This window comes from Nostoc sp. S13 (assembly GCF_029379315.1).
In the GTDB taxonomy this organism is placed as follows: Bacteria; Cyanobacteriota; Cyanobacteriia; order Cyanobacteriales; family Nostocaceae; genus Nostoc.
Genome location: NZ_JAQYWQ010000048.1, coordinates 1 through 47,360, shown reverse-complemented (window position 1 = coordinate 47,360; position 47,360 = coordinate 1). Strand labels below are relative to the sequence as shown.

The window sequence follows — 47,360 nt, the reverse complement described above, 5'->3', positions numbered from 1 at the left end:
CAGCGTATACTGAGAGAGCTTTTTTACAACCTGCTCGACTTTTCAAACACCCTCTTAAAGTGAAACGGTATGACTAGATGACAGTTTTTCTAGGTTTAGCCTCTATATCAGATTGGCAACGTTCCCGTTCGCAGCAAAGGCATCTATCAAAGCTATGCCGGAATTAAAAATGCCGTTTCCTTTGGACAGATATACTTCAACATCACGATTGCCATCCACTGCTGTACCTTTTTCTTGGCGGATGAAGTCGCTTAAGCCGTCGCCATTAAAGTCTCCTACAATCAGATTGGCAACGTTCCCGTTGGCAGCAAAGGCATCTATTAAAGGGATGCCTGGATTAAAGATACCGTTTCCTTTGGACAGATATACTTCAACATCACGATTGCCATCCACTGCTGTACCTTTTTCTTGGCGGATGAAGTCGCTTAAGCCGTCGCCATTAAAGTCTCCTACAATCAGATTGGCAACGTTCCCGTTGGCAGCAAAGGCATCTATTAAAGGGATGCCTGGATTAAAGATACCGTTTCCTTTGGACAGATATACTTCAACATCACGATTGCCATCCACTGCTGTACCTTTTTCTTGGCGGATGAAGTCGCTTAAGCCGTCGCCATTAAAGTCAGTGTTATGTTGCATAGCTGTTTTCCTTGATTAAGACACTACCAAACTTGCACATAGTAATATTGCACGATAAAACTACGCACCTGTAGGAATCCGATTTAATTTTTGAAAAAGTCTAAGTATATTAGACTTATCCGGAAATGAGAACTTTATTTGGCTGAAACCTAGCTCTGGAGAGGGTTTTAGAGGTTCCTGTTTTATATAAGCTAAAAAGCCAGCTATGTAAGGGTTTCAGCTATTTTGAGGTTTATTTGTGGATAAGTCTATTTAGGGTGCGTTACGTTTTCCTAAGACACCCTATCTATATTTCAAAAATCAAATTAAGAGTCCTATATGTAGAATTACGGCTGAGTTTTAGGAATTATGCAATTGCTTACAAACTTTTTAGATTGAGTAGATCACAAATTTTCGGAAACTGACGAGAAAATAGGGGTTTGTGCGATCGCGAGTCAGGAGGTAAACAGCACAGCATTCATTTAAAAGCGATCGCTCCTTTTTAAAGATATATTCTTTGATTTTTGCGATTAAACAACAAAGGTAGAGGACGTGCGATTCGTTGTGTGATCAATTGCCCAATATTGAACGTGATTCAGAACTACACCAAGTACTCACTATATTGAAGCGCCTTGGAGAATTAATTGTACTTTTACCTCCTGAATGACAAAATTTTGGATTTTTGATTGCTCTTTTCAATCTAAAATTGTATAACTGCATACAATTAACTGCGGTTATCTATCTGAGCGCGTTGTAAACTTCCAGAAAAGTCAACATAGACACTTTTCCATTCTGTGAAAACATCCAAAGCGGTAGTTCCAGCTTCGCGGTGTCCGTTACCGGTTTGTTTAACACCACCAAAGGGCAAATGTACCTCTGCACCAATAGTGGGGCCGTTAATATAGGTAATACCTGCTTCGATGTCACGCATAGCAGTAAAAGCCCGATTGATATCGCGGGTGTAAACTGAAGAAGAAAGACCATAATTGCTATCGTTGAGAATTGCGATCGCTTCCTCAAAGGAACTAACCTCAATCAATACTACTACTGGTCCAAATATCTCTTCACGGGCAACTCGCATATCAGGAGTGACATCATCCAAAATAGTTGGTTGAAAGAAATAACCGTTTTTCAATGAACCTTCAGTGGCAATTTCACCACCAATTAAAACCTTTGCTCCTTCCTCACGAGCAATATCCAAATACTTGCTCACCTGTTGGAGTTGCTTTTCATTGACTATTGGGCCAATATCTGTATTCGGGTCAGTGCCAGCACCCAAGCGTAACTTACTGGTACGCTCATAAAGCATAGTGGTAAATTTTTCTTTGATATCACGATGCAAAATCAGCCGACTGGTAGCCGTACATCGTTGACCGGTTGTGCCAAAGGCTCCCCACACTGCACCATCGAGAGCAAGTTCTAAATCCGCATCTTCCATCACCACTTGGGCATTTTTACCACCCATTTCCAGACAGACACGCTTGTGAGTGCGTCCGCAAGTAGCGCCCACAAAGGCACCCGTTTCTGAAGAACCAGTAAACGACACCAAATCTACATTGGGATGCTCAACTAAAGCTTTCCCCGCCTCTTCTCCCACACCATGCACCAAGTTAATTACTCCTGGTGGTAAACCTGCTTGTTGGAAAATTTCAATCAATTTAGTTGCACAGCCGGAGGTATCTTCGGCAGGTTTAAGGATGACTGTATTGCCACATACCAAGGCTGGCATAGCTTTCCAGCAAGGAATTGCCACTGGGAAATTCCAGGGAGTAATTAAGGCACAGACTCCGATGGGCATTCGCACAGTCATGGCGAATTTATTGGACATTTCCGACGGTGTGGTTTGCCCGAATAGTCGCCGTCCTTCGCCAGCACTGTAAAAGGCGCAGTCAATACCTTCTTGTACATCTCCCCTGGCTTCTGTCAAAGGTTTACCCATTTCCCGACTGATTAACTGGGCAAGTTCTTCTTTATGCTGGAGTAATATTTCCCCGACGCGAAAGATGTATTCTGCCCTAGCTGGGGCTGGGACTTTGCGCCAACTGTGGTAGGCTTTACGGGCGGCGGCTACGGCTGTATCTACATCATTGGCTTGAGAACAGGCGAATGTGGCAACGACTTCGGTTTTGTCAGCAGGGTTGCGACTTTTCAGGATTGCTTGCCCTACAGCACTCAACCATTGACCATCGATGTAATTGCGGCAAAATAGCGGAGTGGTTACTGAGCTACGTCGAAGTATTGTCATCTTGAAAATCTCCGGCTGATGATCCACTGAAACTTGTGTACTAAGTTTGCTTGCTTTCTAGGTTATCTTCAAGTTGATCAAATTGGGCTGAGATAGAAATATCAATATAAAAATTAAGGCACGAACGCCAAGACACCCACAGGAGAACCAGAACCACCACGCAACCTTAGAACTGCGATCGCTAGCGTAGTACCTTTAGGTGGTAGTTGATCCAAATTGGTGAGATTTTCCAACACAATGCGCGGTTGTTCTAAAACTAGGCGGTTAATCGCAAAACTGTTATCCTGTCCAGGGTCTACGCCATGAGTATCAATTCCTACCCCTGCTATTTGCCGTTCATCCAGTAAGAATTGAGTTGCATCGCTGCCAAATCCAGGAAAGTGGGCAATTCCTTGAGCATCATGATTGAGGAATGCGCTTTTATCAAACCACTTTTTTTGCCAACCTGTATTCAGTATAACTACGCAGCCACCAGAAATTTCACCGTATTGTTCTTCCCAAGCCAGAACATCAGCAATAGTCAGGCCATAATCAGGATTAACCTCTGTGGCTGGGCAAATATCTATGACCACCGCAGGTACAACTAAAGACTGGGCGGGATATTGGTCAATTCCCACAGCATAACTATGAAAACTGTTAGGGGCATTAATATGGGTAGCGCTATGTTCACCCAAGGAGAAACGCCGTAGATAATAGCCATCATTATTTAGTTCAGCCACAGTTTCAAATTCTACTGTGGGGTCGCCAGACCATTGAGGAATATCTATGTCAATTACATGACTTAGGTGGATAACGCGTGTGTAGGTGATACTATTTTGATTTTGGGGTTGTATCATCCCAGCCTTCTATTTTATTTGTACTCAGGGATTTTTTTCAAAGGTGCGATGCTTGGATTGGGCTACGCCTACGTAAAGATAGTACTACCATTACAACGTTTTTCAATCGATTTAACTGCAACATTTCTACTCCGAATTTTCTCTACTAGGAGAAATAATCCCCCAATTTCGATAAATTCTAAGTTATTGGGGGTTCAAATGTTGCAGCAAAAAGTGAATTAATCTTAGTTAACAACCAATAGGTTAATTTTTAATTAAGCTTAGGTTAAAGTTGCGTGATATCTACGTTGAGGCTTGCTCCTGTAGTGGAATCACGATGACAAACTCCGCACCTTCTCCTGGTGCTGAAATACACTGAATTTGCCCACAGTGTTTTCTGACAATAATTTGGTAGCTAATTGATAGCCCCATCCCCGTGCCTTTACCCACAGGTTTTGTCGTGAAGAAGGGGTCAAATAGGCGTTTGCGTACTTCCTCAGTCATGCCTGCGCCATTGTCGGCAATGCTAATGATTACACAGTCTTCTTGGATGAAGGTGCGAATGCGAATCTGGGGAAAAGTCATTTGTGCTCGGTCATTTGTCCTTTGTTCAGTGTTGTTTACTAATGACAAATGACTAATCACAAATGACTCTTCTAAAACATCGATCGCATTTGTCAACAAATTCATAAACACCTGATTCATCTGTCCGGCGTGACAAACTATCGGTGGCAGGTTGCCGTAGTCTCGGATTACTTGGATTTCGCGACATCCTGGTTTGGCTTTCAGGCGATTTTGCAACAGCAGCAATGTGCTATCCATACCTTGATGAATATCCACTGCTTTCGTGTCATCTTCATCAAGGCGAGAAAAATTGCGTAAAGATAGGACAATCTGCCGAATACGTTCGGCTCCCATCTTTATAGAATCCAGGACTTTGGGCAAATCTTGCTTGAGAAAGTCTAAATCAATCGTGTCGATTTGTTGATCAATCTCTGGTGCTGGTGGGCAGTAGTTCTGTTGATAAAGTTCTACCAAGTGCAACAAATCATCAGTATATTCACGGGCATGGCTAATATTGCCATAGATAAAATTCACGGGATTATTGATTTCGTGGGCAACACCTGCAACCAATTGTCCTAAACTGGACATTTTTTCAGTTTGAATCAGTTGCACTTGGGTTTGTTGAAGTTTTAGCAATGCCGCTTCTAGTTGCTGGGCTTTGTCTTGGGCAGTTTGGGCAGCGATGCGACTTTGGGTGTAAAGTTTAGCTTGGTCAATAGCGATCGCTAGTTGAACTGTAACTGCTTGTAGTAATTGTACTTCGTTATCTAGCCAAGGCCGAAAGCCACTACAATAACCACAGGTAAATGTGCCAATTTCGCCAGATTGGGTGTGTACGGGCAGCGATATAAAAGCAGTAAAACCAAAATCCTGTAAAAACTCCCGTGTAGTACGTAGGTTTAACCCGCCGCAGGCATCCTCGATAGTCTCAGCATCATCAATGCGGACGATTTCTCCGTTCAAGGTTTTGGCTGCGATTAATTCGATTTCTGCATTAGTTGCTTTTTGGTCGTTGAGCAGACAGGGTAAAAAGGAACTTTTTGCTTCATATACTCTCTCCCAGTATGGTACATCAGCGTCTTGCCGATACAACAAGAAGGCGCAGCGATCGCTTTGGAATAAGTTGCGAATCTCCTGCACTGCGGTTTCCACAATGTGATTGAGATCCAAGGAAGCTCGAATCTGACTAGAAAGACGATTGATTAGTGCTTCTCGCTGGGCACTTTCTATGAGTGCAACTTCTGCTTGTTTGCGTTTGATACCAATGGCAATCTCCTGGGCAGCAAATTGCAGTGCTGTGAAAGTTGAGTCTGTGATAGCTTTACGGGTAAACATGGCTATTACCCCTACAGTTTCATTTTCAAGAATCAGGGGATAGCCAGCGAAGGCGACCATACCTTCTCGCTGTGCCCACTCTTTGTTACTCACGCGGGGATCTGTCTGCACAGAGTTAGTTAGGTGGGGTTTGCCCTCTTCGGCAATTAAACCAATTTTGAATTGACCGACTGGCACACGTTTATGAGGCCCATTGATATGGGTGTATATCCCAGAACTAACTTGCAACTCTAGTACATTGTCTTGTTTGTTCAGCGTCCAGATGCGACCAAAGGCTGCATCCAGATGTTCAACTAAAGCCTCAGTGCAACGGCGCATCATGTTCTGTAAGCTATCACTCTGGGTAAGGGCTGCGTTTACATCGGCACGAAAATTTGCTAAACGCGCTCGTTCTGCTAGAGCTTCTAATGCTTGTTTGCGGTCAGTGGTGTCATAGCAAATACCAACGAAGTTTAAAAGATTACCATTGGCGTCTCTAATCACAGATGAGTTGCTTGTATACCATCGCCAATTACCATTTTTGTGTTTTATCCGATATTCAATTGCCAGAAGTTTTTCGCTTGTTGTCAAAAGTCTTTGAAAATAATCGCTACAGATAGAGACATCATCAGGATGTACAAAGGGAATAAAGGATTTACCCTCAATCTCTGCAACCTCATGCCCAAAAACTTCAGTCCAGTTAGGAGAAACGTAGGAAAATATCCCTTCAAGTGTCAACGTAAAAAGAACATTATTAGCATTTTCAACAATGCTGCGAAACTTGGCATCGCTTTCTATTAATGCTGCTTGTACTGTGTCGCTAGTGTCGCGGACAATAACTATGATTTGCTGGTTTGGTAATGATAATAACCTAGCTTCAAAATTCTTGTTACCTTCTGGTAGTGGTAAGGTATATTCAAAACTAACTAAAGATTGAGTTTCAAGTACTTGAGTTATTGCTTTGTGGAAGCGATCGCCAACAGCAGTCGGTAGGCATTCTCGCAAACTCTTGCCCTGACAATCTCCTGGTAAAAGATACAGACTCTCTATCTTTTCTGGGTTGTAATCCAGGATAGTTCCATCAGCATCGAGACGAAAATACAAATTAGGAAGCACTTGCAAAATAGCTGCAAATTCTGATATTTTTTGGCGTAACTGTGCTTCTACTGCTTGGCGTTTTGCAGTTTCAGTTTGCAGTTGCTTCAGTGCTTTTTTCCTTTGTGTAATTTTACGTAGACGGTAAGAGGAATTTGTAGATAGCGAGTCGCTTTCTGTTTGGGGAGGTTGGCTTACCATTATGGACACTTCTGTTATATCTACACAATAACCGATGTAACCGACAAAGCTGCCATCGGCTGCAAATCGTGGCGTGGCTGTATCTAAAATCCAGCGATATTCCCCATTAGCCCGACGCAAGCGATATTGCCTCTGGAAGGAATCATGCACAGCAAATGCGCTCAGGTATATATCTTCACATCGCTGTCTATCTTTTGGATGGACGCTGCAAGTCCAGATATTGCCTATCTCCCGCGCCGGTACAGAGGCATCTGTTGTTAGATATCTTCCAGTAAATTCCAGCCAATTTGAATTGAAGTAAGAGTAAAGTGCATTGCATCCAGCTATCCAAATCATCAGAGGAGCAGTATCCGCCTGCTGGCAAAATACTTTTTCATCCTGTTGTATGTCTTCCTCTTCAACTATGATTTGGTTAATGTAGCTCTGCACCTTTTTAGAATACACTTTTGCCTGCCTGCTCTGCCTAAATTATTAAGGTAATAGGCTGAAAATATGATTTTTTAATACATGAAATCTTTTTTATGCCCACCTGCTAATGATCTTAATCCTTTATTGATTTTTATATGTGCAACAGTACCTCTTTTACTGTAAATAAATTGAAAAAATGCTGAAGTTATGATTAAGATTAACTTCAGTATTTTTGATAAAATTTAAACTTTGCATGTGTCAGTGAAGTTGTTTAACTTTGTTTTTTCTTCAAATTATCGATAAATTCATCATAGCTATGTAATTGCATTACTCAAAAACCTGATTTAGGTTTACAGAAAATATATGATTATCTGTGAGGCGCTGACCTCTTTATCAAAAATTCACAATAATCAAGAATTTCATACCAAATAAATATTGATTTTTTATCGATAAGAATTCAGCATGAATTAGAGTCCGGCTGATGGATCTAGGTTGCTTAAAATCAGGGGTATAAAAGGGTTTGATATCCACATTTATACTAAGCAATTTCCAGTCTATTGGTGGTATAAAACCCCACTTAATTCATTCGGAACGCTGGATTATGACGAATGTATTGTTTTTTATTGTTTCCCACAAAACCCAACTTTTCAAAATTGGGTTGACGATTCAAAACGCCTTATATAGCAATCCTATCTGAGTTGTGAGAAATCTGAGTGATGACGAATCGCCAGAGAACAAAAACAGAATTCACAAATCTCACAAATGATTTAGGATTGCTATAGCAAAATCGCAAATTAAATGAGAGAAATGCTAAATGTGATATCAACACGTTGCCAGAATGGCTGGCAATCGCGTTTTATATGTTATAAAGCTCACAGAAATTCATGTTAGGCGGAAACTACTCTATGGAACCAGATAAACTGGGCCGTTTTAAGGAGTACGGCGAATTCATCCTCAGAAAGATAGATTCTGTGCCCCAGTCCCCTTCTAAACAAGAAGATTGGGTTCCAGCTAGTCTTGATGACTGTCTCCTTCGTCTGCGGTCAGCTGCCCAGAAAACTGTAGACCTGGCAACTTCGCCTGTGAAAATTGGTGTAATGGGGGAATTCAGTAGTGGGAAAACCTTACTTCTAGGCAGTTTAATTGGATATGCAGATGCTTTGCCAGTCAGTGAAAACCCCACTACAGGTAATGTTACCGCCATACATATCATCCCTCAAAACGAGTTTGCAACGACTCAATTAAGTAATTTTACGGTGAAGTATCTTTCTCATGAAGGAGTACATGAGTGTCTACGCTTCATGCTAGGAGAAGCCAATAAACGAACAGCAGCAGCCGGACTTCCTCCTATACCAGTATCAAAACTCAACTCTGGTAAAGATATTATTAGCTGGTGTGAGGAAGCATGGAATAGTAGTAACAATTTAGAGCTACGTTATTTACTCCGGGAGTTGGTATTATTCCTGCGGGCTTATCACGCCTATGGGGAAGTTATGTGCGGTGGGCGCTACCAGATTGATGCTACTACCGCCCGTGAGGGGCTACAGCTAGTCGAACAGCCAATGGCAATCCAAACTCTGAAATTTGACGATCTACCTCCAGCGCATATCCGATTACCGAGTCCACCCCAGAGGCTACCAACAAAGTTATTGCAAAACAGTTTCCCACTCATCCGCCGTGTAGATATCGATGTGAAAATATCACGGGAAATTTGGGATTTTACCGGCGCAGCTAAATTTATTCTGATTGACTTTCCAGGATTGGGGGCTGCTAATTCGGGGGCTAGAGATACCTTTTTATCACTGCGGGAATTGGCAGAAGTACAGACAATTTTGGTATTGCTCAATGGTAAATCTCCGGGTAGCGATCGCGCCAATAAAATCTTTACGATGATGCAGCAGCAGCGACCGGGACAAGACCTGAAAGATTTAATTCTCGTCGGTGTGGGTCGCTTCGATCAACTACCCCTAGATAGCGAGGGTGGCGAACGAGAACTTGACCAACTGATTGAAGATAGCCCAACTAATAGCCATTTGCAGGAAGAAACGGTTTTCCAAAAACTCAAAGTTCTGCAAACTATCATTGATGGTGCAGAAGCGTTTACAACCCAAAAAGACCGCATCGTTTTACTGTCGCCACTGTTGGGATTGACTGAATTAGCGAAACGTTCTAGTACAGTCAAAGCAGGCTCACCAGAGTTTTTGGCTAACTTAGACTATCCTGATTACTTAGATCGGTCTAAACGGCTACAAGAGAAATGGGAGCTATTAAGTGAAGGGCTGCTAGAATCTGATCCCCGCAGTTATTTAGGCAGACAGCTAGGTTACTTTGCTCAAGATGGCGGACTTGGTAAGCTACGAGAATTGATTCAAACCCACGTAGCTAGTCATGGTCTGAAGCAACTGCATGAAGATACTAAAAGAGCTGCTGATGTGGTGAGTCAGCAACAAGATCACTTGAAAGACATCATAGATGAAATTCACGAGCAAGGCATCCCCACAGGCGATAGTCCCGCTTTTATGGAATTGCGTTTTGTGGTCGAAAGCTTAGATAAAATCTACAGGAATTTTCAAAAAGATTTAGGCAAAGAACCACTCAAAGACCGGCGCGGTGTTGTTGTCAGCGATGTAGTAAAAGACGAACTTACCTTTAGAATCCTCAATTGGAACCAGTGGACTTTACTCTTCAACAAAGTCAACAATGGAGCGATCGCTCTGGCAGAATCTAAAGGTGCAGCCGGGAAATTATTTGACCGAGGAAATCGTGTAAATAGTTCCCTTCCGACTAAGAGTGATGATTTTTATCCAGTATTTGAAAAAACCGTTAAAGAAGTAGAAGATTTTGCCCGCGATCGCATTCATCAAGCAGTGGTAGATTTGTTAAACCAATTATCAAATTATGTAGCCCCAGAACGCGAACAATTGCAGGCATTTTTCCATCCAGAAATGGAGCAACAAATCGAAGAAAAATTTGGTTTTGAAGATGCTGATCTCTTTTACAAATTATTATTAGGATGCGATCCTAACGAATGGAAAGAAGCAATCATCTCCGAAATTAGTACTAAAGATAAAACCGTTCCACCCGAAATCATCTTTCCCCTAGCGCGTCGAGACGATAAACACAACGTTGGTCAAATCTTTGATTGGGCACCAGAGAAAAGCCAAGGTTTACCCAGATCAAGTAACCACCAACTTTTTGTCCTGCGACTACGAGATGAAATTACTGCTAGCGCCAGCCTCCACCTTGTACAGTATGTTAGTGAAGTTAATCAGCGAATTAATTCCGAACTAGAAGGCATTTTGGATCAAATTATTCCGAGTTTGCAAAACCTTTCAAAAAAAGAAACTTTGCTGAGATATTTGGCGGCTGGTGAATTGCCATCGGAGATCGCAATTCCTACTTGGTTGCAGATTCTTTCAGAAATTGCCGCGATTTCTGATTCAGATGATTTGAGATAAGCCAGGCGATCGGGTAAGGATATGAGGATGTATTTGTGAGACGTGATGCGATTTTTTATACAATTTTCAAGCGTGTTCCAGGATTGTTTTTCGAGTTAGTAGAACAGCCACCAGGCGAAGCTAGTAGCTATCGCTTTGAATCAGTTGAAGTTAAAGAACCAACATTTCGGATTGATGGGGTATTTTTACCTCCACCTAATGCAACATCTCAGATAATCTTTTTTGCTGAGGTGCAATTCCAAAAGGATGAGTTACTGTATCATCGCTTTTTCTCAGAATCTATGCTGTATATGTATCGTAACCCGTCGCTTTACGATGACTGGTATGGGGTAATTATTTTACAGTCTCGCAGCTTGGAACCGGAAAAAACCACTATTCATAGATCGTTACTGAATAGTTCCCAAGTACAACGGATTTATTTAGATGAGTTAGGTAGTCCTGATGAGCAAAAAGTAGGCATCAGTTTGATGCAGTTGACTATTGCCTCAGAAAATCAAATGGTGGTACAAGCGAAACGTTTAATTGAGCGGGTGCAACAAGAACAGATAACTGTCTTAGCTAAAAAGGAGATAATAGATGTAATCACAACGATTGCTGTTTCTAAATTTGCCAACTTAAGTCGTGAAGAGGTAGAGGCAATGTTAGGAGTTAAGTTAGAAGAAACTAGGGTTTATCAAGAAGCTAAACAAGAAGGACGAGAAGAAGGATTAGAACAAGGAATAGAACAAGGAATACAACTAGGACGAGAACAAGGGCTACAACAAGGACTACAACAAGGACTACAACAAGCAAGACTTGAACTTGTACCTCAGTTCTTAGCTCGTGGTATGTCGATGGAAGAGGTTGCCCAATTACTTAATTTAACCATTGAACAAGTAAGACTTGCATCTGAGTAATCACAACAATTACTGGTTATGAATTTTCCAACTTAAGTCGTGAAGAGGTAGAGGCGATGTTTGAAATTAAGTTACAAGAAACTAGGGTTTATCGAGAAGCTAAAGAAGAAGGGCGACAAGAAGGAATAAAACTAGGAATAAAACAAGCACGAGAACAAATAGAACAAGGACGAGAAGAAGTAAAACGTGAACTTATACCTCGGTATTTAGCTTATGGTATTTCAATAGAAGAGGTTGCTAAATTATTTGATTTAACTATCGAACAAGTCGAACAAATAAGACTTGCAAGTGAGCAATAATCTTCAACATCAACTTAGTAAGTGGTGGAATTTTCATAGCGATGCCTACGCTTTTATATGAAAAAGCGTAGGCATCGCGCTAGATAAAAAAGACAGTGATCAACAGAATCATTTAATACTATAATGAACCCTTTTCAATTGAACAACTATACCGAGCAAGAACCAAGCGAGAAACAACAAAAAAGATTTCCGGGATGGTTTGCTTTAGATTTTGGGACATCGAATTCGACAGTTACACTTTTCGATCCGATTGAAGTGCCGATCGCAGAAATTTTACCCAAAGAACAAGAAATGCGGTTGCGCGATCGCTTATCACAATGGCTAAGTTCTCCCGCGTCTGTAGCTTTACCAGATGTCAGCGCTGATGATTGGGAAAAGTTTATCGGCGAAATTAGCAAAAACCTGGAGATAGAACCAAGAAATTTGAGTGAAGTTTTTGAAAGTGATAATAAAGAGCGATTTTTAGAAGCAATTCGCCAAATTGAACTTTCTTTAGGAAACAGCGAGAGGTTCCGCCGTGCTGTTAGCAAAAAACTTTACCAAATCTATCATGAGGTGTTCCGCGTCCCTACCCTAGAGTCACAAAATCTGATCCCAGTTGTGCTGGATATCGATCGCCGCGATACGGAAATTCCTAGTGAGTCGGAAATTTCGCAGTTAGGGGACTTAAAACTGCGGATGGGTAGGGAAGCTAGAGATAACAGAAAAAAAGCGATCGCTCAAGGTACAAGCGGTTCTTTAAAGGAAATTATCAGCAGGTTTCACCATTCACCCAAACGCTATTTTGGTCAGGAGCGATCGTTTTCAGTTATTTTGGATGGTGAAGAAGAAACAATTACCGCAAATCAGTTGATTCAATCGGCTTGGGCGCATTTAATCGAGTTAACTGAAGACTACCGCCAACGCGCACGACGCAGATTTTCTGAAGGAGATTTTTTAACAGCAGTTGTCACTTACCCAACTGTCGCCCCACCAGTTGTTCGGAAGGAAGTTAGGGAATTAGTTGAGGAGTTGGGAATCGATGATGTGCAAACTGCTTATGATGAAGCCGTTTCTGTGGCGATATTCTTTTTATGGCGAGAATTTGGCGGTAATCTCAACATTGGCATTGAGTCATTCAAAACCCGTTGTCACCAAGCAGGAAACAAATGGTCACAAAATGTTCTGGTCTTGGATATTGGCGGAGGAACCACAGACTTAGCTTTAATTGAACTGACTTTAGAAGATAAAACCCCTAGCTTTGCTGATTATGAAGACCGAGGTTTAGGAGGACGTTACTATAAACTTACCCCAAAACTATTAGGTTCATCTGGTCATTTACAATTAGGCGGTGAGTTAATTACACTGAGAATTTTTAGATTATTAAAAGTTGCGATCGCAGACTTTTTATTGACAGCAGTAACAACAGGTGATATTGAAAGCGAAAAGCTAGAAGATTTAATTAACTCTGAGTTAAACGAGCGCTTTTTAGAACAAGGTAAATTCAAAAGTGGCAGTCTTTTGAAATGTCTCGATAAGGAAAATCCCGAAGGCGATGTTGCTTACAAAGATGCTCTAGATACTGCTGAGAAAGTATTGCCCACGCGTTGGCAACAAGCACCCCAACGGCTGCAATCCTTTTATCTTCTCTGGGATCATGCAGAAGCAGCTAAACTTAAACTTGGACAAAAGCCACCACCAGAGAATTCTCTATTAACCTTCACACTTTCTGAGCAACAAATTTCTGAACTGCTCACCCAAAGCGCCGTTAAATTGCAAGTTAAAGATCCAAATAGCATCTGCGTCACCTTAGATAACCAGCAATTTGAACGAGCCGCCGCTTCGGGAATTAAAGAAGCGATCGGTATTGCTAAAGGATTGATGGAAAGTCGTTTGCGTCCCGATGATATCACTAAAGATTCTTGGAATTCTCAAAAAGTTGATTGGTTAATTCTATCTGGTAAAACTTGTAATTTAGACATAGTGCAGCGCCAAATCTACCAGGAATTTAGTAAGTCTCCATATTTTGTCTGGAATCCAGAACGGATTACCTTTGTGTTGGAATTTACCAAACTAGCGACCTCTGCTGGTGCTTGCTATGCCGAGAAACTGCGAAGATTAAGATTCGATCCAGAAGAGTCTAAAAGCTTGCTGCGTAAGGGAGCCAACCAGCTAGAAATTGATGTCAAAAACCTGTTTTATTATTTGCCGTGCAACTTCAAACGCAAAACCCAAAGTAACGATTTGTTGACTATATTTAAGGCTGGACAAGAACTTTATCAACTCGCACCTGGGGAAACTGTCGCCAAAGTTCGTACTCATTGGCAAGGTATACAATTGACTAATATTATCTATCGTCAAGACTACGAGGACGGAGATTTACGACTTTGGGGAAGCTTTGACGGCAAAAACCTGATGAAAAAACTGGGGATGCAAGAGGCAGAGTTTCTCAAAAAAATCAAAGTCCAGTTTGAAATTGACCAAACTCTTGAGTTTCGCGTGTTGCTTTGTCAAGGGAATCCCCATTATTTGATTGACATTCCTGGCATTGATTTGGGAGCCGTAGTTTTAGAAAGATCAGCGTTATTTGCTGATGGTAAGTTAAACTGGAATATTGCTGTGGAAGGCTTCAATAAAAACTTGAATGATGGTGATATTGCCGTCAATGTTCTGGAGTCAGCAACTGTTGATCAACCAGATGCCTATCATCTTGTATTTGAAGTAGGAAATGATGGTAGTAGAACGTTTCAAAAATTTCACTATTTGCGCGATGGGGTGACGGAACCAGGAACCGGGTTAATTAGTAATCCCTTACCTCCCTTCCCGCAAACTGGCCAGCATACTTTCTATGTTTATCAAACAGACGTGGAAACCAACGGTAAAAAATGGATACGAATTGGCGCACTCAGTAAACCAGATGTAACCACAGATTACCCTTGCCAATATCGTGTAACTCTCGACGCTCAAGGTATTTTGCGGATGCACGCTGGTGAAGTGCCTTACTGGACATCAAAAAGTCAAGAATGCCTCAAAGAAGAGGGATGCGTTTATCTGGCTGAATTAGAGTTGCAACCTAATGAAGTTGATAAAGAACGTGATCCGTTTTGCGGCATACATTAACTGGAATGATCATAGCCTCGGGCAAAAGTGCTTCCTTCCAATCTCCCCTTGTCTTTACCCTAATAGAATAGACTAAATAGATAATTACAAGGTGGAAAGATGGCATACAGCGATTTTAGTCTCGCTAAGGTGAAAAAGAGTTTTGACTTAACACTCAATGAAACTCTTAATTTATTTGCTGATACAAAACCTGTTACACCATCAGAAACCCTCAGAACGATTTTAATAGATTACATTCCTTTAGCAACTGCGTAGGCGTAGCCCGTCGTAGACATCGCAACCGAAAAAGCTAGATCAGAGTTTTTAATTGCACCAATCCTGGCAGAGGTTAGACGATTATTAAATAATAAAATTTCCCTGTTTTCTGGGAATGAATTTAATGTTGAGCCGACTCAAAGTTTGCAAGGTTTCTGCGATTACATTATCAGCAATTCCCAAGAGCAATTATTTATTTCTGCTCCGGTAATGTTTATTTTTGAAGCAAAAAAAGAAGATATTATTGGCTGTCTTGGTCAATGTGTAGCGGCAATGATTGCGGCGCAGTTGTTTAATCAAAATCAAGGCAATGAAGTTGGGCGGATTTATGGAGCGGTTACTAGTGGAACTAACTGGAAGTTTTTATTTTTAGAAGAAACGACTGTTTATATAGATTCGGTTGAATACTATATTAAAGAAGTTGATAAAAATTTGGGTATTTTATTGCAACCTTTTCAGGCTATTTTAACTGCTGTTTAAATATATAACAGGCAATCGGCAAGGGTACATATTTTGTCAAAAGATGGTGTAATCATAAACAGTAAAAGTCACAGTGCTGGTTTAACTTACCTAGTCAAGGTTTAAAATTTGTTGAAAAATAAGAGAAGTTAGGAAACTTGTCCACCATTACCACTATTCAATTGATATGAGTCTTTTTTGTCTAGTTCATGGTGCCTTCCAAGCCACCTGGTGTTGAGATTTGCTAATTCCCTACTTAGAAACACAGGGTCACAAAACCGTAGCAATGGATTTGCCAATTGAAAATGCATCTGCTACTTTGTCCCAATTTGCGGATGCAGTAATTCAAGCGCTGCCAAAAACTGATGATGATATTGTGTTAGTCGGTCACTCAATGGCTGGTACTATAATTCCCCTGGTTGCAGAAGCGGTAAAAGTGCGTCAACTAGTGTTTGTGGCTGCGCTGATCCCGTATCCTGGAATCAGTACACTCGACCAATTTTCTCATGATCTTGATTCTGATACGCTCAAATCATTCAATTACCAGCCAAAAGACCCAAGTAAACTCGAACAGTTCCACGATGAGCCTGGGATGTATGAATCAGCTTCTGTAGGGAAAGATTATTCAGACGAAGCAGTATTAAGGGATTTTTTCTTTCATGATTGTCAAGCGGATGTAGCACAGTGGGCAATCTCGAAAAGTCGCTCGCAACAATCTATGGCATATATCTTTGAAACGAATCCTTTAAAAGCTTTACCAAAGGTTGAGCGTAAATATATTGTTTGTACCGATGACCGAATAATATCTCCTACATGGTCACGCTACGCTGCACGCAAGCGCTTAGGAGTCGATGCCATTGAGCTAGCTTCTGGACATTGCCCGCATCTGTCTTGTCCTGATCTTCTTGCTTCACTATTAACTAGTGATTAATTTTTTGAGCAGTTTTAGTTTGGTTCGATTGTTGCCATAGCAAACTTATTTTTAAACTGCGGGATTTTTCTTTTTGGGATAGTCTAATTATTTCTTGTGCCCTATCGGCAAGAGCAAGTACTCTCTATTCTGAAGATATGCAAGAGGGGTTAGTAGTAGCTGATCAATTAGAGATTGTGAATCCATTTAAAAAAGGCTAGAAACCGCATCTAAGGTGTCTCTAGCCTTAATTTATTTAATGGGCAGTACCAGACTCGAACTGATGACGTCCTGCTTGTAAGGCAGGCGCTCTACCAACTGAGCTAACCGCCCTTTTTACCAATCCTTAATTAATATAGCAAAATATTTCACGTTGCGCTAGTAGTTTTAAGAAAATCTTTTTTTCTCTTATACTGACTCAGTATTCAGTTACTCAGCACGAGCTAAACGCCCCGCTATCGCTAACAGGATTTAGAATGCCCTCTGGTCGGACACATGATCGCATTACTATGTATACTCTGCCGTTCGTGGCGGGCGTTACTTTCTGGCAAACTCGCAGTAGCAATGCGACTTTGTTGGTTGCAGGCGGGTTTCTCTTTGGCGGGCTGATGTTTGGCCCCGATTTGGATATTTACTCTGTGCAATTTCAACGCTGGGGTTTCTTGCGCTGGATTTGGCTACCTTATCAAAAAAGTCTCCGCCATCGTTCTTTTTTATCTCACGGGCCGATTATTGGCACGATCCTGCGGGTACTTTATCTGGGGTGTTTGCTTGCTATCTTGGCAATTTTCGTTTTGACGATCGCCGAAAAGCTGGGGAATCTGAGTTTTACTTGGCAGGATTTGGGTGGAATTGTGGGGCGATCGCTCGTGGATTACGATACTGAATATATCGCTCTGTTTTTGGGTTTGGAACTGGGTGCGATGAGTCATTCTCTCAGCGATTGGGGCGGTTCGGCATACAAGCGCTTTCAAAAACAGGGGGTTCGGGGGTTGCTTTCTAGTGGCAAAATTAAGAAGCGGAAAGTGAAGAGGAGTGGTGGTCGATCTCGGACAAAGAAATGATTTTTTTAACGCAAAAGAACGCTGAGGGAAGCGCAGAGGTACGCAAAGGTATGGAAGTGAATCAAGATGAGACTTTGGTGGCATTGCAGGAGTTAATTGAGGTGGTGGCGAAGTTGCGTGAGCCTGATGGTGGTTGTCCTTGGGATTTGGCCCAAACTGCCGAAACGCTGATCCCTTATGTGATTGAGGAAGCTTATGAGGTGGTGGACGCGATTAAGGGTGGGGATAAGAGTGCGATCGCCGAAGAGTTGGGTGATTTATTATTACAAGTGGTACTGCAAGCCCAAATTGCTAGGGAATCTGGGGAGTTTTCTCTCAAAGAAATAACTCAGGGGATTTCCCAAAAGTTGATTCGCCGTCATCCCCATGTCTTTGGTGATGTGTCGGTGGCAAGTGTGGATGAGGTGCGGCAAAATTGGGAGCAAATTAAAGCTGCGGAAAAAGGCGAAGCATCCCCTGACGCGCAAAAACTTAGCGCTAAACTCGGTCGTTATGGGCGCACCCTTCCCCCACTGACGGCGGCGATGAAGATTTCTCAAAAGGCTGCGGCTATCGGGTTTGAATGGGAAAATATTCAGGGCGTCTGGGATAAGTTTTATGAGGAATTGGGAGAGTTTCAACAGGCTTTAGCTGAGGAAACACCAGAACGACAACAAGCAGAATTAGGCGATTTACTGTTTGCGGTGATTCAGCTAGCCCGTTGGCATCATCTTGACCCTAGCGCGGCTTTGCAAGGCACGAATCAGCGATTTGTCCAGCGTTTAGAAAAAATGGAGGCAGTTGTTGACCGCCCCCTTTCTGATTACAGTTTGGATGAGTTGGAAATTCTCTGGCAACAGGCAAAAGCCCAACTTGCCAAAGAGCAGTAATATAACAAATGTGTAGCCAGCCGTAGGCATCGCTGATGTCCAATTGATGATAAAGCTTTGATCGACTGAGAAATACTTTGGCAGCAGGCTAGAAACTCAGCTATCTACTATTCACCAGAGATAATTATCAAACACTATGCAGGCACAATAACACAAGTACAAGTACCAGAGCTTTTGTCGTAATGTTGTTATTTAATAAAAATGGTGAAATTGTATAAATGATTAGTCGGGCCAGAACCGCCTACGATATAGTAATCACCTGTCTTAGCAAGATGCAGGCTCAAACTCTTACCTTCACCGCCAGCACCAGCGAAAACTGGACTTAAAGGTTTACCATTAACACCATAGAGAGTAACACTGGCACGAGCGCCTAAACTATTAACTTTTAAAGTCAATGTTTGTCCAGCTTTAGCTCTTAATATATAGATGTTATTTTCGGCATTTTCAATTGTAGTACTACTTTTTCCTCGAGCAAAAACTACACGGGTTGTAGTCAGAGAATTCAAATGCTGTTTGACATTTGCAAACTGTGCCATTGAGGGAAGTGGTAAAACATCAGCTCCTGCTGTAAAAAGTAGGGTTGATAAACTACTAATTAAGAGATGTTTCATAAAAAAGTTCGTTTGAGCTTGCGGAAAGAATTATGAATGAAAACTTTAGTTCTGGATCATTACCAAGTTTAATTTAATCTTACCAGGAGAGTCTAATTAATTGGCTAAACAGCGACTCGACACACTATTAGTAGAGTTAAATTTATGTTCTTCTCGCGCTTTGGCACAACGGCTAATTCAGGCGGGGGAAGTGACTGTTAATCAGCAGTTAGTTGATAAACCTGGTACAGAAGTTGATATTTCCGCTCAAATAAATATTAAGGTGCGATCGCCTTTTGTTTCTAGAGGCGGTGAAAAACTCTCCAAAGCTTTGTCAGTATTTGCCATTTCCGTAGGAGAGCGCATTTGTTTAGATGGTGGGATTTCTACTGGTGGTTTTACTGATTGTCTGTTGCAAGCTGGAGCCAAACAAGTTTACGGTATTGATGTCGGTTATGGACAAGTTGACTGGCTCTTAAGAAATGATTCGCGGGTGATTTTGCGGGAACGCACCAATTTACGGCAACTACGACCAGATGAGTTATATGGCGAGGATGACGCGATTCCTGATTTGGCGGTGGTCGATGTATCGTTTATTTCTTTAGCCAAGATTCTGCCTGCTTTGTGGCAATTAACTCAAGCTAATCGGGAAGCTGTGTTGTTAGTCAAGCCACAGTTTGAAGTCGGTAGATCCCGTGTGGGTAAAAAAGGGGTTGTGCGTGATCCAAACGACCAGGGTGATGCTATTTTCCAGGTGTTGCAAGCAGCCCAGGAATTAGGATGGAAATACAAAGGCTTAACTTGGTCGCCAATCACTGGCCCTGCTGGGAATATTGAATATCTTTTGTGGTTGGGAATGGAAAGTGAAACACCACCACTTGATTTAGAGGCAATTAAGCAAATAACCCAATCAGCAACAATTGATTTACGGAAGAGTTAAACGTCGCTTAAGGATATTTTACTTGGTGCGATCGCTTCGGCGTTTAGGTGGTGGGGTAGCTGGTTCATAAGCCTTTAGTCCCCCATCGCTCGTAAAAATTTCTACTTGGAAAGTGCTGCTGGTTTTAGCGTAATATTCAGCCACAGTCTTAATTGTCGCATCTCCGATAGAAATCTTTCTAGATGCTAGAGTAGGCCATTCCGTAGCCAACTGTTTCAATTGTTCTGAATTCCAAAGTTCACCTACTTGAGTTTCAAAAACTCCCCAAGGTATCAATCCATCTGCTACTTTAACTAAAATATCAGCGAAAGCTTGAGCAATTTCATATCGCCTAGACTTAGCTTGTGCAATGTGATTACCAGTTTCTATAATTGTTGCTAATGGTAGTATAAACTTTGCTTTTTGTCTTTCTTCTGCTTGAAAACGGGCTTTAACTCTTTTTTGATCCCATTTATCATTATCAGAGCCACAAGTCTCTTTACCAGGAACACCCAAGTAGACGCACAGTATTGATGTGTCAATAATCAGAACCTTTCTCATATTTCACTTTACTTATTATCAGAAAGGCTCTTTTCAATTGCGGCTTTAGTCGCTAATCTTCCCAAAGTCCCTGATGCTAGCAAAAGAGGAAGATTTTCAATATCTTCTAAAAGAGTAAGTTTGCTTTCTCCAGTTTCAGAATCGCGGTGTGCAACAACCACAAAAGGAACTATCTCTGGGCCTAAAGCATCAAGTAAAGCTGGGTTATGGGTAGTAAGTAAAATATCGATTTTTCTCTTGCTGCCAATCTCTCGTAGTATTCTTACCAGCAATTCTGCACGCGAGGGATGAAGCCCGTTATCTATTTCTTCAATTACCAGTTGACTACCTTCTGGTCGAGTAAGCAGAGCTGTGAGAATTGCTATAAAACGTAAGGTTCCATCGGACATAGTTTTAGCATCTATTAGTATTATTTCCCCAGGTTTCCATTCTTCTTCACAGTAAAGCATCGCATCAGTTTTAAGTCTTCCAACTGGTTCTGCAAATACTTTTTTAATATCGCCTTCTGGGAAATCTTTGATGTATGCTGATAAAGTTGATTCGACTTCGGCTTTTTGTTCACCATCCAACGCTGCTAGTACACCAGCAATATTGGAGGCATTCCTCTCTAGATTATCAGAAAGCGGTGAATAACCCCGCATTTCAAAAGTAATAGGATTTAAAACCAAAATATTTTCGAATACATCAGTAATTAAATTAATATCTTCAAAAGTTTTATCAGTTAACTCAAATTTACTAATCATACTTAACATAGATTCACCTTGTATTCCTTTGATATTTGAAATACTTCTTTTCTTATGAGGATATTTAACTGATATAGATGAATCTGATATTATAGACTTTTGTGTAGTAATTTCATGATTTTTATCTTGATATATTTGAGTAATTATAGTTTCTTCTAAAATCTGTACAATGGGTTTTGTTTGTACTGTAATACTGTAGAGATAATCAGTATTTTCATCGTTACCCTCAACCAGCGCCTTTAATGTAAATTCAGTTTCTGGTTTAAGTGCAGCCCATTCTACACCACCTCGAATAGAAGTAAGCGTTTTATTTCCTGCTAAAGCTGCTTCAATATTCTCACCTCTAGCAATTCTTTGTAAAAATTCAAAAGCTTCAACTACATTAGATTTTCCACTCGCATTCGTACCAATAAGAACAGTCAACGGGTCAAGTGGAAGCTCTGCATAACCAAAACTTTTCCAATTTTCTAGGATGAGTTTCTTAAGCATGACCAACTCCAAAAATAATAGGATTTTACTTCTACTATAAGGTTTTTGGCATTGCTTAACTGCAAGCTTCTCTCTATGCCTCTGCGTGATTAAATCATAGCTTCATTCGGTAATGCCAAGTTTTTTATCCTTCAATATCTCAGCAAAAACAACAAAACCAGCAGACAGAGTAAAAAATTGCCTAATTACTCTATCTAACTGGCTAAATTTCGCTGCGCTTTTAGAGATTTATGCTTCTGGCGGCAAATCTACACTGTAAAGAGTTTTCCCTACCAAGTTACGTAGTGTTACCGTCATCACCTTTGTATTAGCATCAATCTTTATTCCTCCAAAGAATTGCAAACCTTCACTTGGCGGTCGATTTGCTTTTGTACCTGGAGGAAGACTTTGAAATATTAATTGTGGCCCAAAGGTATTATCCAATTCGTTTGGCCCAAATGTGCCAGAGTTAAGAGGCCCAGCAACGAATTCCCAAAAAGGCTTAAAGTCGGTAAACTGCGCTTTTGCGGGGTCGTAATAATGGGCTGCTGCGTAATGTACATCAGCAGTTAACCAAACAACATTCTGGATATTGTTGTTTTTGATATATCGTAGTAAATCGGCAAGTTCTAGTTCTCTTCCTAAAGTTGGGCCATTTCCGTTAGCCCAAGCTTCAAAGTCCGTAGTACCGTCTTTAACTATCAACCCCAAAGGCATATCACTAGCAATCACTTTCCATGTTGCTTTTGATGACAGCAATTGCTTTTTCAACCATTGCACTTGTTTTTTGCTCAAAAAATCTGTTTTTTTACTTGGTACTGGCTGATTATTGGGGCTATTTGGCCCCCGATAGGTGCGCTCATCCAGCATGAAAATGTCTAGTAATGGCCCATGCTTAAAGGAGCGATAAATTTTCGTTTTGTCTGGATTATCGGTTGTATATCCAATAGGCAGATATTCTAAAAACGCTTGTCTTGACCTTTCGGCTAGCAAGTTAACATCCTTAACTGTATAACGGTCATCGTTGATGATAATTTGCCCAGGATACCAATTATTCCTCGTTTCGTGGTCGTCCCACTGTGCCAATATCGGAACTTCAGCGTTGAAACGCTTGATGTTTTCATCCAGCAAATTGTAAATATAGTTGCCACGAAATTCTGTGAGAGTCTCTGCTACTTTGGATTTTTCTGGTGTGGTGATGTTTTTCCAAATAGTGCCGTCGTCTAAAGTTACTTCTGCTTGAATGGGGCCATCAGCATAAATATTATCGCCAGAATGGATGAAAAAGTCGGGATTAAGTTGACGCATAGTTTCGTAAATTTTCATCCCACCGAAATCAGGATTAATCCCCCAGCCTTGACCAGCGGTGTCTCCACCCCAAACAAAGAATACATCTCGCCCAGATTGGGAGGGAGTTCGGAAAGTGCCTTTGACAGGAACGCTGTAGGTGCCTTTATAATCTAAATCTTGGAAAATCACCCGATAAAATAATTTTTCGTCTGGTGGCAGGTTCCTCAGATAAAGTCGGGCTGTAAAGTCGGTATTTTTTAAAGCATTGGGCCCCACAACTCGCTGCACATTTTTAAAAGATTCGCTAGTAGAATATTCTACGATCATTTTGGCAGGGCGATCGCTCCGACTCCAAATGACAATGCTATCGTTACAGATATCTCCGCTGGCTACACCATAAGGTATGGCAGGACGCATTTTCTCAGAGGTGATAATTGCTGGTGCTTGAGCAAAAACTTGTGATTTTGATACAAGATTTGTGGCAATAATTCCACCTGCTGTGAGCGTTGAACGCAGCAAAAACTGCCGGCGGTTTAGCTTCAATAAGTGATTAGATTCCATGCTAAATAATGGCAAGCTAAAAAAGTGTTACAGCATAAGTGTTTAACACATTATGTTATTGCAACAAGTAAAGATTGAGTTATCTAAGGGTTAATAAAATATCTGGAATTGTTTTGTAAAATTACTTAATATAAATTAATTTATATCTGAGCTTTACCTTCGATTAAACTCTGCTTAAACTCATGACCTCAAAATAATTTAGCTGCAAGTATTTGGTAACTTATTTTTTTTCTGGGAACAGGGTTAATAAATAATAATTACTGTTTTCATTAGTGAGGAAATCTTTGTAAATAAGCAAAGAGATAAGAAAGTTTGAGTCAGCTTATTTCTCCACTTTGCAGTCTGCATTGCTTGCAGAAATTTATCATGAGGAAAACTGAGATGAAATTGCTTCTACAATTAGTGTTTGCTGCTAGTATTACTCTGAGTTTGACTACTATAGATGCCAAATCTGCATCTGCTGAACTTATTAATTACGCTTTCACCATTGATAGTCCTATAAATACACGAAAAGGCTTTTTTGCTTTGATGACTCAACTTTCAGTAATAACTACATTCCAGAAGTGCTAGTTAAATCGCTTTCTTTCCAATTTGATGGAGATTCCACCGTTTACACCGAACAAGATGATTTAAACTACCCAGACTTTCCCATAGTATTTTCAACGACATACTTAACAGGACAGACATCTTCTGTGGGACTAAATTATACATTTGATCATAAAGCTAATCCTTCCAGTTATACAAGTTACGAAATTGTTGATGAGGATTTTACAATTTTTTCCAGCACTTATCCAAATACTGAAATATTCTCTGGTAAAGTTTATTATGAAAAAGTACCTGAGCCTACAACTTTAGGTGGTACTCTCTTTGCTTGTGGTCTTGGTTGGATATTGAAGAGAAAGGCAACATCAATGAAAAAGGTTAAAGTTTAACCTTTGTTTTGGGGACAGCTAATATAGTTTGTAGTAACCCATTAAAAACAATAAATAATTGATTCAAAATCAAGTAATGAAGTATGAGCAATTCATACTTCATTCTTTATTTGCCGCTCGCTTAGAGTTTTTTTATTTTATCTTGGAAACATCATCGTGAAGAAGCGATGTCTAGCGACAAGCCCGGAGGCGGAGCGTCTCTGGCTTTGCGCTAAACGTCTACGCAGTCAGAAAAGTATTGAATTTGCTGAAGGACTCTATATTCCCACATCTACACTGTGAACTTTCGGTAACAATCTGGGAAAAATAAATTTGTAATAATTGATGAACTTTGAAATTATAGAGACGGGTATTCATGATGTTACCAGAAATATTACCTCAGCAGTCAAGCCTTGCGAGTATGCTAACTATGGGTGGCATAACAAATGCTAATGAGTCGAACTTGCGATTAGAGTCAACTTTGCAAGAATTACCATTTTGGCAAGTTCACATCGAAGTAGAGCGTCCGGGCAATGATTTAGCTATGCTCTTTAAGCAAGAGCCTTTATTGCCAGGAATTATCCTTAATAATAATCAACAATATGTGGGGATGATTTCGCGGCGGAAATTTTTTGAGCATATGAGCCAGACCTATAGTTTGGCACTATTTTCTATAAGACCGATTAAAATTCTTTACAAGTTTTTCCAGCCAGAGATATTAGCATTTTCTGAGGATACGCGCATTATCAATGCTACTCAGGCAACTTTGCAACAACCACCTGAAATTGCTTATGAGCCGATTTTAGTTAAAACTACATCAGGAAAATATAAGCTCGTCGATTTTCATCAATTACTCTTAGCCTACTCCCAAATTTATATCTTAACACTTGTTAAACTACAGCAGGTAGAGGAACAATCTAGACTCGCTAAAGCAGGCTTTCGTGATCTTCAACATAACTATACGCAATTAATTCAGAATGAAAAAATGGCTGCCTTAAGACAACTTGTTGCTGGTATTGCACACGAAATCAATAACCCCGTCAACTTTATTGCTGGCAACCTTGTCCACGCTATCGAATATAGTCAAAATCTACTCAATCTTATTAGATTATACCAACAATGTTATCCCGAACCAAAAGGGGAAATTAAAACTGCGATCGCCCAAATTGAACTGGATTTTTTAAGCACTGATCTTCCCCGTCTTCTCACCTCTATGGAGGTTGGCACTAAGCGAATCGAGCAAATCATTCTTTCCTTACGAAATTTTTCTCGTCTCGATGAATCTGAGAAAAAATTTGTTGATATCCATGAAGGTATTGATAGCACCCTAATAATTTTACAAAGTCGTCTCCAAAATCACCAAATCGGTGAAAGCATAAACATAATTAAGGAATACGGTGATTTTCCTAAAGTTGAGTGCTACGCTGGATTACTCAATCAGGTATTTATGAATATTTTGGCAAATGCTATTGATGCTATAGAAGAGTCATTAGTCATGAGTCATCCGTCATTGGTAAGGAATAAAGGAAAAATTTGCATTCGGACTCATCTCACTGATGACAAGCAAGTAATTATTCGCATTTCCGATAATGGCCCAGGAATTCCAGAGAGTTTACAAAAGCGATTGTTCGATCCCTTTTTCACCACTAAACCCGTTGGGAAAGGAACTGGATTAGGTTTATCTATCAGCTATCAAATTGTTGTGGAAAAACACGGCGGTCAGTTGCAATGTATATCGACTTTTAGCGAAGGGACTGAGTTGATTATTCAAATTCCAGTTCAACTTAATTCTTAACAAGTTCAGAAAAAAGCCGTAAAGTTTTAGCGGAAAAACAAGCAATAAGCAAAGGATAGACATTTTTATAAATAGTCAACATTGTCAGTTTTCCTTCACTTACAGATTGAATTTTAACTATAAGTTCCTGCTCTCTCAGTAATGATTTTTACAGGTTCTGACACGATATCATTTAGCTTATTAAACTCTCCAGCCCGCCAACTGTCTGTTATATCCTTGATAAAACTGGCAATAGGGATCGCAATTAACAAACCCAGCACTCCTCCCAACTTTGCCCCCAACAGCAAAGAAATCACCACCCACACGGGATTTAGACCAGTCAAATTACCAAGAATTCGAGGTGCAATAAAATTAGAATTAACTTGGTCGATCGCAACAGCTACACCTAAGACTTCAACTCCTAACCAAAAGTTTTGCAATGCCACCAACAAACTTACTATGGCGATACCTACTCCTGTACCAAAGGGAAAGAGAGAAAACAAACCAATACCGATGCCAAAAAGTAAAGCCAAGGGAACTTGCAGCGCCAAAAACGCCAGTATAATTGTCACTCCTAACACAGCTCCCAATGTTGCTTGACCGATGAAGTAATTGTGGAAATCCTCTCGCAATAATTCCCGCACTTTTAACCCAATGTTAGGGGGAAACCACTGAAAAATTCCGTCCCAAAGACGTTCGCCGTTTAATATTAAATAAATAGTCAGTACTACCGTCAGCAGCACGTTGAGGACAATACCAATGGTATCAACAGCAAAACCAAGAATTCTACCAGTGAAAGACTGAACTTGGTTGGATAATCGTTCCAGAACTTGGGTAAATAAACCACTTAAATTAATGGGAAGCTGTTGTTGACTTAACGCCCAATCCTGGAAAGCTTGCAGTTGCACAGTACCAGAATCAATCCAACTGGGCAAAATATTAGCTAGCTCTACGAGTTGTTGGATAATCAGGGGAACCAAGGTGATGCCTAAAGCTCCTAAAACCACCACAGTCAAAAGCAAGACTCCGGCGATCGCTAGGTTGCGTTTTACCCTTTGTTCTTGGAGAAACTGGATTGGATAGTTCAAGACAAAAGCCAGTAAGATGGCGGCGGCAATAATACTCACCAACGGTTGAAAATACTGTATAACTTGGAGCAATAGCCAGCCATTGAGAATCGCAATGGGAAATGCCAATCCTATAGTTAACCATCGCGGCAGTTTGTTTGCTGATTGCATTAGTCGTGACTCCACAAGAGTTTTAACTTTATTTTGGGTTCTGGGAACTGGGGAATAATCGTAGTGGTGGCATTTGCAAGTCTAGCATTTGAGTATTTTTGATGTGCTTTGTTTGCAACTCCTAATGCATCCTCATTAATAAAATATTCTCCACTTTCTGGCTCAACTGCCATGTACCAGTTATAGTGAGTTTTAATTAATGACTGTTGTACCTGAGCAAAAATTGGTTGGCAGCGCTCTTTAAATACTTTGCCTTCAACTTTCGATTTGGCTTTCTGTTCTTGAGTCCACTGAATTTGTGGTAAAATTCTCCCCCGGCATATTTGACGATTAGATTTTACTTGAGTCATAGTTGGTTCTCAAATCTATTTCCATATATATATTTTCCACACTACTTCAAACTGGGCAACTAATAGCCGTTTAGCAAACAGTGATTCTCTTTGATTAGCCTTGTTGATTTGTCTCCATAAAATCCAACATAATTCGCCGATGCACACTCCCTAAAGGTCGCACTTCGCCAGCCTTTTGGGAATAACAGTTACCTTGGCGAATATCTTCTGGGGTCAATAACCCCATATCCCACCCTTCATTCAAAACCAGTTGATTTAATTCCATCAAGAGTGGTGCATGAAAGACATGACGGACAACTCTTTCGTTGGAATAATAGCCAAATTCAACAAAAGGTGGCAATGTGTAACCGATTTCTTCTAAAATTTCTCGCTTCACTGCTACCTCTGGCGTTTCATCCGGTTCGATATGACCGCCAAATAGCGCCCAGTAACCAGGGTAGAGAATACCGGGGATGTTATCGCGCAGTTGCATGAGAAACTTGTTTTTTTGGTAGAGAATTGCGATCGCTACATGCACCGGTTGATTGTTCATATCTTCATTTTTAATTGCTAATTACTCTTCTTCTAGATAAACTTCCCCCAATTCTTTACCAGCTAAGGGGATACTTCGGTAGCGAACTTTACCCTTAATCACCACTTGTGCTCCCTCGGCCAGATTCTTTTGATGGGTGACAACCCAAATTTTGCCAGTCGAGTCATTAATTTGATAAGCCCACTGCTTCATCAGAGGAGCTTGCTTTTCTACCTGACCTTGGATATAAACTATAGCCTGATTGTCTTGTTTTGGTTTAATTTCTCCAATTGGGGTGACATTAGTGCCAATTTTTAAGTTAGCCCCATTCAAGCCAGAGGAAGGCAAACTACCACAACTACAAAGTCCCACCACCAAGAAAAAAATCAACCCCAGACGGTAGGGAACAATGCTGTGTCCGTACAAGAACGAAAGGGACAAATTTCTCGCTTGTTCTATCAAAGCCACCGATTGAGCAAATTTTTGGATCATTGTTTGCTTTGTCCCCAGTTTCATTAAATCAGTAGAAAATAAACATTATGGATTTACTGTGAGAAAAACGCTATGACATCAAACAGAAACACAATAATAGTTAAAAGTCAAGAATCAATATTTTCACACTGGATTTTGGACTGTTGACTCTGCTAGACCATCGATATCACTAAGGGACTGACAAGAAAACTTGGGATGTTTTTTTATTTCTCAGTCCCTAATCAAAAACCTAATCCCCTGCCTTCCCTACTAGCGTTGGGCAGGGTGGTTTCATCCGAAAAAATAAAAATATGGAAGTTTTTATTTCTCGTGTATAACCATAGATTTTGACCCCGCTTCCATTCCTCTCCCCGTTGGCATCAGCCTGCCGTTAGGCAAGCAAAGAGAGGCAATGAGAAAGCTAGTTACAGTTTTCCTTTGTTTGTATGAAACCACCCTGCTATTACCTTCTTAACTCCCCACTCCTAATTTTATTTTTGAGTAACAAAATATATTTTTTAACACTTCTTTAATCCTCATACTGAAGTAGCTGGGTTTTCAGCTTTTTTCTTATAAAATCTTCTAGGACACCTTGATTTACATAATCTAACTTTTGTGCATAGATTTCAGACTTTACCAAGTGTTTTAGGATTAGCGATATCTACGACGACCTTCGCTTACGCTCTTTTGATTGGTGGCACGAGTTCCGTCTTTGCCCAACAAGCCATTCCCCTTTGTCAACCACCAAATGCAGGTGAGTATCTTTTATTAGTAGTCAGTCCCACAGCAAATAATCAAAAGCAGTTGCGTAGTGCCTTACCGTCTGAACTTAAGACGATCACCTGCAAATATCTCAACGAAACTGTGACGCGAGTCGGGGGCTTTAACAAAATTGACGATGCCAATCGTTGGGCGAGGTATATCAGCAATATTGTTGGGTTGTCTGCCATAATTACCACTAGACCAACAACGCCAGATGTGCAGCCACAGCCACGCTCACCTCAGCAGACAGTAAGTTATAATCCTCAAGCCTTAGGAGAAGGTTATGCAGTGCTGGTAGATTATTACAACCGTCCAGAACTAGTAAATAGTGTGCAGCAATTAGTGGGAGGTAATGTAGGTTTTGTTTCTTATGGACAACGCCCTTACTTGTTGGCAGTTTATACCACCAACCAAACTGAAGCATATAACACTTTACAGAAGCTGAACGATCGCGGTTTTATTGCCAGCATAGTAGATAGTCGCAAGGTGATTCTGCTGCGCTCAACTGTACGGTTATAGTGATATTAAGTTTTCTGGAATACTGATGGGATCTACCAGGGTGGTAATTTGTCAACTAACCGAATTTTAGATTTTCCTGCGGAACACTAAGCGAACGGCGTGACACTTCGACTTTGCTCAGTGCAAAGACGCTCAGTCGAACGTTTTGAAATTTGGGATTTTAAATTCAAAATTTCAAAAGGTTTAAACCGAACGTATTTCTTTGGGAAATAAATCTAAAATCCTCAAACCCCTGAATTTATTCATCGGGTAAATCTAAAATCGAAAATCCAAAATTGGTTGACAAATTACCAGTTACTAATTATCAATAGCCGCTCACACAAAGATTCATTGCCCTAGCTTAATAAGCAGACCTAGCTAACCAATAGATAGTTATACCCAAAGCCGACCCGGCTATTACCTGAACTGGTGTATGTCCGAGTAATTCTTTCAGACGGTCTTGGCTAAAGTCTGGTTTTTCATCAAATAATTCATCAATCATTTGATTAAGGATACGAGCTTGCTTACCAGCCGCTTGGCGAACTCCGGCTGCATCATACATGACGATGATCGCAAAAATCATCGCCACGGCAAAATCAGCAGATGCCCAACCAATTGTTTGCCCTACCCCAGCCGCTAGAGCTGTAACTAAAGCTGAATGGGCACTGGGCATACCTCCGGTTGTCACCAAAACACGTACATTTAGTTTGCGATTTTTGACGATCTCGATTACGAGCTTTAGTGCTTGAGCAATTAAACAAGCTACCAGAGCAACCAGCAGCACCCGGTTGTCTAAAATGTTGCCTATGTCCTGCATGGTATTTTGGTTAGGTTAGTAAATATTAGCAGCAGTTGTTGGTTGAGGAAACATTTAGATTCAACCCAAAATCCAAAATTAACCTAGTACATCACGGCGAAAACAGATCAATGATTCAAACAGCCAAAAAGCTTATCAAGTAAGCTTTTTGAATTTTGAATAAGTGAATTCCTCTGGGTGGTAGTAGTACAGCATAGCGTCAATAAACCACCCATTCCAAATCAATGAAACGCTTACGGTATAGGAATTACGAATTCCGCAAAGCGGTACTAGTTCTTGCGGCTGGTAATAAAATGAGCGATCGCTTGGAGTGGTTTGGCTCTGTCTCCAAATGGTTCTAATTCCACACAAGCTGCTTGAACTAGCTCTTGGGCTTTTGAGCGGGATTCCTCAAGCCCCCAAAGGCTGGGATAGGTGACTTTCTTGGCTTTTTGATCTTTGCCAGCTGTTTTGCCTAATTGCTCTTGAGTAGCAGTGATATCCAGAATATCATCGATGATTTGGAATGCTAGCCCAATATTTTGAGCATAACGGGTCAGTCGCTGCACATCTTCAGGTGATGCCCTAGTTATGATCCCGCCAGAAACTACGCAAGCTTCTAAAAGAGCGGCTGTTTTGTGTTTATGAATGAAATTTAGCGTTTCTAGGGAAATATCTGATTTACCTTCCGATTCTAAATCGACAACTTGACCGCCGACCAAACCTGCTGCTCCTAGCGCCCGACCAAGACGGGCAATTACCTGCAAGACTAAATCTCTGGGCACACTTTGGGGAGTTTCAATGGCAACAAACTCAAAAGCTAGAGCCAACAAGCCATCCCCAGCCAAAATCGCCACATCTTCGCCATAGATTTTATGATTCGTCAGCTTGCCACGACGGTAATCGTCATTATCCATCGCTGGGAGGTCGTCATGAATCAACGACATTGTGTGGATCATCTCCACAGCACAAGCCGTTGGCATCGCCATTTCGATAGTTCCACCCATCATTTCACAGGTAGCAAGGCAAAGAATGGGACGTACACGCTTGCCTCCAGCTAATAACGAGTAGCGCATCGCCTCATAAATCTTTTCTGGATAAATGATCGGGATAGCTTGATCTAAAGCAGTATCACAAAGCTTTTGTCGCTCTTTCAGATAGGCTGCTAAGTTAAACGTGGCTTCCTCTGGTGGTGTCTTTTGAACGTTATCAGTTGCTACCATTCTTTAATTCCTGACATTTTGGGATTTTTGTCTTATAAGTCACAATTTTAAGGTGCTGTGGCGCGGAAAAAATGAAGAGTTAGGAATTAGAGACGCGATTAATCGCGTCTGTACAGGAGAGACGCGATTAATCGCGTCTGTACAAGAGTTAGCAATAATAATTCTTAACTTTTAACTCATCACTCTTGACTCCTCACTCATAACTCTGTTTCTTCTCTTGCCGTCTTAGAATAGCTGGCAAATGTATTTTGCAACAAGATGGCAACAGTCATCGGACCAACACCACCAGGAACGGGAGTAATAAATCCTGCTACCTTAGCGGTTGATTCAAAGTTAACATCGCCAATTAAGCGACTATTGCCACTAGCATCGGTGACACGATTCATCCCCACATCTACCACAACAGCGCCCGATTTCACCATGTCAGCAGAGATCAATCCGGGATGACCTACTGCTGCAATTAGAATATCAGCATTTTGGGTGATGGTTTTGAGGTTGTGCGATCGCGAGTGAGCGATCGTGACTGTGGCATCAGCTTCTAATAGCATCAACGCCATTGGTTTACCCACTAAAATACTGCGTCCCACCACTACTGCCTGTTTTCCCTGCAAAGGAATCTCATATTCTTGTAAAAGCCGCATCACACCAGCCGGGGTACAGCTACGTAAACCGGTTTCTCCCCGTACTAGTCGCCCCAAGTTAACTGGGTGCAATCCATCAGCATCTTTATCGGGATCAATTTGATGTAGCAGAGCCACAGCATCCAAGTGGTTAGGTAAGGGCAGCTGCACAAGAATGCCATCCACTCGTTCATCGTGGTTTAGTGCAGCTATGACCTCTTCTAACTCCTCAAAGGTAGTTTGGGCGGGAAAATGCTTACCAAAAGAGGCGATACCAACTTTAGCGCAGGCTTTTTCTTTATTACGTACATAAGCGGCTGACGCTGGATTATCGCCAACCATCAGCACTGCTAAACCAGGAGGTCGTCCAATTTTTGGTTGTAATTGTGCAATGGCAACAGAAAGTTCTTGCTGAATTTTTGCAGCTATTGCTTTACCATCAAGGAGTTTGGCAGTTTTTGTTTCCATGAGAATTCCCAGCTATATTCGCCTTTTGTCAAAACTTAGCCGTTCCTGGTCTAGAATACCAATTCAGTTTTACTAAAACTGACTCCCGACTCCTGTTGTATCAACATTTCTTGACCTATGTCAGCATTTTTTGTTTTAAAAACCACTGAAAAAGCGCATTTTCAGGTGATTGCCGATTTTTCCGAAATTTATTTTTGATTATTTACTGAGCTGATCTCTATTTGGGGTGTACTCTCAATATACGGTAACTATCACGCTCGACCTTTGAGATAAATTACACCCACAGGTGAATAGCGTCAGCAACCCCGATCTGGGAGATGTTTTTATGAAAAATTATGCTGAACAGCAGAAACTTATATTATTAAGTCAAATCACAAATAAATATTTTCAGCGCCGAGATTTCAGTGGATGTGACTTGAGTAGAATCGACCTAAAAGGAATTGATTTAAGTGGTGTTAACTTCATAGGAGCGGATTTGCGTGGTGCAAATTTGTCTGGCTGTGTTCTGACTCGTGCTAATTTAAGTGGGGCAAATTTGATAGAAGCTAGCTTATCTGAAGCTAATTTGTATGAAGCATCTTTGTGTGAAGCCAACTTGATTAATGCTGATTTAACACGAGCAAATTTGTGCGGAACTTTCTTATGGCGGGTGAAACTCACAGGTAGTAATCTTTGGGGCGCTTCTTTGTGTGATGTGGATTTGAGAGAAGCAGACTTAAGTGAAGCCAGATTAATTGAAGCATCGCTGATTGAAGCTAACTTAAGTTTTGCAAATCTCACAAGAGCAAAGCTATGTGGAGCAAAATTACTAGAAGCTAATTTGACTGAAGCTAACTTAACTGGTGCAGACCTAACATGGGCAAATTTAACCAAGGCAAACTTGAGTAAGGCAAACCTTTGGAAGACAAATCTGATTTATACTAAGTTCCGGGATACTATCATGCCTGATGGCACAATTGAGCAACCTCAAATAGTGATTTATTAGTGGGGAGATGGTGATAATTTTAGATTTTGGATTAAAGAATTGAAATTTAATCCAAAATCTAAAATCCAAAATCCAAAATTGAATTGCCCAATGACTAAAATTCGCGTTGTGAAAAAATAAGACTAGCGATCGCTAACAACATGACACTATAAAGTAAGCCATAGCCAGCATTTGTAATCAGTGCAGTTGTGTCAGGTAATGCTTGCAGACCGTAAACGGCATCATTTTTCAAATCTAATCGAGATAAATCTGGCAAGATGAGAAACAAACCTTGAGTTAGATGTTCTATACCAGGGTTGCGGCTAAGACGCCCAATTTGTACTAAATCTGGAGTAATATTTCCGATCAAATATACCGCAAAGGTTAAAATAGTCGCTAGTAGAGAAGCGGTAAAAACACCGAAGGTAATAGCCACACAGGTGATTAATGACATCTGTAAAATTAAGAAAATTGCCGCAATTAGAATGCTGACCGTTGGATGAGGAATGTTACCAAATTGCAGAAATACTAAATAAATTAGTGTCATAATGGCGACAAGTACAGCTATGACTGCGGATAAACCCAAGTATTTGCCGATGATAATTTCGGTGCGACTGACAGGTTTAGCAATTAACATTAAAATGGTGCGTTTTTCAATTTCTTTATTAACCAGTCCTGTACCAACAAATATTGTCACAATTAACCCGATGGCATTCATCGCCGCCATACCAAAGTCTAAAAACATTTTGTCTTCAGTCGTAGCTGCAAATTCAGGAAGGACGCGGAAAGCGGTGGCGAGTATTAGCGCATAAAAACCAATAATATATAGGATGCGATCGCGTGCCACTTCCTGAAACACATTCTTTGCCAATACAAAAATTCTGTTAATATTCATTTTTCTTTGGGAGTGGAAAACTCGGGCCCCCTCTGGGGATTAGGGGCAATGAGGAGGGAATACAGCATAGGGCATTGGGCGTGGTTATTCTCGTCATCTCCCGCTACACACTTTCCATCCTCCCGGCTGCGGAAGTGGTGAGCCAGGATTTAATTTACTGCCGAGATCACATTCAATTTCTCCAACTGTAATCTTATTCTCTGAATTATTAGCTGCTGTAACTGGTTCAATCCGACAAGATTTCTTCAAGTAATAGCCGCGTGGGTTAGAACTCGGCCCTATCCAAATACTTAATAAATCTAATACGTATCCAGACTTAGTATTAGTTACACGCGGTTCAACGCCCCATAGTTCCTTCTCTTCATATTTATCCAGGTTCTTTTGAATTACTCCCCTACCCAGAGTGCCTACACGCTGTTCCGCACATTGCAACCATTTCTCTACTTCCGACCAAGGACGTTCAGCTATTCGTTCTACTACTAGTGGTTGAAGTTTCTCTAGAATCATAACGCCGTTTTGGGGGATTTTTACTGGTTCTATTGTTCTGACAACAAAGGTACTACGTTTAAAAGTATCTGCCTGCAAACTAGGATATTGTCGTAACCAATTATCCATCACAAAGTAAAACTGAATCCAACAACTTAGTAGCATACTACTAGCAACTAAAATTATGATTCTTTGGCGGTCTTCTGGCTTAGGAATTCGAGCTTTAGCTTCGGTGTCATTTCCTTCAATAAATTCTGGTATTGCCGTAATTAGTGCTGAAATTGTCGGCCAAAAAACTATTGTTCTTGGTGTAATTACATCCTGTTGATTTCCAAATGCAAAAACACTCACTAAAAATCCAGTGATCACTGCCCCGACTGGCATAAAAGTACCGGGAACCCTCAAAGGATCTTCAGTTGTATACCAAGCTGTGCCCGCAATTAAAAATAACCAACCAAAAAAGGCAATTATATCTTTGATATAGCCGATAGCAAAAAATGAAAGTACCCAAGAAAAAACACTCAGATAAATAAATGTCTGCCAAGAATAAGCTTTGGGTGGAACTAATACTTTTCTAATTCCTGCATAAAGCCCTTCCGCAAATTTAAAAAACCCAAATACATCTTTAAGTAGCGTATTCATATTCTTAGTTTCACCTAATTAATCATTATTTTCATCGAAATTCAACAAGTCAGTTCTTGCTATTTTGAGCGAAATAATAAAATAATTGTGATCAGAGTATAACTCAGAGAATTCGCTATTAATATAGTAGTAACTAAACTTGTACTTTGTAATTTAAGATTGGTAAAACTACGCCATCGCCGCCGTTGAAATGTTTCAGGTTCTTCTTCTTCTTGTTTTTTAACAACTGGTTCATTCAATGATAGTAGTAATACCCTGAGAATGAAAAATTTCATCAAAAAAGTAGCAAAGAAAATTACAAAAGCAGTTAATATAATTAAACTTTGGGACTTCGGTGATTTAAAATTATTAAAAAACATATAGTTCATTAATTCTGATTTTACTTGTATCGGCAACATTGGTTCTGATACAAAAAATATGAACCAGCCAATCACGCTAGAAAACAGATTGATAGAAATAGCATAAAAAGTGCTGGATTTTTTATCAAATTTTAGTCGATAGTGCAAAACATATGCTTCGATGGGGATGGCAATTAGTACAAATAAAAAGTCAAACAGAATTCCACCAATGGGAAAAATCCTGGGAAGCATCCAATTTTCGGGCATAAATGGTCAACGGTAAGGGTTAACTGTAGTGAGTATAACTGGGATAGTGAGGGTGATGGGGGAAATTATCCCATTGTTCTTGTCCTTTACTATGCTGGTGTGCCAGTATTCCTCTATTAATATTGTTAATACTTGTACGGACGCGCTAGAAGGACAGTTTCTAAGATGAAAGTACAAGACGTTAGGTAAGATTAAAGACTGCCACGTTATAGCTTTTCCAGAGATGACAAGGAACGGTATCGGTATTCGCACGGCGCAAGTGCGCTCAGAACGGCTCATTGGTCAAATTCACATCTACGATGGCGTGGGTAAAGGTAAGTCTCAAGCGGCTTTAGGGGTGGTTTTGCGCTCCATTGGTTTGGGGATAAATATGCCTAGCAATTCTAACCGCGTTTTACTGTTACGGTTTTTAAAAGGGCCGGGACGTGATTATGACGAAGATGGGGCGATCGCAGCTTTACAGCGCGGTTTTCCCCATTTAATTGACCAGGTTCGCACTGGGAGAGCCGAATTTTTTGGCCCAGAAGAAATTACCACTTTTGACCGAGATGAAGCGGAACGGGGTTGGGATGTCGCCAAAGGTGCGATCGCCAGTGGTTTATATTCAGTTGTGGTCTTGGATGAACTTAACCCCGTTCTGGATTTGGGTTTGCTACCAGTGGATGAAGTCGTGCAGACATTAAAATCCAAACCCCAAGAATTGGAAATCATTGCTACCGGACGCGCCGCACCGCAAAAGCTGCTTGATATTGCAGATTTGCACTCAGAAATGAAACCTCATCACCACCCAACAGCCAAAGCCCTCTTACTTGAAGGGATTGAAATTTATACTGGTGCTGGTAAAGGCAAGTCTACTAGTGCTTTGGGCAAAGCCTTGCAAGCGATTGGTAGGGGAATCAATCATCCAGGGTCTACCCGTGTGTTGATTATGCAGTGGCTTAAAGGTGGTAGTGGCTACACAGAAGACGCAGCGATCGCCGCCTTGCAGCAGTCATATCCAGAAGTGGTGGATCATCAGCGCTGTGGTGGAGATACGATTGTCTGGCGAAATTCCCGGCAAGAATTAGACTACGTAGAAGCGGAAAGGGGTTGGGAAATTGCGAAAGTTGCGATCGCCTCTGGTCTGTATAAAACTATTATTCTCGATGAACTTAATCCCACTGTTGATCTAGAATTACTCCCCGTTGAACCTATTGTCCAAGCTTTACTCCGCAAACCCCGCGACACCGAAATCATTATCACTGGTCGGTGCCAAAATCCACCCGCCTACTTCGACTTGGCTAGCGTCCACTCAGAGGTTTACTGCCACAAACACTATGCAAATCAAGGTGTAGAACTTAAACGAGGCGTAGATTTTTAGGTTCCCCATCCCTTAAAAGGAGATAGGGCAGGTGAATTTGCAGTAAACCTAGAAGGTGGTAAACGACTTGTATTTATGCCAGACAACGACCCCATTCCCATTACCGAGGATGGAAGCATTGATTGGTCAAAAGTTACTGCTGTTTGTATTGAATTCAATTGGAGATTACCATGATTGAGACAACCCGAACATTCACTCCAGATTGGGTATCTTCTCCCGGTGATGCGATCGCTGATATATTAGAAGAGCGTGATTGGACGCAAGCACAATTAGCAGAGCGATTAGGCTACACTACGAAACATATCAGCCTACTCATCAACGGCAAAGCACCTATCAACGAAGAAACAGCCCTGAAGCTAGAACGAGTTTTAGGGAGTACAACAGCATTTTGGCTCAATCGTCAAGCCCAATATCGCGCTGGTTTAGCACGGATAGAAGAAGACAACCGCTTAAAGGAGTGGATATCTTGGTTAGATCAGTTACCAGTTAAAGACTTGATCAACCAAGGTGTAATTCCTAAGTGCCGTTTAATTGAGAAGAATAAGCCTGGTTTGGTAAAAAAGTTACTGCAATTTTTCAGTGTTGCCTAGGAACGTCAAGCAGATCAATGGTCGCGGGAATTTTTGATCCCACCTGAGTATGAGGGAGAATTAAGGAAGCTTAAATATGAAACTGAAGTAATTGATTTTGCGGAACGTATCGGTATTCATTCGGCTATTGTTGTAGGTCGCCTGCAACATGATCATCTAATTGATCCGTCTTGGATGAATGGTTTAAAGGTGAGTTTGGATTTTCAAGGGATAGAATAAGCAGAGGATAATATAAGTCGATATGTTGAAAATAGAGTGGAAATGTGTGAAGTTTGGCGCACTAACGGAAATTTTTACTTTTGGGTAGTAGTATATTTTGCTGAAAGCGATCGTTGCGATCACGCATTAACACAGAGAATAAAAGCTTTAGAGACAAGTGATTAGGGGCTTCCAAAAAATAAAATATTCCCTAACAAATAATGAACAATCACTATCAGGAGCAATCAGGGGTAGCCGTTGGCTGTCCCTGATTCCCTATTTTGTTATATTTCTCAATATTCTTCAAAAGTCCAGAGCAGAGATCGCATTTTGTTTTTGCTAGTTTTCAAAACCGCATTTCTGGTGTACTTGAAAATAGAGAGTACAGTTATCTTGTGGGCAAAGCGTCATCGCCGTCTGAAGGGTACTTCAAAGTTACTACATGCCCATCTTGATGATCAGAATGGCACTTCTGAGTAACAGCGTGTTCATCACTATCAGAAGGGTACTTCTTTGTTGCTACAACGCCGTCTTCACTATCAGAAGGGTACTTCTCAGTCATAAACGTCTGTCCGCCGCTAATTGCTTCTGATTGTTGATCAGAAAGGTCTTCACCGTTTTGCCCTTCTAGAAATCGGGCGAAGAATGGTACTGCTTGTGAATTAAAATCTTCTGGTTTGATCTCAGACATAATCTTTCTCCTATGAAAAGTGAATTTCAATTTAGACTACAACTGAACTTGATGATATTACATAATACATACGTATCAAGAGTATTAATTTTATTAACAAAATATTTGTTTATGTAAAAATAATTGTATAAAATTGAAATTATAATAATCTTTATTAAGTAGTTTGTTAACAACTACTACTGAGTATTCGTTTCACAAAAAGAGAATCTTTCCTTAAAACCCTTTTCTTAGTAAACAATGTCAACCCCAACTCTTGGAGACGCTACGCGAACGGGGAATTCAAAATTCTTGCATTCAAATCCTCATACTTCGACAAGCTCAGTAACCATAAATAAATTTATTTGCTCTGTATCCTTTTCTTCTTCAGTCAAATCTAGAATCAATTTTCTTCTTTGACTATGGTTTGACAGGAACAATTAATTTTCGCTATCCATAAAATCAGATATCAAAGCTGGTAGTCTTGCTTATCTAACTTTTAGTACTGTTCAAATAGGGATTATCAATAATATATTTTTTGTATGAGTTTCTGGTTTTGGTAATCTTGCGATAATTTGGTTCTCCCTACCCAATGCACCAATAAGTATTGGAATGTGGGTAGCAAAACAAAGCTCTCTCAAACTGATACAGCTAGTAATTAACCCACTTGATTTTCAATTATGAAAAATTATATTTTATTAGATATTGACTATTTATCTCGACAGTTTAATCCTATTTACAATTATCCATAACGATGAAATTGCAATATAGAATTTCATACTAGATTAAGTTCAAAAAAAGTGTGTGAGCAATAATTTGCGGACTTTAGAGTGTTTAATAAAGTTATTGCCAAAAGTCTAGTAGAAGCAAAAACATGAAAGGTTTCAAGAAGCTATCCTCAATAGCAATGTTGCTATGTGCCTTTGTGTATCCGCCCTCATTAGCTGAAGCGAAGGATATTTCTTTAAATAATGCTCGCAATGAACAGAGCGCTGCGCCAGAGGCTAACCTAGTTGGAGATAAAACCGGAGAGCTTTTAATTGCTCAATGGCGGTCAAGACGATACGAAAATATCCGGCGACAGCAGATTATCCGACGACGGGAGCGTTTCAGACTATATGAAAATAACCGACGAGGGCCTTTTGAACGATATGAAAATAACCGACGAGGGCCTTTTGAACGATACGAAAATAACCGACGACGGTCTTTTGAACGATACGAAAGAAAATAACCGACGCCGTTATTGATGACTGCTGATACAACAAAGCAATGGTTAGTGGTTGTTCTATTAACCACTAACCATTAACTATCGTTATGTTGTAAGGAAATACCAAAAAATAAATTATCCATAACCTGGCGGTGAGTTATGGCTTTAGCCTAATGCACCTTACTGCTTGGATATTTTTTTAATTGGAAGTCCCTAATGGCTTGCTACTACCTCTGTTTCCAGGCGAACCAGTCGGTCTGCCAAAAGTTTCTCAAGGTCTTCTAATGCCTTGGTAAAACCTTTGATGCCCTCGTCTAGTTTGTCAGTTGCCATGCGGTCAGCCGCGTGCAATTTGTCATAGGTAGCTTTGTCAACGGATATCTTTTCAATTTCCAAGTTTGCTGCCTTGGCAGGGTCGAGTTTGCGTGGCAGTTCTCCAATAGTTGCGTGCAATTCCGCCAAAAGTGCCGGTGAAATTGTCAACAAATCACTACCTGCAAGTTCAGTAATTTCACCAATATTACGGAAGCTAGCTCCCATAACTTCGGTTTTATAGCCGAATTTCTTGTAATAGTTGTAGATTTTGGTGACAGACAAAACTCCTGGATCTTCGGCTGCTGGATAACTATCGCGTCCGGTATCTTTTTTGTGCCAGTCGAGAATCCGACCGACGAAGGGAGAAATTAACGTGACACCAGCTTCTGCACAGGCGATCGCTTGGTGAAGACCGAACAACAAGGTAAGGTTACAATGAATACCTTCTTTTTCAAGAATTTCCGCAGCGCGAATGCCTTCCCAGGTGGTGGCAATTTTAATTAAGACGCGATCGCGGCCAATTCCGGCGGCTTTATACTGGGCAATTAATTCCCGTGCTTTAGTCAGGGTAGCTTCGGTATCGTAGGACAAGCGAGCATCCACTTCCGTAGACACGCGACCGGGAATAATTTGTAAAATCTTTAATCCAAAGGCAACTGCCAGACGGTCAAAAGCTAGAGAAACTATCTGTGCTTGGGTAGCTCCAGCTCCAGCATCTTTCTTGCCCTGGAGTAAAGTTTGATCAACAATTCCCTGATATTCTGGCATCTGCGCCGCAGCAGTAATCAGAGAAGGATTGGTAGTGGCGTCTTGGGGTTTGAACTTTTCAATTGCCTGAATATCCCCTGTATCTGAGACCACAACAGTCATTTTCCGCAATTGTTCCAGTAAATTCTTAGACATAAAATACTCCGTGATGTTTGTTTAGGATTTACCGAAGAAGAAAAAATTCTTTCCGTGACTCTTCGTCCTGACTTGACTGCTGGGGTATTGTGAATTCACCAATTCTGTCTTCAGCAGGACTTCTCATTTATTCCCCAGTTCTTTACACTCTTTACTGTTCCTTCAATTCTGATTCTGGCAATTTTTCGGAATCATTGCCGAAGTTTGCTTACTATCCACAGCCACAGCCCTATTCTAAGTGCCTTATGCCGAAATTGGCTGTCCAATGGAATGCACTTTGATTAGACTAGTTGTTCCCGATTTACCAATTGGAACACCAGAGGTAATTACCACCTTATCGCTCTTATTCGCTAAACCCATCTCTACAACTGTGTTCACCACATTGGTAAACATCTCTTCGGCATTGTGGACTGGTGGGATCAGCAAAGCTTCCACACCCCAAGAAAGCGCTAGTTGGCGATAAGCGGTGATGTCAGAGGTGAGGGCAATAATGGGAGAAGTCGGCCGATATTTAGACACCATTCTCGCCGTACTTCCTGAAGTCGTGTTACAGAGAATTGCCCGTGAGCCTGTTTCATAGGCAATGCGACACACAGATTCTGCCACAGATTCGGTAACGCTGAGACTGCCTGCTTCATGACACCAGGCATGTCTGCTACTCTCATCTAGAGCCTGTTCTGTCCGCACGGCGATGTTGTGCATCATCTGGACAGCGGCGATGGGATATTGTCCAACAGCTGTTTCACCAGAAAGCATTACCGCGTCTGTTCCATCTAAGATGGAGTTGGCAACATCGGTTGCTTCGGCGCGGGTGGGGTCGGGAGCGCTAATCATCGACTCTAGCATTTGGGTGGCTGTAATCACCGGCTTGCCAGCACGATTGCAACGGCGAATAATATCTTTTTGAATTAGGGGTACTTCGTGAATTGGCACTTCCACCCCTAAATCGCCACGGGCAATCATAATCGCGTCGGCAACTTTCAAAATGGAGTCAAAATTTTCTACTGCCTCTGCTCTTTCGATTTTGGCAATTAAGCGGATGGAAGCGCCAGCTGCTTCAATCATCCTTCGGGCGGGTTCTAAGTCTTGTGGCGATCGCACGAAGGACACCGCTACCCAGTCTACACCCAACTGAATCCCAAAGCGCAAATCCAGCAAGTCTTTTTCGGTGATTGAACTGACAGGTAAAGGAGTTTGTGGCAGGTTTACTCCTTTGTGCGTGGAAATTAACCCGCCAATTTTCACTTCGGCTCGAATGCGATCGGCATCGCGATCGGTGACAATCAACTTGACGCGGCCATCATTAATCAAAATCGGTTCGCCTGGTCGCACCATTGCAAATAAAGTTGGCAATGGTAGGGGTAGTTCGTCGATACTCTCACCCTTTTGTTGCAAAACAAAGGTGACTTCACTACCAGCTTCCAGATTTAACCCTTCCGGTGGTAAAATTCCTAAGCGAATCTTCGGGCCACACAGGTCTTGCATAATTGCGATCGGCTTTTGCTGCTCAGTACTAATTTGCCTGAGATACTGAGCCGTTTGGGCGTGGAATTCATAGGCTCCGTGGGAGAAATTCAGCCGCGCCACATTCATTCCAGCTTCTACTAAGGCTTGCAGCTTTTCAGGCGCACATGAAGCCGGCCCAACAGTACAAATGATTTTGGTTCGACGCATAGGGATTGGGGGTTGAGGAATAACTTGCAAATTTGGATACGTAATTCGTAATTCGTAATTAAGAGACTTCAGATTTTATTTGGGTTTCCCGGTTTAAATCTTTAGCCTTCTTTTGCAGAATTGGTATTATGCGGGTGCGTAGGCGTAGACCGTCGTAGCGATCGCACAAAGCATCCAAATTCACACGTGCTTCATATCACTGGTTTGCTAAAAAAGTTACTTGATTTAGTCTTGTTTTCAGGGTATTTACCATCCCAAATCCCAAAAGTCTTTAGTCAAGAGTCAAAAGTCAGGAGTTAGCATTCAAAAGCTAATGACTAATGACTAATGACTAATGACTAATCAAACCACAGCTGCTGTCGATGCCAGTTTTTCCTTCTGTGACATAGACAACATCAGGTCAATCACGCGATTCGAGTAGCCCCACTCGTTGTCATACCAGGCAATTACCTTGAAAAAGTTCGAGTTCAACTCGATACCAGCACCGGCATCGAAGATACTGGAATGGGTATCGCCTTGAAAATCTGTGGAAACTACTTCTTCATCTGTGTAGCCCAAGATACCCGCTAGAGAACCTGCGGCAGCCTCCTTCATCGCAGCACAGATTTCCTGATAACTAGTGGCTTTGGCAGTTTTGAAAGTTAAATCAACTACAGAGACATCGGGAGTCGGAACTCGCAATGCCATACCAGTTAACCTACCCTTCAATTCTGGTAAAACCAGTGCTACGGCTTTAGCTGCGCCTGTGGAGGAGGGAATAATATTCTGGGTTGCACCTCGACCACCCCGCCAGTCCTTTTTGCTGGGGCCGTCTACGGTTGGCTGAGTGGCAGTCATCGCATGAACTGTGGTCATTAACCCTTCAGTTAACCCAAAGTTGTCATTGATCACCTTTGCTATGGGAGCTAGACAGTTTGTAGTGCAGCTAGCATTGGAGACAATGATATCTTTGCTGGGGTCAAAAAGGTGATGATTTACACCAATTAATAGGGTAGGAACTGTATCTGGATCTTTAGTGGGAGCGGAAATTATCACTCGCTTTGCACCTGCCTTCAGGTGGTTTGCCGCCCCTTCATAGCCAGTGAAGAGTCCCGTAGATTCCACGACATAATCTGCACCTAATTGTCCCCAAGGTAACTCTGCTGGATTCCTCACCGACACACAAGGAATAAAGTGTCCGTCAATCACGATGCCATCTTCGTTGGCTTCAACCTTGAGCTTTAATTTACCGTGGGTTGAATCGTACTTTAATAGATAAGCGAGGTTATCTGGTGGTACTAGGTCGTTAATCCCCACAAACTCAATGTTGGGATTATCGACGCCAGCACGAAGCACAAGTCGCCCAATTCGACCGAAGCCATTGATACCAACTTTCAATTTAGTCAAAATTAAACCTCCCGTTGTGGACAGTTGAACAAAAGGAGAAAGTTAAAAGTCAAAATAGATTGCCTTTTACTCTTTACTCTTTGATCGTGACAGTCTCGGTCGGTTAAACCAGGTTTACTTGGCATCTTTTAAGGTTTGGGGCATTGGGGATTAGAAATTGGGAAAACCCCCATTTAATTTTCTACTTATCTCTTTGAGCTAATTGTTCGAGTTTTTACAAAGTCTGATACATTGTTAGATCGCCCAGACTGTTCAAATAATTTGCCTTTGCAACCCACGATTCGTTAAAAGGTAAACAGCGAAAGTTCCTAGCCAGTGACTAGCTGCATAATGTTCACTGACAACATTTGCTAATCCATTGTGACGATGATGAACGGCAGCAGAGCGAAGTGTTTCTATGCGGCGATCGCTATTTGCCAATCCAGAAATGATCCCCTCAAGCATCCAAGCGCGACTGAGATTAAGTCCGTACAAGTGGGATTGCATATAATCTTGAGGATTATCTACTGTGTTCGGTTCTAACCAATTTGCGGAATTCTCGATCGGTATTTGGGGAAGAAAATTAGTCAGCCAGTCAGTGAAAGCTGTTGTTGGCAGGACTCGCCGCATCAAGTCGGCTTCAGCAACGCCAGGAGAGAGAAAATCGTAGCCAAGCGGCTCGAATTGTAAGGAATAGTTGTGATCGTTGAGATAGAATTGCCGTGCTTTGTTCTCTATTAACTCAGTGAAGTCAGTATTTTCGGTAATCCTTGCCCAATCCAGCATCAAACCAAGTGCAAAAGCTGTTTGGTTATGCATCCCTGTGCGATTTGGGAGTTTCAGTGCGTCAATCCAACGGTATAAGTTACCTGGAATCAACTTTTCTAGCGGTTCCAATACCAGCCGCCATTCTTTCGCTTGAGGATGATTCCACTCGTGAAGTTCCGCAGCCAGTTGCAAAAGCCACGCCACACCATAGGGAAATTCAAAAAAGGGCAGGCGTTGGAAATGGGCAATCTCTCCTTGAATCTTCTCAGGTGTTAGGCTCTGCTCAAGTGCTTGCTTTGATGCTGCATTGAAGGAGGCTTCAGGAAAGTGACGCATGAGACGTACTAGCACCCAGTGACTATGTACGGCTGAATGCCAATCTAAGCAGCCATAAAAAGCAGGAGTCAATTCACGCGGTGGTTTTATATCCTCGTCGCTATCAATCCAATACAGACCACTGTTGGGATACTCCCGCCCGATACAATCCAGCACTAATTGAGCAAATTGTGCTGCGATCGTTTCATTAATCTCCAAATTATCGGGTGGCATGGTAACATATTACAATTTTGTGTAAAAGTGTAGCCTTTTTAATGCAGGCGAACGCATTAACATTGCATCGGAACGCATTGGCATTGCAGGGGGACGCATTAACATTGTATTGGAACGCATTGGCATTGCAAAGTATTGCCAAATTTAATTCGCTACCAATTAATGAAATGCTGTACTTAGGGACTGACAAATAAAAAAATACTCAATTACTTCTTGTGGGGTGGGCGTCTCGCCATTGGTGTCAAGTTAAGCCAAAACTCTTTTAAAATCTCGTTTCCAGCCCTCTGGCTGGAAATGCACCTCATCGTGGCTCTGCCGGAAGTTTTGAGGCGGAGCCTCTCAGAATGCATTCCCAGTCTCTGACTATTGGTGACAACTTAAAGCGATGTGTACGACGGGCTACGCCTACGCCAAAATGTCAAGTGGGGTGTGGAGATAAGTCCAAAGTGTGTCGCTGCTGAGATTTAGGTTGATATTTAACAACTCCCAAATCTCGATTTTTGGGAGACATTACTTGTTCAAATATCGAGAAAAAGAAACTCTAGAAATCGCTTAGACAACGCTTGTTGCGATACGCAAGTCGATGCAGCACAATCAATTTGTCTTCTCGATTTAATAACCGATGTAACTCGCGCACCGATGGTACTTGTCGCCACAGTAGTGTTAATACTGCTGCCACCATTAGAGGTAAACCCAGAATCCGGTCGCGTAGTCCTAGCTGTTGGTAATATGACAGTTGATTGTATACCAGTGGTATTAATAGCTCCTCCATCCGCGCCGCGATTGCTTCGTTTTCTGGCGCTGGCATGTTTCTATCCCGCTTGTGATCTGGGTTTCCGACTCTTGGATTTC

General features: G+C 41.3%; 41 protein-coding genes, 1 tRNA gene and 3 pseudogenes. 19 read left to right on the top strand and 26 right to left on the bottom strand.

The annotated features are described in order from the left end of the window. Positions 1-102 precede the first annotated feature (102 nt). From PUQ00_RS16540 to PUQ00_RS16525, 4 genes are all read right to left on the bottom strand, one after another. Positions 103-636: a VCBS repeat-containing protein gene (locus PUQ00_RS16540; RefSeq protein ID WP_300418636.1), complete on the bottom strand. Its 534-nt coding sequence runs from the start codon at positions 634-636 to the stop codon at positions 103-105. A gap of 703 nt (positions 637-1,339) precedes the next feature. Beyond that, positions 1,340-2,860, bottom strand: coding sequence for an aldehyde dehydrogenase family protein (locus tag PUQ00_RS16535; protein ID WP_300418634.1), 1,521 nt, complete (start codon positions 2,858-2,860; stop codon positions 1,340-1,342). Between the two features lie 113 nt (positions 2,861-2,973). Further along, the gene (locus PUQ00_RS16530; protein WP_300418632.1) at positions 2,974-3,696 is read right to left on the bottom strand and encodes a cyclase family protein; all 723 of its coding nucleotides are present in this window, start codon (positions 3,694-3,696) and stop codon (positions 2,974-2,976) included. Positions 3,697-3,978: 282 nt separating this feature from the next. Beyond that, positions 3,979-7,293 (bottom strand): PAS domain-containing protein, encoded by a 3,315-nt coding sequence (locus PUQ00_RS16525; RefSeq protein WP_300418630.1) that lies wholly within the window; start codon positions 7,291-7,293, stop codon positions 3,979-3,981. Between the two features lie 869 nt (positions 7,294-8,162). On the opposite strand from PUQ00_RS16525, the gene PUQ00_RS16520 reads away from it, so the two are divergent. The 7 genes and pseudogenes from PUQ00_RS16520 to PUQ00_RS16490 form a co-directional block, all read left to right on the top strand. After that, positions 8,163-10,715: a proteasome protein gene (locus PUQ00_RS16520; protein WP_300418628.1), complete on the top strand. Its 2,553-nt coding sequence runs from the start codon at positions 8,163-8,165 to the stop codon at positions 10,713-10,715. A 35-nt stretch (positions 10,716-10,750) separates the two neighbouring features. Beyond that, the gene (locus PUQ00_RS16515) at positions 10,751-11,611 is read left to right on the top strand and encodes an Rpn family recombination-promoting nuclease/putative transposase (RefSeq protein WP_300418627.1); all 861 of its coding nucleotides are present in this window, start codon (positions 10,751-10,753) and stop codon (positions 11,609-11,611) included. Between the two features lie 56 nt (positions 11,612-11,667). Beyond that, on the top strand, positions 11,668-11,910 hold the full coding sequence (locus tag PUQ00_RS16510; protein WP_300418625.1) for an aspartate aminotransferase: 243 nt from the start codon (positions 11,668-11,670) through the stop codon (positions 11,908-11,910). A 123-nt stretch (positions 11,911-12,033) separates the two neighbouring features. Continuing rightward, on the top strand, positions 12,034-15,009 hold the full coding sequence (locus PUQ00_RS16505) for a molecular chaperone (RefSeq protein WP_300418623.1): 2,976 nt from the start codon (positions 12,034-12,036) through the stop codon (positions 15,007-15,009). Positions 15,010-15,108: 99 nt separating this feature from the next. Further along, positions 15,109-15,744, top strand: a pseudogene (locus tag PUQ00_RS16500) (hypothetical protein). Positions 15,745-15,964: 220 nt separating this feature from the next. Next, a complete protein-coding gene (locus PUQ00_RS16495) occupies positions 15,965-16,654 on the top strand; it encodes an alpha/beta hydrolase (protein ID WP_300418622.1) in 690 nt (229 codons plus the stop codon). Between the two features lie 65 nt (positions 16,655-16,719). After that, positions 16,720-16,854, top strand: a pseudogene (locus PUQ00_RS16490) (PIN domain nuclease); the annotation flags it as partial. A gap of 39 nt (positions 16,855-16,893) precedes the next feature. Here PUQ00_RS16490 and PUQ00_RS16485 read toward each other — a convergent pair. Further along, positions 16,894-16,966: transfer RNA gene (locus tag PUQ00_RS16485), tRNA-Val, on the bottom strand. Between the two features lie 143 nt (positions 16,967-17,109). On the opposite strand from PUQ00_RS16485, the gene PUQ00_RS16480 reads away from it, so the two are divergent. Together PUQ00_RS16480 and mazG are read left to right on the top strand one after the other, a co-directional pair. Continuing rightward, positions 17,110-17,697: a metal-binding protein gene (locus PUQ00_RS16480; protein ID WP_300418621.1), complete on the top strand. Its 588-nt coding sequence runs from the start codon at positions 17,110-17,112 to the stop codon at positions 17,695-17,697. 50 nt (positions 17,698-17,747) lie between these two features. Further along, positions 17,748-18,566, top strand: a complete 819-nt coding sequence (mazG, locus tag PUQ00_RS16475) for a nucleoside triphosphate pyrophosphohydrolase (protein WP_300418640.1) — start codon at positions 17,748-17,750, stop codon at positions 18,564-18,566. 188 nt (positions 18,567-18,754) lie between these two features. Here the strand turns inward: mazG and PUQ00_RS16470 are convergent, their stop codons facing one another. Then, positions 18,755-19,177, bottom strand: a complete 423-nt coding sequence (locus PUQ00_RS16470) for a hypothetical protein (RefSeq protein WP_300418620.1) — start codon at positions 19,175-19,177, stop codon at positions 18,755-18,757. 100 nt (positions 19,178-19,277) lie between these two features. On the opposite strand from PUQ00_RS16470, the gene PUQ00_RS16465 reads away from it, so the two are divergent. Further along, positions 19,278-20,096, top strand: coding sequence for a TlyA family RNA methyltransferase (locus tag PUQ00_RS16465; RefSeq protein ID WP_300418618.1), 819 nt, complete (start codon positions 19,278-19,280; stop codon positions 20,094-20,096). A gap of 18 nt (positions 20,097-20,114) precedes the next feature. Here the strand turns inward: PUQ00_RS16465 and PUQ00_RS16460 are convergent, their stop codons facing one another. The 3 genes from PUQ00_RS16460 to PUQ00_RS16450 all read right to left on the bottom strand — a co-directional run bounded on the left by PUQ00_RS16460 (position 20,115) and on the right by PUQ00_RS16450 (position 23,698). Continuing rightward, positions 20,115-20,636 carry a hypothetical protein gene (locus tag PUQ00_RS16460; RefSeq protein WP_300418616.1) on the bottom strand — a complete coding sequence of 174 codons (522 nt, stop codon included), beginning with the start codon at positions 20,634-20,636 and terminating at the stop codon, positions 20,115-20,117. An 8-nt stretch (positions 20,637-20,644) separates the two neighbouring features. Then, positions 20,645-21,868: an ATP-binding protein gene (locus tag PUQ00_RS16455; RefSeq protein WP_300418614.1), complete on the bottom strand. Its 1,224-nt coding sequence runs from the start codon at positions 21,866-21,868 to the stop codon at positions 20,645-20,647. A 228-nt stretch (positions 21,869-22,096) separates the two neighbouring features. Next, a complete protein-coding gene (locus PUQ00_RS16450; RefSeq protein WP_300418612.1) occupies positions 22,097-23,698 on the bottom strand; it encodes an alkaline phosphatase D family protein in 1,602 nt (533 codons plus the stop codon). A gap of 381 nt (positions 23,699-24,079) precedes the next feature. Here PUQ00_RS16450 and PUQ00_RS32830 point away from each other — a divergent pair, with 381 nt between their 5' ends. From PUQ00_RS32830 to PUQ00_RS16440, 3 genes are all read left to right on the top strand, one after another. Beyond that, positions 24,080-24,268: a hypothetical protein gene (locus PUQ00_RS32830; protein WP_334759027.1), complete on the top strand. Its 189-nt coding sequence runs from the start codon at positions 24,080-24,082 to the stop codon at positions 24,266-24,268. Then, entirely contained in the window at positions 24,262-24,630 is a 369-nt protein-coding gene (locus tag PUQ00_RS16445; RefSeq protein ID WP_335029952.1) for a PEP-CTERM sorting domain-containing protein, read from the top strand. Before PUQ00_RS32830 ends, PUQ00_RS16445 begins: the two co-directional genes overlap by 7 nt. A gap of 400 nt (positions 24,631-25,030) precedes the next feature. Then, a complete protein-coding gene (locus PUQ00_RS16440; protein ID WP_300418638.1) occupies positions 25,031-26,404 on the top strand; it encodes an ATP-binding protein in 1,374 nt (457 codons plus the stop codon). A gap of 113 nt (positions 26,405-26,517) precedes the next feature. Here PUQ00_RS16440 and PUQ00_RS16435 read toward each other — a convergent pair whose 3' ends face one another. The 4 genes from PUQ00_RS16435 to PUQ00_RS16420 form a co-directional block, all read right to left on the bottom strand. Further along, a complete protein-coding gene (locus PUQ00_RS16435; RefSeq protein ID WP_300418611.1) occupies positions 26,518-27,621 on the bottom strand; it encodes an AI-2E family transporter in 1,104 nt (367 codons plus the stop codon). Continuing rightward, entirely contained in the window at positions 27,621-27,971 is a 351-nt protein-coding gene (locus PUQ00_RS16430) for a hypothetical protein (protein ID WP_300418609.1), read from the bottom strand. The genes PUQ00_RS16435 and PUQ00_RS16430 overlap by 1 nt, the downstream gene beginning before the upstream one ends. A gap of 94 nt (positions 27,972-28,065) precedes the next feature. Continuing rightward, the gene (locus tag PUQ00_RS16425) at positions 28,066-28,503 is read right to left on the bottom strand and encodes an NUDIX hydrolase (protein ID WP_300418607.1); all 438 of its coding nucleotides are present in this window, start codon (positions 28,501-28,503) and stop codon (positions 28,066-28,068) included. A 21-nt stretch (positions 28,504-28,524) separates the two neighbouring features. After that, entirely contained in the window at positions 28,525-28,974 is a 450-nt protein-coding gene (locus PUQ00_RS16420) for a hypothetical protein (protein WP_300418605.1), read from the bottom strand. A 594-nt stretch (positions 28,975-29,568) separates the two neighbouring features. Here PUQ00_RS16420 and PUQ00_RS16415 point away from each other — a divergent pair. Next, positions 29,569-30,234: a hypothetical protein gene (locus PUQ00_RS16415; RefSeq protein ID WP_300418604.1), complete on the top strand. Its 666-nt coding sequence runs from the start codon at positions 29,569-29,571 to the stop codon at positions 30,232-30,234. Between the two features lie 340 nt (positions 30,235-30,574). Here PUQ00_RS16415 and PUQ00_RS16410 read toward each other — a convergent pair whose 3' ends face one another. From PUQ00_RS16410 to folD, 3 genes are all read right to left on the bottom strand, one after another. After that, positions 30,575-31,030 (bottom strand): divergent PAP2 family protein, encoded by a 456-nt coding sequence (locus PUQ00_RS16410; RefSeq protein WP_300418603.1) that lies wholly within the window; start codon positions 31,028-31,030, stop codon positions 30,575-30,577. A gap of 269 nt (positions 31,031-31,299) precedes the next feature. Continuing rightward, positions 31,300-32,232, bottom strand: coding sequence for a geranylgeranyl diphosphate synthase CrtE (gene crtE, locus PUQ00_RS16405; protein ID WP_300418602.1), 933 nt, complete (start codon positions 32,230-32,232; stop codon positions 31,300-31,302). Between the two features lie 197 nt (positions 32,233-32,429). Then, positions 32,430-33,320, bottom strand: a complete 891-nt coding sequence (folD, locus tag PUQ00_RS16400; RefSeq protein ID WP_300418600.1) for a bifunctional methylenetetrahydrofolate dehydrogenase/methenyltetrahydrofolate cyclohydrolase FolD — start codon at positions 33,318-33,320, stop codon at positions 32,430-32,432. Between the two features lie 325 nt (positions 33,321-33,645). Here folD and PUQ00_RS16395 point away from each other — a divergent pair, with 325 nt between their 5' ends. Beyond that, entirely contained in the window at positions 33,646-34,305 is a 660-nt protein-coding gene (locus PUQ00_RS16395; protein WP_300418598.1) for a pentapeptide repeat-containing protein, read from the top strand. A 94-nt stretch (positions 34,306-34,399) separates the two neighbouring features. Here PUQ00_RS16395 and PUQ00_RS16390 read toward each other — a convergent pair whose 3' ends face one another. The 3 genes from PUQ00_RS16390 to fraC form a co-directional block, all read right to left on the bottom strand. Beyond that, complete coding sequence (locus PUQ00_RS16390; protein WP_300418595.1) at positions 34,400-35,179, bottom strand: ABC transporter permease; 780 nt, start codon at positions 35,177-35,179, stop codon at positions 34,400-34,402. 93 nt (positions 35,180-35,272) lie between these two features. After that, positions 35,273-36,307, bottom strand: a complete 1,035-nt coding sequence (fraD, locus tag PUQ00_RS16385) for a septal junction protein FraD (RefSeq protein ID WP_300418592.1) — start codon at positions 36,305-36,307, stop codon at positions 35,273-35,275. A 59-nt stretch (positions 36,308-36,366) separates the two neighbouring features. Continuing rightward, complete coding sequence (gene fraC, locus PUQ00_RS16380) at positions 36,367-36,912, bottom strand: filament integrity protein FraC (RefSeq protein ID WP_300418589.1); 546 nt, start codon at positions 36,910-36,912, stop codon at positions 36,367-36,369. A 223-nt stretch (positions 36,913-37,135) separates the two neighbouring features. On the opposite strand from fraC, the gene PUQ00_RS16375 reads away from it, so the two are divergent. From PUQ00_RS16375 to PUQ00_RS16365, 3 genes are all read left to right on the top strand, one after another. Continuing rightward, on the top strand, positions 37,136-38,272 hold the full coding sequence (locus PUQ00_RS16375) for a cob(I)yrinic acid a,c-diamide adenosyltransferase (RefSeq protein ID WP_300418586.1): 1,137 nt from the start codon (positions 37,136-37,138) through the stop codon (positions 38,270-38,272). Positions 38,273-38,442: 170 nt separating this feature from the next. Then, positions 38,443-38,862 carry a HigA family addiction module antitoxin gene (locus PUQ00_RS16370; protein ID WP_300418583.1) on the top strand — a complete coding sequence of 140 codons (420 nt, stop codon included), beginning with the start codon at positions 38,443-38,445 and terminating at the stop codon, positions 38,860-38,862. Between the two features lie 33 nt (positions 38,863-38,895). Continuing rightward, complete coding sequence (locus PUQ00_RS16365) at positions 38,896-39,081, top strand: hypothetical protein (protein WP_300418580.1); 186 nt, start codon at positions 38,896-38,898, stop codon at positions 39,079-39,081. 367 nt (positions 39,082-39,448) lie between these two features. On the opposite strand, the gene PUQ00_RS16360 is transcribed toward PUQ00_RS16365, so the two are convergent. Then, entirely contained in the window at positions 39,449-39,751 is a 303-nt protein-coding gene (locus PUQ00_RS16360) for a microviridin/marinostatin family tricyclic proteinase inhibitor (RefSeq protein WP_300418577.1), read from the bottom strand. Between the two features lie 850 nt (positions 39,752-40,601). On the opposite strand from PUQ00_RS16360, the gene PUQ00_RS16355 reads away from it, so the two are divergent. Further along, a complete protein-coding gene (locus PUQ00_RS16355) occupies positions 40,602-40,958 on the top strand; it encodes a hypothetical protein (protein ID WP_300418572.1) in 357 nt (118 codons plus the stop codon). A 189-nt stretch (positions 40,959-41,147) separates the two neighbouring features. Here the strand turns inward: PUQ00_RS16355 and PUQ00_RS16350 are convergent, their stop codons facing one another. The 6 genes and pseudogenes from PUQ00_RS16350 to PUQ00_RS16325 form a co-directional block, all read right to left on the bottom strand. Further along, a complete protein-coding gene (locus PUQ00_RS16350; protein WP_300418569.1) occupies positions 41,148-42,152 on the bottom strand; it encodes a transaldolase in 1,005 nt (334 codons plus the stop codon). A 243-nt stretch (positions 42,153-42,395) separates the two neighbouring features. Then, complete coding sequence (pyk, locus tag PUQ00_RS16345; protein WP_300418566.1) at positions 42,396-43,826, bottom strand: pyruvate kinase; 1,431 nt, start codon at positions 43,824-43,826, stop codon at positions 42,396-42,398. 58 nt (positions 43,827-43,884) lie between these two features. Then, a complete protein-coding gene (locus tag PUQ00_RS16340) occupies positions 43,885-44,010 on the bottom strand; it encodes a hypothetical protein (protein ID WP_300418563.1) in 126 nt (41 codons plus the stop codon). 158 nt (positions 44,011-44,168) lie between these two features. Then, complete coding sequence (gap, locus tag PUQ00_RS16335; RefSeq protein ID WP_300418560.1) at positions 44,169-45,212, bottom strand: type I glyceraldehyde-3-phosphate dehydrogenase; 1,044 nt, start codon at positions 45,210-45,212, stop codon at positions 44,169-44,171. 252 nt (positions 45,213-45,464) lie between these two features. Beyond that, positions 45,465-46,508, bottom strand: coding sequence for a DUF2891 domain-containing protein (locus tag PUQ00_RS16330; protein ID WP_300418558.1), 1,044 nt, complete (start codon positions 46,506-46,508; stop codon positions 45,465-45,467). A gap of 604 nt (positions 46,509-47,112) precedes the next feature. Next, positions 47,113-47,316: pseudogene (locus PUQ00_RS16325) on the bottom strand (IS4 family transposase); the annotation flags it as partial. Between the last annotated feature and the right edge of the window lie 44 nt (positions 47,317-47,360).

What these genes read in the sequence shown, in the direction of transcription:
- PUQ00_RS16540 (WP_300418636.1), bottom strand. Translation starts at nt 636, where the DNA reads ATGCAACATAACACTGACTTTAATGGCGACGGCTTAAGCGACTTCATC.
- PUQ00_RS16535 (WP_300418634.1), bottom strand. Translation starts at nt 2,860, where the DNA reads ATGACAATACTTCGACGTAGCTCAGTAACCACTCCGCTATTTTGCCGC.
- PUQ00_RS16530 (WP_300418632.1), bottom strand. Translation starts at nt 3,696, where the DNA reads ATGATACAACCCCAAAATCAAAATAGTATCACCTACACACGCGTTATC.
- PUQ00_RS16520 (WP_300418628.1), top strand. Translation starts at nt 8,163, where the DNA reads ATGGAACCAGATAAACTGGGCCGTTTTAAGGAGTACGGCGAATTCATC.
- PUQ00_RS16510 (WP_300418625.1), top strand. Translation starts at nt 11,668, where the DNA reads ATGTTTGAAATTAAGTTACAAGAAACTAGGGTTTATCGAGAAGCTAAA.
- PUQ00_RS16505 (WP_300418623.1), top strand. Translation starts at nt 12,034, where the DNA reads ATGAACCCTTTTCAATTGAACAACTATACCGAGCAAGAACCAAGCGAG.
- PUQ00_RS16480 (WP_300418621.1), top strand. Translation starts at nt 17,110, where the DNA reads ATGCCCTCTGGTCGGACACATGATCGCATTACTATGTATACTCTGCCG.
- mazG (WP_300418640.1), top strand. Translation starts at nt 17,748, where the DNA reads ATGGAAGTGAATCAAGATGAGACTTTGGTGGCATTGCAGGAGTTAATT.
- PUQ00_RS16470 (WP_300418620.1), bottom strand. Translation starts at nt 19,177, where the DNA reads ATGAAACATCTCTTAATTAGTAGTTTATCAACCCTACTTTTTACAGCA.
- PUQ00_RS16460 (WP_300418616.1), bottom strand. Translation starts at nt 20,636, where the DNA reads ATGAGAAAGGTTCTGATTATTGACACATCAATACTGTGCGTCTACTTG.
- PUQ00_RS16455 (WP_300418614.1), bottom strand. Translation starts at nt 21,868, where the DNA reads ATGCTTAAGAAACTCATCCTAGAAAATTGGAAAAGTTTTGGTTATGCA.
- PUQ00_RS16450 (WP_300418612.1), bottom strand. Translation starts at nt 23,698, where the DNA reads ATGGAATCTAATCACTTATTGAAGCTAAACCGCCGGCAGTTTTTGCTG.
- PUQ00_RS32830 (WP_334759027.1), top strand. Translation starts at nt 24,080, where the DNA reads ATGAAATTGCTTCTACAATTAGTGTTTGCTGCTAGTATTACTCTGAGT.
- PUQ00_RS16440 (WP_300418638.1), top strand. Translation starts at nt 25,031, where the DNA reads ATGCTAACTATGGGTGGCATAACAAATGCTAATGAGTCGAACTTGCGA.
- PUQ00_RS16435 (WP_300418611.1), bottom strand. Translation starts at nt 27,621, where the DNA reads ATGCAATCAGCAAACAAACTGCCGCGATGGTTAACTATAGGATTGGCA.
- PUQ00_RS16430 (WP_300418609.1), bottom strand. Translation starts at nt 27,971, where the DNA reads ATGACTCAAGTAAAATCTAATCGTCAAATATGCCGGGGGAGAATTTTA.
- PUQ00_RS16425 (WP_300418607.1), bottom strand. Translation starts at nt 28,503, where the DNA reads ATGAACAATCAACCGGTGCATGTAGCGATCGCAATTCTCTACCAAAAA.
- PUQ00_RS16420 (WP_300418605.1), bottom strand. Translation starts at nt 28,974, where the DNA reads ATGATCCAAAAATTTGCTCAATCGGTGGCTTTGATAGAACAAGCGAGA.
- PUQ00_RS16410 (WP_300418603.1), bottom strand. Translation starts at nt 31,030, where the DNA reads ATGCAGGACATAGGCAACATTTTAGACAACCGGGTGCTGCTGGTTGCT.
- crtE (WP_300418602.1), bottom strand. Translation starts at nt 32,232, where the DNA reads ATGGTAGCAACTGATAACGTTCAAAAGACACCACCAGAGGAAGCCACG.
- folD (WP_300418600.1), bottom strand. Translation starts at nt 33,320, where the DNA reads ATGGAAACAAAAACTGCCAAACTCCTTGATGGTAAAGCAATAGCTGCA.
- PUQ00_RS16395 (WP_300418598.1), top strand. Translation starts at nt 33,646, where the DNA reads ATGAAAAATTATGCTGAACAGCAGAAACTTATATTATTAAGTCAAATC.
- PUQ00_RS16390 (WP_300418595.1), bottom strand. Translation starts at nt 35,179, where the DNA reads ATGAATATTAACAGAATTTTTGTATTGGCAAAGAATGTGTTTCAGGAA.
- fraD (WP_300418592.1), bottom strand. Translation starts at nt 36,307, where the DNA reads ATGAATACGCTACTTAAAGATGTATTTGGGTTTTTTAAATTTGCGGAA.
- fraC (WP_300418589.1), bottom strand. Translation starts at nt 36,912, where the DNA reads ATGCCCGAAAATTGGATGCTTCCCAGGATTTTTCCCATTGGTGGAATT.
- PUQ00_RS16375 (WP_300418586.1), top strand. Translation starts at nt 37,136, where the DNA reads ATGACAAGGAACGGTATCGGTATTCGCACGGCGCAAGTGCGCTCAGAA.
- PUQ00_RS16370 (WP_300418583.1), top strand. Translation starts at nt 38,443, where the DNA reads ATGATTGAGACAACCCGAACATTCACTCCAGATTGGGTATCTTCTCCC.
- PUQ00_RS16360 (WP_300418577.1), bottom strand. Translation starts at nt 39,751, where the DNA reads ATGTCTGAGATCAAACCAGAAGATTTTAATTCACAAGCAGTACCATTC.
- PUQ00_RS16355 (WP_300418572.1), top strand. Translation starts at nt 40,602, where the DNA reads ATGAAAGGTTTCAAGAAGCTATCCTCAATAGCAATGTTGCTATGTGCC.
- PUQ00_RS16350 (WP_300418569.1), bottom strand. Translation starts at nt 42,152, where the DNA reads ATGTCTAAGAATTTACTGGAACAATTGCGGAAAATGACTGTTGTGGTC.
- pyk (WP_300418566.1), bottom strand. Translation starts at nt 43,826, where the DNA reads ATGCGTCGAACCAAAATCATTTGTACTGTTGGGCCGGCTTCATGTGCG.
- PUQ00_RS16330 (WP_300418558.1), bottom strand. Translation starts at nt 46,508, where the DNA reads ATGCCACCCGATAATTTGGAGATTAATGAAACGATCGCAGCACAATTT.